Source organism: Halorubrum orientale (assembly GCF_059623105.1).
This window is the reverse complement of the sequence record NZ_JBSPSR010000006.1, coordinates 222125-278703: the sequence shown is the minus strand read 5'-3', so window position 1 is coordinate 278703 and position 56579 is coordinate 222125. Positions and strand designations below refer to the sequence as shown.

The following is a 56579-nucleotide window of genomic DNA, read 5'->3' as shown; positions in this document are numbered from 1 at the left end:
GGGAGCTCCCACAAGAGTGCTCCGAGCGTGGTGGTCTTTCCGGCGCCGCGGCCTCCGGCAACGAGCCCGGCGACACCGCGTTCGACGGCAACCGCGAGGAGTCCGGCCGCCTCGGGCGTGAGTGTCCCGGATCCGATGAGCCGTCCGAGTGTCCACGCCTCCGGGGTGCCGCGCCGGAAGGTAAACGAGAGGCCGTCGCTCACCGGTGCCGTGGTCGCTGCCACCCGCACCGTCCCAGACTCGGCGTCGATCGACGCGTCGAGTACCGGTGTCGCCCGTGAGAACGCCCGACCACTCGTCCGGCGGAGTCGTGAGGCAAGCGTCGCCGCACCCGCCGGCGGTAATCGAACGTTCGTCCGACAGCGCTCGCCATCGAGCACGACGCGGAGTGGATTCGCCGTGACCGGCGCCGACACTGTCGCGTCGCTCACCCGCTCGTCGGCGAACACGTGCTCGAACGCGCCGTATCCCCGTGTGTGCCGACGGAGCACCTCGACGAGTTCAGGTACCGGGTCCGACTCATCTGCGACCGCCCGAACCGCCCTCCCCGGTGCTCTGTCTCCACCGACGGGGTCCGCGAGTAGCCGTTCAGCCGCGGCAGCGAGCACCGCGAGGTCGTCGTCGCCGAAGGCTGCCCACGGTGGGGTGAGGTGGTACGTCGGGAGAGTGTCCGAACGCGCTTCGTACTGTCGTACGACTGCGCCCGTTTCGAGCTCCCATCGATCGACGAGCGCGGCGCTCGGCGGTGGGTCGGCGGCGATACGCGTGGACGCCACGGTCGGACCGACGTGGGCGCGGATCACCGCGGCCGTCTCTGTGGCGTCGCCGACGGCGACTTCGAGGCCGGTCTCAGCTACGATTCGACTCGCGGGTCCGGCTCGCCCGGCTGCCTCGCGCGTCGCCCCGACCGGATCCTGCTGTACCCGATTGGCGAGGCGCGTCTCGTGAAACGCGATCTGTTCGTGAAACCGTCCGGCGGCGACCAAACACGCCGTGGCTCGCCCTGCGTACGTCCGCTCGACGCCTGCACATCTGGTCCGCACGATGTCGGCGTCGCGTTCGGCGAGCGCCTTGACCACGGTGGCGAGACACGCCGGGCTGACAGCGAGATCCCCCCGACCCGCACACGTGGTCGCGTCGACCGACAGCACGACCCGGTCATCGACGCCCGTCCCGACCGGACGGGAGAACGACGTCACACAGTCACACGAACCGTCGCTCGGTGATGCAGAGCGCAACGAGAGGTCGGGCAGCATGCGGCACCTGGTCGCGGTATGGTATATAACTCGTCGCCCACGCCGGACTGAGCCGAGATGGCATCGTGAAATGCGGCCGCCGGTAGGCGGTCACGAGGTGGCAGATGGGTCGGTGAACGACGCTCATCGCCACCTCGTTCGCTCACCGATCTCTGGCGATGCGGACGGTCGGACCGTCCGTCTCGACGAGTCGGAGCACGAGTCGACTCTCTCCACTCGTCCGAAGTGGCACCGATTCGCCGGCGACGTCCACGTCGACCGTGTCGGTCGGTGGCGGGATATGGACCGTCCGGAGGGAGCCGTGCCGGAACCGGTAGACGAGCCGGACACCGTCCGTATCGGATTGGGTTGTGTTCGCTGAGGCGTCAACGATCCGCAACCGGTCGATCGAAGCGGCAGTGAACCCGCTCGGGGCGGTGACAACGAGCACGGACCGCCCAGCGAAGGCCGGATCGGTGACTGCAACCGAGTTAGCCGCCAGCCCGGCCGCAGCGCGTTCGATCCGGTCCGCCGTCGTCTCGACCCGCTCCGTCGAGGTCGTCACCCTGGCGTTATCGATCGCAGGCATCGAGACCGAAAGCAACGCGACTGAGAGCAGGACAGCAGCGACGACGCGGATCACCATCGTCCGCGATGGCCGTCATGCTTGACCGCGATGCGACCCGGTAGTCGGGACTCAGACGCGCTCACGGAGTCGATCCAGTGCACGGCTCGTCACCGAGTCCAGGTCGTCGGCTGCAGGCGCGTCATGGTCGGACTCGTCGTCGGAGGCCACAGCACCGGCGTGGTGATTGGTCGTCGGGACCGCGGCCGCGAGCGCCGTCCTGTCGACGAGCGCGTCGCCCTCTTCGAGTCGACATTCTTCGAGGAGGGCCTCGTCGCGATCGGTTGCGTATCCCTCGTGTGCGGCCGTTGCTCGTGCGAGTGCAAGCTCTGCACGTCGTTCGACGTCTCGGTTGACGGCACGAATGGCACCCGCGTAGCCTCGAACGGCTTGGGTCGCCGCTTCGAGCTCGTCGACGCGGGATTCCAGCGCCGAGAGTCGATCTGCAAGCGACGCCCGCTCGTCAGCGGCGGCCGCCTCGTCGGCGATCGACTCCACAGACCGGTCACTGCCGGTGAGTGCGCGCTCAACCGCATCGAGCCGGTCGGCAAGCCGATCGTGCGTCGCCGTCGATTCGCGGTCGTCGGGGGTAGCAGGCATACGCCACGTGGTTTCGTTCTGATACTTAACTGGTCGCCTACTGCCCCGATTCTGTCCCGACGACCTGGTTCCGTACCTTTTTGGCTTCCCCCGGTGGACGCTCACTCGATGAGCACACCGTGGGACGACTGGGACCACGTGCTGAAGGTCGACCCGGACAAGCCGCTTTGTGAGGGAGAGACCTTCGAGGACGTCTGTCAGACCGGTACCGACGCGATCGAGATTGGGGGGACACTCGACATCACCGCTGAGAAGATGACGCGCGTCGTCGACGCTGCGGCTGCGTACGACGTCCCGCTCTACCAAGAGCCGTCGAACCCGGCGGTCGTCGTTGACTCGCCCGCACTCGAGGGGTACCTCATCCCTACGGTGTTCAACGCCGGTGACCCGATGTGGATCACGGGCGCGCACAAAGAGTGGGTTCGTATCGACGACCTCGACTGGGACCGAACGCACATGGAGGCGTACATCGTATTGAACCCGGAGGCCTCGGTCGCCGAACTAACCGACGCGGACTGCGCGCTCGACGCTGATGACGTCGCGGCGTACGCAACAGTTGCAGAGCGCATGTTCGGCCAAGAAATCGTCTACCTCGAGTACTCCGGCACCTACGGCGACCCAGCGGTCGTCGGGGCGGCCCACGATGCAATAGCAGACGCAACGTTATTTTACGGCGGCGGCATTCACGACTACGACTCCGCGGCTGAGATGGCGGCCCACAGCGATGTGATCGTGGTCGGTGACCTCCTCCATGAGCAAGGGGTCGACGCCGTCCGCGAGACGGTCGCGGCCGCAAAGGATGCGTCCCCGACGTCGTCGGCGTAGCCGACCGCTTGTCTCTCACTCAAGGCTCTGTGTATCCCTCGAGCATGGTTTCGACGTACTTCGCGATCACGTCGACCTCGAGGTGAACCGGATCGCCGGCGGCCTTCTCAGAGAGTGTCGTCAACTCGTACGTCGTCGGAATGATAGCGACGTCAAACTTGCCTGTGCCCTTCTCGGCGACCGTGAGCGAGATGCCATCGATCGCCACCGAACCCTTATCGACTAGATGGTCGACGTGTGCGTCGGGAATCGAAAACGTAAACCGCCAGTCTTCACCAACCTGCTCGATGGCGCGAACTGTCGCGACTGTGTCGACGTGCCCCTGGACTACGTGGCCGTCGAATCGTCCATCTGCAGGCATCGCGCGCTCGAGATTGACAACGTCACCGACCGCGACCTGGCCGAGGTACGTCTTTGCGACCGTCTCGCTCGCGAGGAACACTTCGAACCACTGCTCGGCCGACGACCCGGGGTCTCCAGTCGACGTCGCGTCGCCGGTCGACGTCACCGCTCCCTCGCTCTCGGCCTCGACGCGCCCGTGTGCTTCGACCGTCAGACAGACCCCGCTGACGCTTATCGACTGGCCGTGATGGAGGTCGTCGAACCCATCGACGCCGACGCGGATCCGGAGGCCGTCGTCTGTCTCGGTCCGTGCACGGACCGTCCCGGTTCGCTCGACGATGCCGGTGAACATACCGGCTGTGGGTCCGCAAAACGGATAGCCGTTCTGGGATCGCCGCCCGCTCCCGTGGGCTTATCTCGGCGGGGGTGGTACAGGCTGTGTCGATGGGACTCGGCATACTCGATACGATTGGGCTGGCCGCCTCGCTGGTGTTTGCGCTGCCGCTCGCAAACTATGCAGTCGTACGCCTACTTGACGGACACGTCGCGCTCGGCGGCGGGCTCCTTGTCGTCTCGGTGGCGATGGTCGTCCTCCCGCAGTACCTCCTCGATCCCGGCCGGCTGGTCGGCTCGCTGCTGCGCGGCCTCCTCCCGTCGCGGCTTCAGAAAACCGCGTCGGGTTCTACGGCTCCGGGTGAAGACGATCCAACCGATCAACCGTCAGACCGCGTCGAGCAGTAGCCACGAGGTGGCCACTCGTTGCGGGCGGTCAATCAGCCGGCTGTCGGATGGCGCCTGCGTCGGCGAGGAGCTCGCGCACGAACCGTGCAAGAAGCGCGAGCGTGGCGAGCCCGAGCGCGGCGGCAAAAACGACGACGAGCGCCGGCACCGGCGTGATGCCGTCGCGGAGCCCCGTCGCTGTCTGTCGGACGGCGTTCCCGGCGGTTATCGTCGTGACCGCGAGCACGGCGGTACCCGCCGCCGAGAGGAGTGTTCCGGGACGTTCCCCGGGAATATCGTACAAGAGTACTATCACCAGCGCGAGCGCGAACGGCGTGCCGGCTAGCCCGAGTGCCAACGCTTGGACGAGCAGCGGAATGAAATTTCCGCCAACGAACGCCCCTACGGCTGACACTAGCGCAGTCCCGGCGAGCAGTGTTCGGTACCGATTGTCTGTGACCGCCGGCTCCCACTCTAACGCGTCTGCGACGAGGAACGGTGCGACGACGGTGTTGCCGCCGAGTGTCGAGACGGCCGCGCCGAGGATCCCAACGAGAAACAGCGTCTCTGCGGCCGGACCGACAGTTGGCGCCAGTGCCTGTGCCGCGGCGGCCGCCTGTGGGGCGACGTCACTCCCACCGAGTGCGCCCGCGACAACCAAGAAAATCGCGAGGCTGTAGGCCCCGAACGCGACGAGCATCGACGCCCCGGCATCGAATCGTGCGAGTCCCTCGTCGTCGGCGGTCCATCCGCGAGCGCGGACTGTGTACGTGTGCATCGTGATCAGCGTGACGTGGACCGCACCGCCTAGGACGCCGGCAGCGGTGACGGCTGCCCCGGGCGGCGTCGACGGAACGAGGCCGGCCGCGGCGGCACCGAGGTCCGGCGGCGCGACGGCGAGCGTCGCGACGAACACGAGGACGACTGCTGAGACGATCGCCTTCGCGCCAAGTTCGGCGACCCGGTAGCCACCTCCAGCGAGCCCGATAGCCAACACTATCGCCCAGAGTACGCCCCACACCCGGGCGTCGAGTCCGAACAACGACGCCGACACGTCGGCGAGTCCCTTCATAATGAGGAGCTGGGCGACACCACAGACGACGACTGTGTCGACGACGAGCAGCCAGGCCCACCGATTTCCGAGTCGGCGCTCAACGACTCGGACGATCCCTCGTTCTGTGCGCGTCGCGAGCCGTGCTGCGAGGAGCAGGGAGACGAACCCCGCCGGTGCCGAGAGGACGACAACCCAGAGGAGGTCGTACCCGTAGCCGACGCCGGCGGCGACGAGCGCACTGATAGTCGCCGGTCCGGCAGCGATCGCTCCCGCGAGCCACGCCGGCCCCATATCGGTGAGTCGACGCTGGAGAGTGTTTGTGGCCACCTCAGCCACCTCTTTCGTGACCACACCGGCTACTGTCACGTAATGTGGGTGACGCGTTAGTATGGATCTCTCGTCTCTTTGTGGTCCATACAGACGGAGGTCGTGTGACGACGGATAATCGCGCGCTGATCGGCATATTACTAGGTACTATTGGTACGTAATAACATTGGTGAAACAAGGAGGCCAATAGCGTCGCTCATCATTTGGTGTGATATCACGCGGATACGGTGGCGTCACACAGGGGCAACAGTATCGGCGCCCGGGGTGATCTCAGCCGACTCAGTCGTCGGCGACGTGAACCGGCGCATCCTCGTTGGCTCCGCTCTCGACGCTGACACCCTCCCAGTCGTGGTCGGTGTGGTATCCCTCGCGGGCCTTCGCGCTCGGAGCGACACGGATGAACTCGGCCTTCTCACGGGCGGCAGCGATCGTGTGCCCGCCACAGTAGGAAAGTCCCGACTGAATACCCGCGGTAAACTCTCCGACGACGTCTGCGACTGGCCCCTTGAACGGGGTCAGCGCCTCGACGCCCTCGTCTGCGCGCACGTCGGCCTCCTTGTCGTCGCGCTTCTCGGCGGCGGCCGTCGTTGCCATCCCACGAGAGCGCTTGTACCGTGTCCCGTCGACCTCAAGGACCGTTCCCGGTGCTTCTGTCGTTCCGGCGAAGAGACTCCCGAGCATCACCGTGTCGGCTCCCGCCATCAGCGCCTTCACGGCGTCGCCGGAGGTGCGAATGCCGCCGTCCGCACAGATGGTCACGTCGGCCGCGTCGGCGGCCGTCGCACAGTCGTCAACGGCGGTGAGCTGTGGGACGCCGGCGCCGGCGACCTTCCGCGTCGTACAGTGTGACCCCGGACCGATCCCCACCTTGACGCAGTCGGCACCCGCGGCCGCGAGGTCTTCGACGCCCTCTGGTGTCGCGACGTTGCCGGCGACGAGGTCGGTGTCTGGGAACGCTTCGTCGAGCTCTGCGACGACCGACAGCGTCCGATCGAGGTGGCCGTGGGCCACGTCGACAACCAGCGCGTCGACGCCGGCCGCGACGACCGCCTCGGCACGGGCGACGTGGTCCTCGTTGATCCCGACGGCGGCAGCGACCTGTTCGTTCGCCGCCGTCACCGTCTCGACCTGTGTGGCCTGTTCGTCGGGCGTCAAAAACCGGTGGAGCACCCCGAGCCCACCGGCCTGTGAGAGCGCGATCGCCAGGTCGGATTCGGTAACGGTGTCCATCGCGGCCGACACGAGCGGCGTCTCGAGGTCGATAGACGGTGTGAAGCTCGTCGAGAGGTCGACGTCGCTCCGGCTGTCGACAGGCGATCGGTGCGGAATCAAGAGGACGTCGCCATAGCTCAGTCCGGTTCGTAAGTCGTTCATTTCCCCTTACGGTAGAGAGTGTTTGTCGATTTAACCCCCTCGATTTGTGCGGGTGGCCGACCTCACTTGTTGGATTCTGCAGGCACCGCCACGCGAAGGTTCCCGGCGGGCGAGACGACGCCGGTCGCCTCCGGCGAGATGAGAGTGGTACAGCCGGGCTCCTCGACGATCGCCGGTCCTTCGAGTTCGTCGCCGATGGCAAGTGCTTCCCGATCCACGATCGGCGTCTCGAGGTAGCCGCGCTCATCGAAGTACACCGACCGTTCGCCGACCACAACCGGTCCATCGGCCCCAGCGACCGGATCGGACAATGGCGGGGTCTCGACGGTCCCCGCGACACGGAGCGTCACGAGCTCCAGCGGCTCTGTGGGCATTGCGTACCCGTAGCGCTGCTCGTGGTGGGTGTGGAACCGGTCCATCGCAGTCTCCACGGCCGCCGCGTCAAGCGCGCCATCAGGAAGCGGCACGGTGAGTTCGTACGCCTGTCCCTCGTACCGAAGGTCGAGCTGGTGGGTGTACGATACCGCGTCTGCGTCGAACCCCTGCTCTGTGAACCGTCCCCGCAGCCTCTCGGTGAGCGTCTCGAGTGTGTCGGTGATTCGCTCGAGGTCACGGTCGGGTCCCGCGTATGCACGTGACTCGTCCATGCGGACGTCTGCGAGGAGCAGTCCCCGTGCCGAGAACACACCCGGACTCCGCGGAACGACGAGCGTCTCCATCTGCATTCGCTTTGCGATCGCCGCGGCCTGAAGCGGCCCCGCCCCGCCAAAGGCGACGAGCGAAAACTCGCTCGGGTCGCGCCCGCGTTCGACGGTGACGCGGCGGATCTCTCGTGTCATCTTCGCGTTCGCAATCTGGACAACACTCGTCGCCGCTTCCTCGAGAGACACTCCAAGCGGCTCGGCAATCGCCTCAGCAAACCGCGCTCTGGCGGTTTCGATCGCATCGGTGACGTCGTCTGGCAAGAAGGCGTCGGGGTCAATCCGCCCGAGGACCAGGTTGGCGTCGGTCACCGTCGGCTCCGTTCCCCCGCGTCCATAACAGATCGGTCCGGGGTCAGCACCCGCCGACCTCGGTCCCACCCTGAGTCCGCCGGCGTCGTCGATCCACGCGATGCTTCCGCCGCCGGCACCCACAGTGTTGATATCGACGACCGGGGTGTTGATCGGCAGATCGGTTATTTCACCCTCCGTCGAGCGGACAATGTCACCTCGCTCGACGATGCTCACGTCGGCGCTCGTCCCTCCCATGTCGAGGCCGATCGCGTGTGGAATCTCCTCCGTCCGAGCGACGTCTCGACAGGCGACCGCTCCGGCCGCCGGGCCGGAGAGCACGGTTCGAAGCGCAAACTCGCGCGCCTGTGTCGTGCCGAATATTCCACCGCCAGAGTGCATCACGTTCAACGGGGCGTCGATGCCACGCGCTCGCACGCCGTTGTCAAGCCGGCGCAGGTAGTCTTTTATCGTTACCTTCACCGCCTCGTTCAACACGGTGGTGACAGTTCGGTCGTACTCGCGTGTCTCCGGGTAGACGGCCGATGAGAGCGCGTACTCAAGATCGGTCTCGGATTCGAGTAGCTCGCCGATCCGTTGTTCGTGGTCGTCGGTCAGATACGAGAACAACAACGAAACGACGACTGAGTCGACGTCGGCTGCCTCGAGGTCGCGGGCGGCTGCGCGAACCGCTGCTTCATCGAGCTCGTCGACGACGGCACCATCAGCGCCAATACGCCCGGGAACTCCGTATCGGTGTCGTCTATCGACGAGGCTCGGTGGTGTTTCCGCCTGGAGGTCGTACAGCGACGGTCGTGTCTGGTCGCCGATCTCGAGCACGTCACGGAGCCCCTCGTTCGTTATCAACCCGAGGTCCGGGAACTCGCCTTCGAGTACCGCGTTAGTGCCCACCGTGGTGCCGTGACTGAGGTACGAGACACGCGCGGGATCGATACCGGTCTCCGCGAGGATCGTATCGATGCCGTTCACCACGCCCTCATCGAACGCTCCCGGTGTCGACGGCGTCTTGGTCGTATACACGGCGTTCGTCGCTGCGTCGTAGAGGACGACGTCGGTGAACGTGCCACCGGTGTCGACGCCGATTCGGACGCTCACTGTTGGTCACCTCCGTGGGTCGCCGCGTCGCGACGCGCGGCTCGACAGCGCTCCGTCGCGGCCGCGTCGAGCTCGCCGTCGGCGATGACGACGCCGTACGCCCCCTCTGCTTTCGAAACCGAGACCTTCCCGTCGCGGACGTCTTCGAGGACGGCTTCGGGGTCGCGTTCGAGTGGAGTGCCGTACCCGCCACCACCTGGTGTCTGAATGCTCACCACGTCGCCGGGGTCAAGCGTTGTCGTCGACTTCGAGGCGAGCGTTGTCTCCTCGGCCGTCTCGGGGTTCCGGTAGAACCGTGCGGGGCGGGCCGCGTGGCCGCCAAAGATACCCCACGGCCGCGACTCGGTCCGGTCAGTGAGCAACGAGAACGACGCCTCGTGGTCGTAGAACTCTAGGTCGCGTCGGACGCCGAGCCCGCCGCGCGTTCGGCCCGCTCCCTCGGAGTCGGGGATCAGCTCGTACCGGCGGACTCGAACCGGAAGCTCGGCTTCGAGCTCCTCTATCGGGCTGTTGGCCGTGTTCTGAAAGTGCGTCTGGACTGCGTCCATGCCGTCGATCTTGGCCCGGGCACCGTACCCGCCCGCGACAGTCTCGTAGTAGACGTACTCCCCGTCGTCGCGGGGGTCGTTGCCACCGTAGGCGACGTTACAGACGATCCCCTTTGTCGCAGCGATGGTCTCTTCGGGGACGGCCTCGGTGAACGCCTTGGTCACGAGGTCGCCGGCGCGCATCGCGATCTCCCACCCGCCGGCTACCGGTCGGTCGCGTGAGGGGTTCACCATCGTACCGGCCGGGGTAACCGTCTCGATCGGCCGATAGAAGCCGTCGTTCTTCGGGAGGTCTTCGCCGAGGAACGCCATGACGACCGCCATCGTTCCGGCGAACGCCATCGCCGGCGTGCAGTTCAGCGGCCCCTCGTTCTCCGCTGTGGTGCCGGTGAAGTCGATCGTCAGCTCGTCGTCATCGACGGTCAGCGCGAGCGCGAGCGCGACGGGTTCGTCGGTGACCCCGTCGCCGTCCATCTCGTCACGGGCGGTGTAGGTGCCGTCCGGGAGCGACTCGATGGCGGCTCGGACCCGCCGCTCGGTGTACGCGAGCAGCTCGTCAAGTGCGGTTTCGACTGCGTCCGTGCCGCGTGTGTCGTACAGTGCCGACACGCGATCGTCGGCGATCCGGTTCGCACCCAGCTGTGCCTGGTAGTCGCCGCGTCGCATCGACGGCTCGCGGACGTTTCGGAGAATAAGCCCGAGTACGTTCTCGTCGTACGTCCAGTCGGAGACCGCCCGTACTCCCGGGATGATCATGCCTTCTGCGTACAGCTCGGTGCTGTCGTTTGGAATTCCGCCGGGCGTGCCGCCACCGATGTCGACGTGGTGTGCGGAGTTAGCGGCGTAGCCGACGATCTGGTCTTCGTGGTACAGCGGCGAGATGAGCATCACGTCCGGGAGGTGGACCGCCCCCTCGTAGGGGTCGTTGACGAGGATGCCGTCGCCGGGCTCCAGACGGTCCTCCCACTCCGGGATGAGACGGGGAACCACCGAGACGAGCGAGCCGATGTGTTGGGGTGCCACGTCGTGTTGGGCGATGTGGCGGAGGTCTGCGTCGAACAGCGCACACGTGTGGTCGCGCCGGATCTTGATATTCGTCGAGTAGGCGGTCCGCTGGAGGGTGACGCCCATCTCCTCGACGACGCTCTTTAGCGAGTGCCGAAAGATCTCGAGCGTCCCGGTGTCTACCATACACCGTTTGCCTGCCCAGTCGACAAAAACGTATTCCCCACGGACCGCGCTCACTCGGTTGCCGGTGGCGCGTCCCACTCGGCGCCGTTGTCTTGGGGGTCGTACCCGAGCACGTCGCGGGCGTGTGTAGTGTCGACCCAGGTGCCGTCGTTGTCGCTAACGCCCCAAAATACATCGTACGCGACGGTGTCGTCCGTGAGACACCGGTCGACGAGCTGGCCGAGGTCGCGGTGTGAGAGCCACGTGCACTTGAGCCGGTCGGCCATGTACGCGTACTCGTTGCTCCCGCGCTCCCACCACCCCTCGTCGACGCCCATCTCTGCGAGGCCGTATGGGTGGTCGTACGCGTCGCCGAGGACCGTCTTGATCCGCAGCGAGTAGAACCGCTGTGGGGCGTCTCGGGTGTTCGTCACATACGTCGGGTGGAGCTCGCCGAGCGGGTTCTGTTGACTCTCGATGAAGAGTCGCCCGGCCGCCTCGCCGAACACCTTCGACAGCCCGTAGAAACTGTCCGGCCGGACCGGATCGGTGTGTGAGACGACGAGGTCGTCGTCTGGGTCGTAGATCTCTGGTGCCCGCTCGATCTCGTACATCCCGACTGTGTGGATCGACGAGGCGAACAGGACCCGCTCGACGTTCGCCTCGGCGGCGGCCTGGAGCACATTGTATGTCCCGATAATGTTTGTTTCGAGGATCGTTTCCCACGAGCCGCTGAGGTCGACGGCCGCCGCGAGGTGGATCACGGCGTCGTGGCCCTCACAGTGCTCGCGGAGCGAATCACGGTCAGTGATGTCGGCGACGACCGTCTCCCGGTCCGGGTGTGGCTCTACGTCGAGTGGGGTGAACTCGTACCGGTCGTCGTCGCCGAGTTCGTCAAGGATGGCGCTACCGACCGTTCCGTTCGCGCCGGTTATGAGTACGCGCATGGTCGTCGGTGTAGAGACCGCCGCGTACTGTAAGTGCAGGGGTCATTTGCTGTGTGGCCACTCCGATTCCGTGACACACGGACACCACGTTCTGCCACACCCTCTCATACCTGTGTAGCGGCGGTTGTGTCGTCACTCCGATTCCGTGACACACGGACACCACGTTCTGCCACACCCTCCCCAGCCGACTCACTCGCCGCCTGCGGCGACTCGTTCGCCCCTCGCACGCGCTCGCGAGCCCGCCTCCGGCGCGCTCACGAGGCGCGCGCCACCGCAGAATAGGGAGAGACTATCGATCTCTCATCAGATGGGAGGGGTGAATCAGGCCCTAGACCGGCGAGTGACACACCACTGTGGCGCGCGCCTCGCGGGTCGCCGAAGGGGGCCCGCGAGCGCGTGCGAGGGATGAGCGAGGGAGCGAAGCGACCGAGCGAATCGGTTGGGGAGGGTGTGGCGGTAATTGGTGTCCGGGTATCTCGGAGTCGTCTCGATTACATTGCCATCGTCACACACGTATGAGGGAGGGTGTGGCTGAAAATTGTGTCCGGGTATCTCGGAGTCGTCTCGATCACACTGCCATCGTCACACACGTATGAGGAACTCGGAGCCCGATCGACCTCAAAGACGTCCCTCTCGTCTAGCACCCAATCCCGAAAGGATTTTGCACGCCTTGCGCAGAGTGACGGACACATGGTGAATCTCTGGGAAGACCTCGAGACGGGCCCGAACGCCCCCGAAGAGATCTACGCTGTCGTCGAGTGTCTGAAAGGCGAGCGCAACAAGTACGAGTACGACAAAGACGTCCCCGGCATCGTCCTCGACCGCGTGCTCCACTCGAACGTCCACTACCCCTACGACTACGGCTTCATTCCGCAGTCGTATTACGACGACGAGGATCCCTTCGACGTCATGGTGCTCGTCGAAGACGCCACCTTCCCCGGCTGTGTGGTTGAGGCGCGCCCAGTCGCACTGATGCGGATGGACGACGACGGCGAGCAGGACGACAAAGTGATCGCGGTCCCAACAGAGGACCCACGGTTCGACCACATCGAAGACCTCGAGGACATCCCCCAACAAATCTGCGACGAGATAGACGAGTTCTTTTCGACGTATAAGAACCTCGAGGCCGACAAGGAAGTCGAGACGCTCGGCTGGGAAGACAAAGCCGCGGCAACCGACGCGATCGAACACGCCCAGGCGCTCTACGACGAGCACATCCAATAACTCACACACATCGCTGCCGCCCGCTCCGATGTGTTATGCGCATGGGTAATTTTTTCGGTGCGGAATCACTATCTAGTGGTAGACCAATGGCAGCCACAAACTCCTCGATCGGTATCGACCACCCGACGGTCGTCCCGACGAACTTCGACCCAGACGAGCAGGGGTGCCGAGATACCGACAGCGACCGATCCGATCGGTGAGAGTGTCCCCAGCCGTCATCAAGAAGCATCAGCGTCGGGCGCCGTCAGCCTTCTAGCCGCTCAGCTCACGAGTCTGCGACGACCGCCGATAGCGGCGTCGCAGACTCGACGAGCCGCTCGAACCGGTCGTCGGCCCACTCAAGCACTACCGGGTCGCGCGACTCGAGTGCACATCGCGGGTTGTTCGACGCATCGTACGCGATCACACACGCCAGATCGTCACGGCGGAACAAACCGTACCCGATCCTATCGGGCGTGACGTACACACTGGTGTCGTCGTCGGTGAGTGCCCGATCGGTCGCGGGACCGAACTCCGCGAGAGACGTCTCGACGACGTCGCGATCGACGACGAGCTCAACGCTTGCCCCGCGCTCAAGGGCAGCTGCGGCCGCCTCGTTGTACTGTGCGGTGACGATCGGCGAAACCGCACGGACTCGTGATCCGCCAGCTGCTCGAACCAGCTCGATCACCTGGTCGAGCGCTGCAAAAGGGTCCCGGTCGGTTGCGGCTGTAAGCGTGCCGCTCTCGAGCCCCGCCGCAGGGAATCCAGCCCCGACCCGTTCTAGCTCGGCGGCAAACTGACCGTAGCGGTCGGCTCGATCGATCTCCCCAAGAAGCGCTTCGTACGCATCGTAGACTCGCTTGCCGGTCGGCGTCAGTCGGTACGCCCCGTCTCGTTTAACCACCCAGTTCCGCTCTCTGAACCCCGATAGGATCCGACCGACGGTCGTTCGGGTCGCGTCGACCGCCTCGGTGGTCGCCGCCGGCCGGCGCGGCTCGTGGTCGAGTGTCCGGAGGATCGCAACCCGCACCGGCGAGCCGGCGAGGTACTGTGCGTCGTCGTGGCCGGTGTCGGACGCCATCTGTCGTGACCACGTACGACCGGCGGGTCAATAATCGTGTCGTCAGACCGGTACTGGTCAGCCGGCCGAACTCGCTCACGATCGACGCTCGCTCGCGGGCGACGCAGCAGGCTCACCTCGCTCACGTGTAGGCGTCGTACTCCTCGCCGAACAACAGAAAGTATCCCACGCCGATGAGACCGATCGCACTCGCTGTGGCGAACGCGAGTATAGGGTCGCCGCCGACCTCAACGCCCGTCGGGAGCGTGACGCCGCCGTACAACAGGCCACCGAGTGCGGCACTCGGGATCACAACCGCGTTGCGGACAAGGTAGTACGACCCGGACACGCGCCCGCCACCACCGGCCTCTGCCGGGCCGACGATGAGCGCCTTGTGTGCGGGCAAGCCCGCAAACCGCAGTCCAGAGAGCGCGAACAAGAGACCGAATATAACCGGGTCCGCCGGCGCGAGGATCAACAATACGGGGAAGATCGCGTACACTGCGAAGCCGAGCGCGACAACAGGTTTGAGTCCGACGGACTCAGCGAGCCGAGCCGCTGGCGGCATCGACACGAGCGCCACGACCATCTCGATGGCCAGAAGAACACCGAAAAACACCGGCGGCGAGAGCGAGAGCCCGAACGCCGAGACACCCACCTCACGCAGCTGGGTCACCACGAGCACGAAAAAGACGTACACCATCCCGTTGGCAAACCGCACGAGCGTATCGGCGACGAGGAGTGGTCGAAGCGTCGAGGGGAGCCCACGGAGATCCGCGACGACGCCTGTGATACCTGTGAACTCGTCGCCGATCGTGTCTTCGCTCGCGTCGTACAGCCAGTGCTGAGCGATCGTGGCGAGCACACCGGCTCCAACGGCGACTGCGAGGATTGCCCGGAATCCGGCGGTGAACGTCGCGGCGCCGTACAGGATCCCCGCGGCGAGCAGCGGGCCGAGGAGGAACGCAGTGCGGCGAAACACCTCCGTGCTCGCGAAGCCGCGGGCGAGTCGGTCCGGCGGCACCGCCTGCTTGACGACGGCGAACGTCGCGCCAAGCCCGAAGGATTTCCACGCCTGTGCGAGCAAGAGCCCCACGAAGATCCAGGCCCACGGCTCGACGGTGACCCCACCGACCCGGATCGACCCGACTGTCGGCGCAACGAGCCAGACGAGAAAGCCGAGGCTTGAGGCCACTCCAAACAACGTGAGCGCGACTCGCGACCCGATTCGATCTGAGAGCCGCCCACCGGGGTACGGGTACACCGCTCCGACGACGTTGCCGAGCGTGCCGTAGAGGCCGACGACAAACGCGCTCGCGCCGAGCGCAGTGAGGTACTCGGGGAGGTACCGACCCGTCATCTGAAAGCCGAGGCTGAACGCGAACATCGCGAGCGACAATACGAGTACGTCCCGGGGGAACGCGCGGAGCTGCCGGAACGGGTTGAGGAGATCGACGTCGCCGGCACCGGACATAGATGTCGGCTCGGCCGCCGATCGTTTGAATCCACCGAGCCGCCGATTCGACGGGCGGATCGAACCGATAAAGGGCCCACCGGCCCAGGCTTCAGTAATGATTACGCTGGGAACGGCGCGGGCGCCGCCCGGAGAGACGGACACGGGCCGTCTTGAGGTTGGCGAGATGCGGGACGGGAGCCCGGTGCGACTCCCCGTGGCCGTGATCAACGGCGCTGAAGATGGCCAGACGCTCTACATGCAGGCGGTCAGTGACGGCGACGAACTCAACGGACTCGGTGTGGTTCGCCGCGTCGTCCCGCAGATTGACCCGTCCGACCTCTCCGGTGCGATCCTCGTCGTCGGCATCGTGAACTACTTCGCGTTCCAAGTCGCAGAACACCGGAACCCCATCGACGATCGCAAGATGAATCGCGGGTATCCGGGTGATCCGGAGGGAACGACGAGCGAGCGGATCGCCCACGAGACGTTTCAGGTCGCCAAGCGCGCCGACCTCATCGTCGACCTCCATCAGGGGTCGACGAGCCGGATGATAAACGAGACGCGGGTTCGGTGTGGCGTACGCCACCACCTCCACGGCGACTGTCTCGAACTCGCAAAGGTGTTCGGCTGTGGGCACGTCCTCGACATCAAAGGACCAGACGGTCAGTTGGCACGGGCGGGGCCCGACCAGGGGATCCCGACGATAGACCCGGAGCTCGGCGGCTGTGTCGGCTGGGACGAGGAGTCGATCCAGTACGGGGTCGACGGGATGTTCAACGTCTTACGACACTACGGCTTTCTCCCCGGTGAGACGACTACCGAGTCACAGACTCGTGCGCGAGGATTCGACCAGTACGGCGCACCAGCCGGCGGACTCATCCGGTTCGAGGCCGATCTCGGTGACCGCGTGAGCGCCGGCGATACGTTGTTTGCGGTGACGGACGCGTTCGGCGAGCAGCGGGGCCGGGTGACCGCCGACGCCGATGGCGTCTTCTGGCGAACCCGTCGTCTCCCGCAGGTCGCAGCCGGTGAGTACGTCTGTTCGGTTGGGACGAACGTCGATCGGTACTGAACGATGACCGACCCAACCGACGACCACACGGCTGCGGGCACCACTCCGACCGACGAGTGCGGGGCCACCACCCCGAGGCCACTCGCGTGCCCAGATTGCGGCACGGTCGTCGACGATCGGTGGCGGTGCCGATGCGGCGCTCCGCTCCGATTTGACGACCCGCCGACGCCGTCGACGGGCCCACCGAAGCCGTCGGCACTCGACACCCGTACAGGACTGTGGGCGTTCGCGCCGTTTCTCGCGGTCGGCGACGACCCGCACGACCGCGTGACACTCGGCGAAGGGGCGACGCCGCTCGTCGAGGCGCCCCGGTGGGACGCCGCGTTCAAACTCGAGTACGTGTTCCCAACGGGGTCGTTCAAAGACCGAGGCGCGACGACGGCACTCACTCGCGCCCGCGAGCTCGGTGTCGACCGGGTCGTTGAAGACTCCTCGGGCAACGCGGGCGCCGCAATCGCGACGTACGCCGCCCGCGCGGGCATCGATGCTGAAGTGTACGTTCCCGCGGACGTGAAGCCGGCGAAGCTTCGTGCAATCCGCCGGGCAGGCGCGACACCGGTTCGAATCGAGGGGGATCGTCGAGCCGTCACCGAGGCGTGTATCGACGCGGTCGAGGGTGCAGTTGACGTGGCTGCAGGGACGAGTGATGCGACGGACGACGCGACAGGTGGCGCGTGGTACGCGAGCCACGCCTGGAACCCGGCGTTCTTTGAGGGGACCGCAACGGTCGCCTACGAGATCGCCCACCAACGGGACTGGTCGGCCCCCGACGCGGTCGTAGTCCCGGTCGGTCACGGCACCCTCCTGCTCGGCGCACACTGGGGGTTCGAACGGCTCGAACGGGCCGGCTGGATCGACAAGTGCCCGCGGCTGTACGCGGCCCAGGCGGCTGGGATAGCCCCACTCGTTCGTGCCCTTCACGGCCCCGAGGAAGCGAGCCCGGCGAGCGACCACAACACGGCCGCAGACGGGATCCAGATCACCGAACCGGTTCGACTCTCGGCGCTCCGCACAGCCGTGACCGAGACGGGCGGTGACGCGGTCGCGGTCACCGAGGCAGCTGGCGACGCGGCACTCGACCGACTCCACGCCGCGGGCTTTTACACCGAGCCGACGTGTGCGGTCGCCCCAGCTGCGCTCGAGATGCTCCGTGACCGGGGGGCCATCGCCCCCGACGAGGACGTAGTGGTGCCGCTGACCGGGAGTGGGCTGAAAACCTGAACGTTTCGTCGATTCGACCCACCAGAGCCACCGATACGCCTTTTCACTGCCGGCGTCTGTACTTTTGTGTATGGAGGTGCTCGTCTACGGCGCTGGTGCGCTGGGGAGTCTCGTCGGCGGGCTTCTCGCGCGTGCACACGATGTGACCCTCGTTGGACGCGACCCGCACATGCGTCGAATCCGCAACGACGGGCTACACGTCGAGGGGGCGATCGAAACGACCGTCCACCCACGAGCGCTGACCGACGGCTACCACCGCTCCGCGGCCGTCGCGGTCGTGACGACGAAGGCGTACGATACCGACGCGGCCGCTCAGGCCCTCTCGACCGGCGAGTACGAGGTGGTCTGTTCTCTCCAGAACGGTCTCACCGAGGAGCGACTCGTCGCGTCGCTCGATCCACCGGTGCTCGCCGGTACGACGAGTTACGGCGCTCGACTGCTCGAGCCGGGCCGGGTGCGGTGTACCGGTGTCGGGACGGTGAGTGTCGGGTCGATAGCGGGCGGAGAGAGCCCCCTCTCCGCACGGGTCGCGGCTGCGTTCGCTGACGCTGGCATCGAGGCGACCGCGGCCACAGACATGCCTCGCCGGCGATTCGCGAAGCTCGCGGTCAATGCGGGACTCAACGGTCCGTCTGCGTTGGCACGGACCACGAACGGCGAGACGATGGAGGGCCCTGGACGGGAGGCAGCAACCGAGGCGGCCCGGGAGGTCGCTCGCGTCGCCCAGGCGTCCGGTATCTCACTGACCGAGACGGAGGCGGTTGAGGCGCTTGAGTCGGTCGTAGACGCCACCGCGCCGAATCACTCCTCAATGCGCGCGGACGTCGACGCCGGACGGCAGACGGAGGTCGAGGCGCTTTACGGAGCGATCACGACGCGCGCAGACGACCACGGCGTGCCGGCACCGACCTGTCGGACGATCGCGTCGATACTCAGGGCGTGGGAAGCAACCAAGGGTGCTAAAGACTCGTGAGCAGTCGTCGGGCCGAGTATCGTGATCAACTACCGACGCGTTTTAACACCACTCTTCGAGGACGGTCGCGTTCTGCTCGTCGACGGAGAGCCACGCGTTCTCCCGGGAGACGTCGGCGATCACGAGCTCTGGTCGCGACGCCGAGCCGTCGATCGACGCCATCACGTCCGCCGAGGCGGGCGTAACCTCGTGTCCGGGGCCGTCGATCGGTAGTCCCGTCCGGCGGTGGTCGGGATCCGGGTCGTCCCAGGGAGTGGACCTCCGTGGCATGCATGACAGTTGTTCACACTCGTATAAAACCATTGCGAACCACCGGGTGTGAGGCCCCGTCCCCAGCGTCCGCCGCTCTTCGGGGGATACAAGAGGAGCGGCGCTGAACGGGGTGGCATGCACGTTCGAGACGTGATGACCCCGCGGGCGGACCTCGTCGTCGCCGAACTCCCCGGAACCCGAACGGACGTACTGACACACCTCCAGGAGTACGGGTTCTCGTCGGTCCCGGTGGTCAAGACCGTCGACGACGACGAGGTGTACCGCGGGCTCGTCTCGCGGGACGACCTCATCGAGCAGCCGAACGAGGACCAGCTCGCGCTGTTGATGCGGGATGTCCCGACAACGACGGCTGACACCTCTATTCAGACGGCCGCGTCGACGATGGTCGAGGCGCGCTCGCGTCGGCTTCCCGTGGTCGACGGTGACCAGCTGGTCGGCATCTGCACCGTAACCGACGCGATTCGGGCAATCGCTCGCGGCGAGGTCGACGGCGACCGACCCGTCGGCGAGCTGGCGACGCGCCAGGTCAACGCCACCCACGTCGACACTCCGCTGCCGGTCGCCGAGCGCGAGATCGGGCTCGCTGGCGTCCCGTACGCGGTCGTCCTCGACGACGACGCTAGCATGGCAGGCATTCTCACCGAGGTCGACATCATCGACGTCGCCCGCGTTGTCGAAGGGGAGGCGAGTACGGGCGACTCGATCGCCGAGCAGGACTCTGAGTGGTCATGGGAGGGGATCAAAGCGATCGGCGCGCGATACCTCCCGACGCGAAACGTGGAGATCCCAGCAGAGCCGGCCCACCACTTCATGACCGACGACGTCGTCACCGTCACCGGCTCACGCACCGCCAAAGCAGTGGCAAAAGAGCTGCTCTCGAACGATGTCGAGCAGGTCCCACTCGTGAACGGCGCCGAGCTCACGGGCGTCGTCCGCGATATCGACCTCGTGGAGGGCATCTGATGGCCGGCGAGGCGCTCACCGAACTCGCGGTTCGCCGCGGCTTCTTTTTCGGGGCAAACGGCGCGTATGGCGGGACTGCGGGGTTCTACACCTTCGGCCCGCAGGGAGCCGCACTCAAACGAAACCTCGAGGATGCGTGGCGCGACCGCTTCACCAGACAGGAAGGGAACCGCGAGATCGAGGCACCGACGGTTATGCCGGAAGCGGTCTTCGAGGCGTCGGGTCACCTCGACGGCTTCGACGATATGCTCGTTGCGTGTCCCGAGTGTGGCGCCTCCCACCGCGCCGACCACCTCGTCGAGGACGCGACTGACGTCGAAGATGCCGAGGCGATGGGTGCAGACACGGTCGAGACACTGATCGCCGACCACGACATCACCTGCCCCGCCTGCGGCACCCCACTCGCCGGGGAACCGGTCGAAGACTTCAATCTCATGTTCGCGACCGACATCGGCCCGGGCGACAGCCAACCCGGTTACCTCCGCCCCGAGACGGCTCAAGGTATTTTCGTCGAGTTCCCCCGACTCAAGGAGTACGCCCGCGGTACGCTCCCGTTCGGCATCACCCAGATCGGCCCGGCGTACCGCAACGAAATCTCCCCACGTGGCGGACTGCTTCGGCTTCGCGAGTTCACCCAGGCGGAGCTCGAGCAGTTCATCGACCCCGAGACGGACGAACCCCCGCTCGAACGGGTCGAAAACGTCGCCGTGCGGCTGTACCCGGCGGACGAACAGGCGGCCGACGACGGCACGTACCACGAGACCACGATCGGCGAGGCGGTTACAGACGGCGTTATCGGGTCGCCGTGGGTCGGCTACTACCTCGGCGTCGCTCAAGAGTGGTACGAGCGCGTCGGCGTCGACATGGACCGTTTCCGGTTCCGACAGCACCTCGCCGGCGAACGGGCCCACTACGCGGCCGACTGCTGGGACGCCGAAAGCGAAGTCGACGGCGACTGGGTCGAGATCGCCGGCTTCGCGTACCGCGGCGACTACGACCTCTCGAAACACGACGCGCACGGCGACGACTCGTTCACCGTGTTCAAACGCTACGACGAGCCGCAGACCGTCGAGCGGGCGACCGTCGACCCCGACATGTCCGTGCTCGGCCCCGAATTCGGCAGCGACGCGGCTGCCATCGCCGACGCCCTGGAGTCTCTCGCCGCCCGTGACCCCGACGTCTTCGACGCCGAGACGGTGACCGTCGAGGTCGGGGAAGGACCCGACGCGGTGAGTCACGAGGTCGACACTGATGTGGCCAACTTCTCGGTCGAGACAGTAACAGAGACGGGCGAGCATCTCACACCGCACGTGGTCGAGCCCTCCTTCGGTATCGGCCGCACCGTCCAGACCCTGCTTGCACACGCCTACGAGACCGACGAAGTCGACGGCGAGACGCGTACGTACCTCGGACTGGTCCCGGAAATCGCGCCGCGGGACGTCGCGGTGTTCCCGCTCGTGACGAACGATGACCGGCTCACGGCGCTCGCGACGCAGATTGCAGACGACCTTCGGGCGACGGGACTGTCGGTCGCGTACGACGAGTCGGGCTCGATCGGTCGACGTTATCGCAGACAAGACGAGGTCGGGACTCCATTCTGTGTGACCGTCGACCGTAACGGCGTCGAGACAGCGGGCCCGGAAACGGTGACGGTCCGCGAGCGCGACTCGGCCGCACAGATCCGGGTACCCGTTGATGACCTCGTCGAGACGCTCCGATCGCTTCACGCGGGCGAGTCGTTCGCGGCGGTCGCCTCCCGCCACGAATCGGTCGAGACGGACGTGGAGACGGCCTAGCGTGGCCGCCGCGGCGACCGGGTGGCGTGAGCGTGTCGAGTTCGAGCGGCGACTCGTCCACGCGGCCGGGACGCTGTATCCCGTTCCGTACCTGCTCGGGTGGCTTTCGTGGACCCAGACGACGCTGTTTTTGTTACTTAGTGTCGCGACGGCTGCCGCCTTGGAATTCCTCCGGCTCGTCGTTGGGCTTGACCATGCCGTGTACCGGGCGCTTATCCGCGAGTACGAAGCGGATGCCATCGCTGGATACGCCGTCTATCAGGTCGGGATGGCGGTCGCGGCGGCGATCGCGTTGACGTCCGTCGCGTCCCCGACGCTCGCCGTACCGGCAATGTGGATGCTCTCGCTCGGTGACCCGGTAAGCGGCGCACTTGGCACGAACGGCCCGCGCGAGCCCAAGCGCCCGCTGGTGTGGGCGGTGATGTTTGTCGTGTGTGTCGCCATCGCGCTTCCGTTCGTCGTGCCGGTGTTCGGACCGGCGACCGGGGCTGTCGCCACGGTGGTCGGTGCCGCGACCGCGACCGTCGCGGACGGCCTCCCACCCGTCGTACGCGGGACGACCGTCGACGACAACCTCACCATCCCAATCGGTGCGCTCGTGTCGATGGTGATCGTCGTTATCGCGCTGGGTTGATTCTTGTTACCTCAATCGGCGTGGGTGCGCGCTGCTCACTCACCTGACTGTGCGCCTGACCCGGTTGAGTGTCGACCGTCGAGCCAAGAGACGACGACCGACTCGACCAACCCAGATCGCCCCATCAGCGTGGTTCCGAGAACCGCCATCACGAGGACGTATCCAACGGCGAAGGCGTTGATCGTCGTCGCAAGTGCCGGGTCGAACGTCCCCGCCTCCGCGCCGCTTACCGCGATTGTCGCGATGATGAGCGAGAACTCACCACGGGTGGTCATTCCGAGTCCGACCCGAGTCGACCGGCGGACGCCGAGGCCGAACGCCCGGCCGCCGAGGTAGCCGCTGAAAAGTTTCGTCGGCGTGGTGAGGACCACGGCAACCGCGATCAATCCAAGCACGCTCCCGAACAACAGCGGGTCCGTGACGAGGCCGATCCAGAAGAAGAAGAGCCCGGCGAAGGTGTCTCGCAGCGGCTCAAGCAGCTCCTCGAGTGCGGCCGTGTGCTCGGTCGAGGCGAACGCCATGCCGACGAAGAACGCGGCGACCGCCTCGCTGACGCCCAGTGCGAGCGCGATGCCGGCGACCGTGACGAGGACGCCGAGCGTGCGGAGGACGACGAACTCGTGGTCCGTTGTTTCGACGAGCCGGCCGACGAATCGCGGACCTGCGGCGACGCCTCCCAGCAACACGAGAATGAACCCGACCGCAACTCCGACGTCTGCGGCCGCGGCCGCGAACCCACCGCCGCCGAGGACAACCGCCGAGACGACCGCGAGATACACCGCAATAAAAAGGTCCTCGTAGACGAGCGTCCCGAGGAGCGGCTCGGCCTCGTCGTTGGCGATCCACCCGAGGTCGATGAGCGATTTCGTGATCACCGCAGACGAGGAGATGTAGACGATCCCGGCGACGAGCACCGCCGGCACCGGCGCACCGAAGACAAGCCAGCCGAGGACCAGTCCGACACCGAAGTTGATCCCGAGGTCGATCGTCCCCGCCCTCGTGATCGCTTGCCGCCGGGCCAGCAATCGGGTGAGGTTGAATTCGAGTCCAAGAAAGAACAACAACAAGACGATCCCGAGCTCGGCGCCGAGCGAGAGGAACACCGACTCGGTGATAAACGCCTCTCCGACGACCGGGAGCGTGACTCGCCCGAGGACGAACTCGCCAAGCAGCATTCCCGAGATGATATAAAAGGGTATCACTGACTGCCCGAGCCGGTTTGCGAGTGCGCCAGCGGCGGCGATCGCCGCGAACGCCACACCGAGCTCCAAGAGGAGGTCAGCCACGGTCGGTCACCACGCCGCCTCGGTGCTGGACCGGCACGGGACCCACGCCCTTCGCTCTTGGACGCAGCAGAGAGAGGCCCTCATTCGGCCAACAGCGCCTCGAACGCGTCGCAGTCCTCGCGGGTTCCGACGCCGATGACCGTGTCGCCCTCCCGCAGCGTTCTGTCCGCGGACGGACTGGCGATCGTCTCTTCGTCGCGCTGGATCGCGACGATCGTGAGCCCAGTCTGGTTGCGGATTTCGGCGCTCGCTAGCGTCTCGCCGACCAGCGAGGCACCCGGATGGAGTTCGTACCACTCGAGGAGGACGCCGCCAGGAAGCGTGGTCTCTTTGGTCGCCGGTTCGACCGGCTGGAAGTGCGCGCCCTCGATGATTGAGCCGATCGTCCGCGCGAGGTCGTCGCCGAACTCGAAGGTCTTCTCGCTGTCGGCGTCAGCCGTCGGCCGGTAAAACAGCTCGCGTTTGCCCGTGTTGTGGATGACGACGATCATCTCGCCGTCGTCGAGGCCGATCTCGAACTTCTTGCCGACCCCCGGGAGGTCGGATTCGGTGATCGTCATACGGCTCTTTGACACCGCATCGGTAATAGTTCTGTACACCCGATCGGTCGGCTACAGTAACAGCCGGCGGGCGAGCGTGCCCGCGTCGGTTCCGAGCGCTACGGTCGCGTATCTCTCGGTCGCCGATACGGTCACCAAACGCTAAGTACGATCGGGTAGAATCCAGAAGCATGTGGCGGTCTAGTCGGGGACGGAATCGACGCGCGGTCGTCTGTATCGCGTGCGGGGAGTCCGTGCTGCGCGAGGACGCCCGCGAGTACGACAAAGAGGGCGACCGCTGGGACAGACGCGACAAGGAGTTCGAGTACCTTTGTACGACGTGTGATGACGCCTTGTGTCACCAGCCGCGCGACGGGCTCGAATCGCTTATCCTCGACATCGAGTCTACGGGGCTCACGCAGGCCGAGTTTCTCAGCCGGTACGTCGAGGCGGTGACCGAGGAGGCGCGCGAACACGACCGGTGAGTCGGACCGTCGGCCGCACAGCTGACGCCCCCGACAGGCCTTTCTAACGGACCCGCCTTCTGTTCAGCATGACAACCGAAGAGCCGAAACCGGGGTCCGCTGAGGACCAGGGGCCGGTGACGATATCGGAAGCCCTGGCGGACCGCCTCGAAGACAAGCGCGAAGAGTTGTTCGAGGAGTTCGAGATTCGCGACGAGTTTCCGCCGGCAGTTGTTCGGGAGGCCGAGTCGCGGACCGAGGGCGTCCACGAGGAGATCGCTAACGCGGTCGAGGAGCGGCGGGACCTCCGCGACCTGACGACGTGGACGACTGACCCGGTCGACGCCCAGGATTTCGACGACGCCATCTCAATTGAACGCGAGGACGACGCCTACCGGCTGTGGGTCCACATCGCAGACGTCACCCACTACGTCACGCCCGAGACGGCCATGTGGGAGGAGGCCGTCGAGCGCGCGAACACGGTGTATCTCCCCGATTACACCATCCACATGCTCCCGCCGATACTCGCCGAGACCGTGTGTTCGCTCGTCCCAAACGAAGACCGGCTTGCACACACCGTCGAGATGGAGATAGACGACGAGACGCTCTCGTTTGAGGACGTTTCGATCTACAAGTCGGTTATCAACTCCGACGAACGGCTCACGTACAAGCAGTGTGAGAACCGGCTGGAGGACCCCTCACTGCCGTTGGGCGCAGAGAACGCGCTCGCGTTCGAGTTGGCCGACCGACTTCACGAACAGCGCAAGGCGGACGGGTCACTCGTGTTGAATCCACGACGTGACCGCGCACACACCATCATCGAGGAGTCGATGTTGAAGGCGAACAAGGCGGTGACACACACGCTGATGTGGGACCGCGGCGTTGAGGCGATGTACCGGGTCCACCCGCAGCCGACCCCAGACCAGTGGAGCGAGGCGCTCAAAGAGATCCAAGAGCTCGATGGCGTCTCGATTCCCGGGTCGGCGTGGGGTGATGACCCACGAAAGGCCGTCAACGCCGCCTTAGAGGAGTCACCGGAACGGCAGCTCAACAAGATCCAGCGGGCGGTGCTCAAAGTGATGCCGCGTGCGAAGTACATGAACGACCCGTTCGGCGGCCACCACGCGCTCAACTTCGACATCTACGGCCACTTCACCTCGCCGATCCGGCGGCTCTCTGATACGATCAACCACTGGATCGTCCACGAGAACGACGTGCCGGAGACGCTCGTCGAACTGTGTGATCATGCGAGTGACAAACAGAAGGACGGCGAAACGGTCGAGCGTATCTACAAGGGCTTCCTGCGAGAGCAGGGACTCGACCCGCACGCGGTGAACAACCGCGGGGTCACCGTCGTAGACGAGGCCGAAGCGAAACACACCGTCTAAGACGGTACGTCGTCGCCTGATAGCGTGTGTTGTCGTCGCGGCCGGCGGCGCGTCGTCGACTCCGACCCGGAGGTATACCCGTTCGGGGCGCGTACGAGCGTCCATGCACGAAGACGACGAGACAGACGTAACGGCCGACACCCGACGCGGGTGCGCGATCGAGTCAAGCGGCGACCCGGAGCGCGACGCCGAGCGTGCGGCGACGATTGGCGGGTTCACCGGCGCGGTACTCGGTGCGAGCGGCGGCCCAATTGGCGCGAGTATCGGCGGCTTCCTCGGCGGGTCAGCCGGCTACCTCGCGGGCTACGCCGCGAGCGAGATGGAGGCGGCAGCCGACGTGGACGCCGAGTCGGGAGGTGACGGGCCGATCACGATCGACGTCAAGAGCGGGACGGACCACGACGAGCACACTGACGACGACCACGGCGAGCACGCGGACGACGACTGAACTGTCTTAGTCGCGGGCGGTGCCGAACCGCCCGACTGCGAGCGCGACGAGTGCGCCACAGGCGGCGAGTCCAGCGAGGACGACGAACAGCTCGCGTCGGCCAGCCACTGTGAGCACGAATCCGGCGAGGCCAGCACCGAGTGACCCGACGCCGAAGATCGCGAGGTAGGTGTACCCGAACGAGAGCCCTCGCGACCCCGGTGGCGTGTATTCCGCCACAGTCGCCTGCGAGAGCGGTTGTACGGTGAACAGCGCGACCCCGAGCAGTCCCGAAACGAGCAGGAACGACCAGAGCGCGCCCGTTGCGGCGACAAACGACAGCGCGAGGACCACGAGGATCGTCATCAGTGCGGCGAGCCCGCGCTCCGGCGGCATACGGTCGGCGATGCGTCCGCCGAGGTACTGGCCGGGCACGCCGACCAACAGCACCGCGACGTAGAGGTACCGACCGAGGTCGAACGATTCACCGCCGGGGCCTGCTAGCCCGAGCCCGTTGAGCCCGCCCGCGAACCCGCTGAGTGCGTCCCCGAGCAGGTCCGGAAGAAACGTGAGGAAGGTGCGATAGTAGAGCCCGCTGAACGTGACAAAGAGCAACACCAGTCCGAAGCCGAGTGTAAGAAGCGTCCGTGTGTCGCCGACGACACGCGTGAGCGACCCGACAACACCACCGTCAGCGCCTACTGACTTGTCGTCACCGGCCGACTCGTCGTCGATCGAGCCGTCGTCCACAGCCGCGAGGGCGGTCTCGACGTCGACCGTGTACCCGTATGCGGCGACGAGAAGTGCCGGAATCGTGAGCAGTGCAGCAACGACTCGCCAGTCGAACGCGACGAGAAGCAACACTGCGGCGAGCGGGCCGAGTGCGATACCGAGGTTCCCGCCGATGCCGTGGTAGCCCAAGGCGGTGCCGCGTCGATCGACGGCCGTCGAAAGGAGCGCCAAGCCAGCTGGGTGATAGACGCTGGCCGTGACGCCCCAGACGCCGAGCGCGAGCGCGAGCACCGGAAGGGTCGGGGCAGCCCCGACGAGCAGAAACGACCCTGCCATGCCGAGTAGACACGCGAGGATCACCGGCTTCGAGCCGAACTGGTCGACGACCACGCCGGCCGGCAGCGCGCCAACGCCGAAGAGGCCGTAGCCGACGGTGACGACCGCACCGAGGGTCGCAGCGGTCGTCGAGAACTCGGCGATCCACACGGTGAGCAAGATCGGGATCGAGAGCTCGTAGGTGTGGACCAACCCGTGTGCACTCGCGGTGAAGGCGACGATGCGTCGCTCGATGGCGTCCATGTGGATCGAACGACTGTGGGTGCGCTCATAATCCCGCGGGTTGGCGCCTGCGATTGCCGGGAGCGACGCCCGCAGGCGTTTCCTCGCAAGCTCACCGGTCGTCGAGCAGTCGAACCGGATGTGTTGGTCGCCGAGTCAACAGCGCGTCGAGCTGCTCGAGACACGAGGTTCCGCTGGCGACGACCGTGCGGTCTCCGGTCTCGGCCGTCGAGAACTGGTCGGTGAGCGACTCGCCGACGTCGACGCTGAGGTCGTAGTACTCGGTTTTGTAGCCGAAGCTCCCGGCCATTCCACAGCACTCCACGTCGGAGGTGACGACGTCGAACCCGCGGGCCTCGAGCACCGCAACGGTGTACGGTTCGAGGTCGAGCGTGCGCTGTTGACAGTGACTGTGGTACGCGACCCGCTCTCCGGTTCCGTCTGTGAGGGCCGCTTCGTCTGCCCCGTTCTCGACGAGACCGTATACATACTCCATGAGTTCGTAGCTGTTCTCACGAAGCGCCGCGGCCGCGTCCTCGGGCAGGAGCCGGTCGTACTCCCGGTGGAACATCGCGAGGTCGGACGGCTCGATCACGACGACGTCGCGGTCCGCGGCCACCGCGGGCGCGAGTGCCTCGTAGACGGCCTCGGCGTTGTCACGTGCGGTCGCGACCATCCCCTGTGAGAGTGGTGCCCGGCCGCTTTCACCGGCGGCCGGCACCTCAACGTGGACACCGAGCGATTCGAGCACGCGCACGGCTGCTTTCCCGCGGTCGGTGCGCACGTAGTTCGTGTACGCATCTGGATAGAGTGCGACCTGCCGGTCAGCCGCCGCGGGGGCCACCGTCGACCCTCGATCGGCGAACCACTCCACGAGTGACTCACGCTCGAACGACGGGAGGTCCCGTCTCCGGTCGATCCCGAGGGTCTGTTCGAGCAGCGACCGTACCGGACCGGTCTGTGCCACCCAGTTCGAGAGCGGCGCGAACGCCGAGCCGAGCCGCGCCAGCGCGTCGAAGTTCCCGAAGAGTCGCTTCTGGAGGTCGAGGCCGCCGGGCTCTGCGTCCGGCGTGAGCCCCTCAACAAGGAAGTCGAGCTCACCGCTTTCTCCACGGTTGAGACGGTCTCGGACGACGGTGTTGATCCACGGAATGTCGATCTTTACCGGACATTGATCGACACACCGGCTACACCCCGTACAGAGGTCGTTGAAGTCTTCGGCGCCCTCTGTGCCGTTCACACCGGCCTCCCAGCCGGTGGCGATACCCCCGGTGTACGTTTCCCCGCCGAAGGCGTGGCCACCGACGTGCTGGAAGTTCGCACAGGCGTTCGCACACGCCGAACACCGGATACAGTATAGTGTCTCCCGGAGCTCGTCGTCGTCACGCATCGCCATCCGGCCGTTGTCGACGAGTACGAGGTGGAACTCGCGGTCGTCACCGGAGCCGAGCTCGCCGGTTTCACCGAGGGTCGGAGAGTCACCCGGCGGGGTAAAAAGCGAGACGTATGAGGTGATGTCCTGGCCGGTGCCCGAGCGACCGATGAGTTCGACGAACGGCCGGAGGTCCTCGACGGTCGGGACGACCTTCTCGACGCCCGCGACGGCCACGTGTGTGTCGGTCGCTTGGACAGACTTGCGGGCGTTCCCCTCGCTCGTCACCAACGCGAGCGTGCCCGTGTCGGCCGTGATGAAGTTCGCGCCTGTCATCCCGACGTCGGCGTCGGCGATCTTTTCACCGAGGACCTGACGGGCGAACCGGGTGAGCTCTTCTGCGGTCTCCGGTGGGTCCGCGGGGTCGTACACCGTCTCGAACAACGCGGCGATCTCCTCACGCGACTTGTGGATAGCCGGCGCGACGATGTGAGAGGGCGCCTCGTCGGCGAGCTGGAGGACGAACTCCGCGAGGTCGGTCTCCCAGACGTCTGCGCCGCTCGCCTCGAGCGCTTCGTTCACTTCGATCTCCTCGCTCGTCATCGACTTCGATTTCACCACGTTGCGACCGTCGACGACCTCCGCGATGTGGCGGTTCGCGTCCTCGGCGTCGTCGGCGAGGTAGACGGTGCCACCGTTCGCCTCGACAGTCTCCGTGACCTGCTCGACGAGCTCTGGCAGACGCTCGATGGCGTCTTCTTTGATCGCGCGTGCCTCGTCTTTGAGCCGCTCGTAGTCGTCGAGTGCGGCGGTCGACTCGTAGCGCCCGTCGTTGAACACCTGTGTGTTCTCGTGGACGCTGTCTCCCTCGGTCTCGAGGAGGTGGCGGATGTGTTCGGCCTTCTGTTGGCGGTCATCGACACTCATTCATCTGTCCTCCAGGGCGACGACGGTGACGTCGATCGGTCCGTGGGCGCCCTTCACCAGCGCGCCCATGTCGGCCGTCGCACTCGGGCCGGTCGCGATGATCGCCTGCCCGGTCCCGTCACGGATGTCAGCCGCGAGCCGGTCGAACGCAGCACCCATGCCCGGGAGGACGTCGCTCGCAGCGACCACAGCGACGTGCTCGTCGGCGTAGAGGCTCACGGGCTCTTCGCCGTCGGCGCCGCTCTGTATCACGACCGAACCGTAGTCGGCGATACCGTAGCCGGCGGCAGTGACGCCCGTCTTCGCCGCCTCGAGTGCCTCGACTGTCGGATCTGTGTCGACGGTGTCCGGGAGCGATACGTCTTCGAACGGGAGCGGTGAGCCGACCGCCGGCGCGTCGAGGTGCGGCTCGAGTGCCGTCTCGAACCCCTCAGCTGTCGTCGACACGAGCTCGACGCCGACGCCCTCGAGCGACGATTCGAAGGTCGCGAGCGTATTTGTCGCCATATAACGAACGATCATAACACAGGCTCTTGGGTATTCCCCTCGAGTCTGTTCTCGCGTCGCCTGTCGTTGCGGTTCGATCGAACTGATACGTTTGGGTCAGCACCGATTTGCTGATATCTCGTGATCGATGGCTACATATATTACGTTAATACACGATGATACACAACAGCGTACACTACCATGACTTCTGTTCTCACACTGGCGCTCGTCGGTATCGTTCCGATTGGTGTCGCGTTCGTCCTGCTCGCCGGGCTCCGATGGTCGGCGGCCCGCGCGATGGGTGTCGGGTGGCTGCTCGCCACTGGCATCGGACTCACCTACTGGGGAATGGATTCGACGTGGCTCGTCGCGTCCGCAGTGTACGGCGCGTTACAAGCCGTCGATATCATTCTCATCGTCTTCGGTGCCATCCTCCTGATGAACTACCTCGAAGGGAGCGGTGCTATCGCGACGATCAGATGGTACTTCGGGCAGATCGAAGGCGATCGACGCATTCAGGTGTTGCTGATCGGGCTCGGCTTCATGACCATCATCGAGGGCGCGGCGGGATTCGGCACGCCGGGGGCGCTCGCTGCCCCGCTGCTCATCGGGCTCGGGTTCCCACCGCTTGCGGCCGCGGTGTTTGGACTCTTTTTCAACGCCCCGAATCCACCGTTTGGAGCGGCTGGCACCCCCGTTATCGGTGGTACCGGTGCCGTCATCGACCCGGCGCTGTCCGGGTCGATGGGGTCCGGTGAATTCCTCTCGCTCGTGTCGGCGTGGAGTGGGCTCGTCACCGGGCTCACCTACGTCTTTTGGGGGCTGCTCGGCGTCTTCTTTATGACGTATTGGTTCGGCGACGAGCGAACCGTCGGGAGCGCCGTGCGCGGAACCCTCCCGATCGCGCCGTTTGCCCTGCTCTTGGGTGCCGTTACCGGCGGCGTCCAGCTGGCGATTGCGTGGTTCGTTGGCCCAGCGCTCCCGGATATCGCCGCTGGGTTCGTCGTGCTCGCGGTCGGGTTGTTCCTCGCAAACAACAACATCCTGATTCCTGAGGCCCGCTGGGACTTCCCGGACGAGTCGACGTGGACCGACACGTGGCTCGGCGGTCTCGCGCTCGACGACCTCGCGCGCGACCATCCTGAACGGGAGATGCCCGTGTTGTTGGCGTGGACACCGTACCTCCTAGTCGCACTCGCCTTACTCGTCACGCGGTGGCCGGATCTCACCGTCGGCGGCGTTGCCGTCCTCGGGTGGATCCAGAGCTTCACCGTCAGTATCGACTCGATACTCGGAACCGAGCTTGGATACACCCTCCAGTACCTCTACTTACCTGGTACGATGCCGTTCATCCCCATTGCAGTTCTCACGGGAGTGCTCCACCGGATGGACACCGCAGAGATGGGTGCCGCCTGGAAGCGGTCCGTTCAGCAGGTTGCGCCTGCCGCGCTCACACTCATCATTGCGGTCTCGATGACGCAGATCATGATCCAGTCACAGACGAACACTGCGGACATCCTCGGGATGATGGAGGCGCTCAGCCGTGCGCTCGCGATGGGTGCCGGCGGACTGCTCCCGCTCATCTCGCCGTGGATCGGGGCCATCGGCTCCTTTATGACTGGCAGTAACACGTCGTCGAACATCCTCTTCAGCGTGCTTCAGTACAACGCCGCTGAGACCGTTGGCCTCTCGCGTGTGATCGTCGTCAGCCTACAAAACGTCGGTGGCGGCCTCGGCAACATGATCTCGGTGTTGAACGTGGCCGCGATTTGCGGCGTCGTCGGCATCACCGGTCGCGAGGGCGACCTGCTCCGCAAGGCGATCGTGCCGATGGCTGCGTACGCCCTCTTTGCTGGGCTGTTAGGGATGTTGCTGACGTACGTCCTCGTTCCGACGCTGTTCTGAGTTCGCGTCGGTGTCAGCCTACTCGCTCGACCCTTTTGCCGGGGCGTACACGACCGTCATCACCAGCTCGTCTTCGAAGTCGAGGAACTGGTGTTCGGTTCCCGGCTCCAGGTGGACGACGTCTCCGGCGGAGACCGCCATCTGCTCGCCCTCCACGTTGATCGTCGCCGACCCGGCGTCGACGTGGTAGATCTCGTCTTCACCGTGGGCGTGCATCGGATCCTCGTCGCCCGGTTCGAACGACATCACCTCGAGACTGACTGCGTCGGTTCGAAGCGCCTCGATCGACTCCTCGTCGGCTGGAATCTCTTCGGCAACGTCGCTCACGTGGAACGAATCCATGACATCGTCACTTGCGCCTCGTGTCACTTAATCGTGGGGTTGGCAGCCGACAGCCAGTGGGAAATGGCATCCATGGCGGGCAGCCACCGGGCGGTGACAGCCTTGCGTGCGTGATTGTTACGACCGAGACGCGCCAGTGAAGAATCGGCGCAAATATCAACGCTGACACGCACACCCATCGCCTTATATACCGAGAGGGTGGTGAATTTCGTATGAACCACACGACCCTAGTCGTCGTCTTCTGTGTGTTGGCGGTCGTCGGAGCCGCCGTCGGTACGCCGGTGAGCGCACAGCCGGCTGACGACACGGGTGTGCCCGTGGTCGTCGTCTTCGATGACCAGTCGGCGAAGAATCCGCAGGCGGTCGAAGCGAGCGGCGGGCGTGTCACCGGCGGCGGGAACGTCGACGTTGCACCAGTGTTGTTCGCGACCGTCCCTGAACCTGCCCGCGAGGCGATCGCGAGCCGGCCTGGTGTGCGATCGGTGAATCCCGACGTCGAGTTTCAGACGTTCGCACAGACGACAGACTGGGGCGTCGACACCATTGGTGCGCGCACGACGGCCCCAGGCGTCGACGAGTCCGGCGTCACGGTCGCCGTGGTCGACACGGGGATCGACGCCGACCACACCGACCTCGGGAATCAGGTCGGTTGGGGGGTCAACACGGTCGGAACGGGATACACCGACGGCGCGGCGAGTGCCGACGACGGCAACGGACACGGCACCCACGTCGCCGGGGTCATTGCCGCACAGGACAACGACCGCGGAACTGTCGGTGTCGCCCCACAGGCACAGCTCTACGCGATGAAGGCGCTCGCCGACGATGGAACCGGTACCTTGAGCGACGTCATCGAGGCGATCGACCTGAGTGTGAAGGGCCCAGACGGGACCGTCGGCACCGACGACGACGCCGACGTGGTGAGCCTCAGTCTTGGGACGAGCACCGACAGCGACGCGCTCGAGCGCGCGATCACGGGCGCAAGTGACCACGCAACCATCGTCGCCGCCGCCGGTAACGCCGGTGATGGAGACGCGAGCACGGATACCATCCAGTACCCGGCGAAGTACGATGGCGTCATCGGCGTCGCGGCGACCGACGAGGGGGGTGACACCCCGACGTGGAGCAGCGAGGGGGCAGCGGTTGACCTCGCCGCGCCGGGTGTGAGCGTCGTGTCGACGTACCCCGGCAGTGAGTACCGATCGATGAGCGGGACCTCGATGGCGGCGCCACACGTCTCCGGGACCGCCGCTCTCTATATTGCCGCCGAAGCGGCACGCACAGGGACGGCGCCGACGGGAAGCGAGGTTCAAGCCGCGCTTACCGACGCCGCACTCGACATCGAGTCGACGGGCGTCGACACACTCTCTGGGGCTGGCCTCGTCCAAGCCGATGCAGTCAACACGGAGCTTCCGGCGGGTGAGATTGTAGCCCCAGCCTCGGGCGAGACCTTGGCGGATGAGACGCAGGTGGTCGTCGATGCGCGGCACCCTTCGGAGTCCCCCTCGTCGCTTACTGTCGAGTACGCGGTCGACAATGGGACGTGGCAGCCGTTAACGTATAATGCGACAACAGAGCAATTCACCGGAACGTGGAACACGACGACGGTCGACGACGGTGCCCACCAGCTGTGGGTATGGATCGGTGACAGCAACGGCGACTCGGTGAATCGCTCTGTGTTTGTACAGGTGTCGAACGTCTCGCCGACCCCGACGGTCTCGTTCGCGACGCCGACTGACGGGTCGACCGTTGACGACGAACAGTCGATAGCGCTGAACGCGAGCACCAACGGGACCGCGCCGGAGCAGTTGTCGGTGGCATATCGGGTCGACACAGGTGCGTGGACGTCGCTTTCGTACGACGCCGAGGCCGGTGCGTTCTCTGGTGCGTGGAATACGACGGAGCTCGACCCCGGTCGCTACACGCTCACCGGCTACGCCGAGACCAACACCGGTGTTGCGGCGACGACACAAATCGATGTGTACAAAGAGAATACGACCGTGCCGCCGGGCCAGCAGTTCTCGTCGATCGCCGAGCTCGTCCAGGCGCAGCTCGCCGGTGAGCTTGAGGGGCGGGCGTTCGGCCAACGAATTGCTGCTGCAGCGAGCGATCAACAGCGGGCCGAAATCGCGGCCGAGCAGCAGGCGCGGCTCGAAGATCGCCTCGAAGAGACGCTCGCTGAACCGCCGAGTCGAGCCCGTACCGCCCGTCTCCGAACGATCAACGAGCTCTCAACGGATCAGTCTACGGTTGTCCGCTCGCTTCCCTCGTCGGCTCGCGACGCTCAGGGACTCGACACGCGCGACGTCGAGGCGGTACGTGACCGCTCCCGAGCGGTTGGTGCCTCGGTGAGGGACACCGGTCCTGGCCCGGTACCGGCTACCCGACCGCAGTCTGGTGGGCCGGTGGACGACGCCTCGGCTGACGGTGGCGATGACGACGACGCGGCCGCTGGAGAGCGAGGGCCACCTGTGACACCGCCGCAGGGACCGCCGGAGCACCCGGACGATGACGCCGAGCGCGGCCCACCCGATGGGAAGAACGGTGCCAGCGAACGCGGCGACGGCCCTGGCCGGTCTGGCGGTGGATCACCGGGTGGTGCGGATGGCGGGTTGCCAGGCGACGGATCCTCGGATGACGAGTCAGAGGGCGACGACGGCGCCAACGGCAGCGATGGCGACGGTAACGACGGAGCCGGGAACGGTAACGATGGAGCCGGGAACGGTAACGACGGAGCCGGGAACGGTAACGACGGAGCCGGGAACGGTAACGACGGAGCCGGGAACGGTAACGACGGAGCCGGGAACGGTGGCGACCGTGGGACCGGTTCAGGTAGCAGTGGTCGTGGGAACGGCGACGCGGATGACGGAGACAGCAGTGGTACGAACAACGACGGCGGAACGAGTGGTGGTGCCGGGAACAGTGACGGGGCGAGCGGCAGCAATGCCGGTGGCGGAAGCAGCAATGGGGACGGTGGGAACGGTGTGAGCGACGGTAGTGATGGGAACGGTGGCGACGGACGTAGTGGCGGAGGCGGCAACAATGGTGCAGGCGGCGGGAACGGCGACAGTGGTGGTGGAAACGGGAACAGTGGTGGTGGAAATGGGAACAGTGGGAGCAACGCCGGTGGCGGCAACAGTGGAAGTAACAGCGATCGTGGCGGCAACAGTGGGAGCAACGCCGGTGGCGGCGGCAACTCAGGCACCGCTGGTCCCCCCTAACCCGCTGGCCGGTTTCAGGGTGTGTCGACGGCCAGGGTCTCTACGATCGACGCATCGCGACCGCACTGAGGAGCACCGCGAGCACGGCGAGCCCGACGGTGAACCCGGAAGTCGTTATCGGGGGCTCATCGTCTGACGCCGCGCCCGTGGGCCCAGCGGCCGGCTCTGTTATAAGTGTGAATCCTGAAAGAGCGGTGTTCGCGTTCCAGGTGACACTGGTGTCGCTCTGCTGGTCCGGCTCGGGCGACACGGACGTGATGGTGTGTGAGGTGGGTGGTATCACCCGAAACTCGCCGTTCGGCGTGAACTGCGTCGAGAACGGCTCCGCGAGCGTGAGGCGGTCATCGTCGACGCGTGCGAGGTCGGTCCACTCGATACGGACGTGTGCCTTGCCGACCGCGTCGATCCGCTCGAACGTCACCGTCGCGTTTTCTACCGCCATCGAGCGATTCGTGGTCGCGGCCGTGCGCTCGGCGACAGCGTCCATCTCCGTTCGGAACTGTTCGGCAAGCGCCTCACGGGTGGCCTCGTCCGTCTGGAGTTCGTCGAACGCCGCCTCGTCTGCGGCCGTCTCAAGCGCGAATGCGTACGTCAGCGTCACCGTTGCATCGCCGTCGGCTTCGAGCGCGACGGTGTAGGTCGTGTCTGTGGGCGTCTGTCCGGTCACTGCGGGGGCCCCGGCCACGAGCATGAGACTGGCAAGCACAATCGCGATGAGTGTCTGCGTCAAGGTGTTCATCATCCGGGTTCCAGTGGCCTACTCATAAGTCGTTTCGATCGTGTGGGCTCTTGTCGATCAGGTACGCGTGAGGACGCGATCGAGCTTCTCTCCCGGGAGATTCCGCCCCGTCACGGGGATGACGACGGTCTCTCCCGTGATCCGGTCGGCGAGGCGATCGAGGATCGCGAACGGGGGCGCACACGCTCCTTCGAGCAGGATTCGTTCCTCTCTGAACAGCGTCGCGATCGTCTCGATGATCGCGGTCTCGCTCACGGTGTACATTTCGTCGAGGTGGTCACGCATCACCTCGATGGGCAGCGCGTAGGGTACTCGGGCTGCGATCCCGTCGGCGAACGTGTTGGCCTCCGCTTGTGGGGTCAATGTGCCCGTTTTCCACGCCTGGTAGGCTGCGTCCACATTCGCGGCTTGGACACCGATCACGGTCGCATCCGTGACCGCACCCACCGAGAGTCCGTACCCCGCGCCGATACTCCCTGCGCCTATCGGCCCGAGGACCACGTCGACGTCTGGGCACGCATCGGCGATCTCGAGGCCGGCCGTCCCGGTGCCGGTGATAACCGCACGCTCGTTGCCCGGGTGGACGTATCGGTGCCCCTCGGCTTCGGCTCGGTCCGCTGCCCACGCCGCGGCGTCGTCGTAGTCGTCGCCGACGATCTCGACGCGGCCACCTAGCTGTTCGATCCCGTCGATTCGGTTCTGGCCCGTTCCCTCGGGGACGGCAACGACAGCTTCTGTGTCGACCCACCGGGCGGCCTGTGCGAGCGCCCGGCCGTAGTTGCCCGTGCTTGCGGTGATGACGCCCCGGTCAAGCACCGACCGCTCGAGGCCGGCGAGCAGCGTCGTGATCCCGCGGATCTTGAACGACCCTGTCGGGAGCGTGTCCTCGCGTTTGAGGTAGATATCCGCGTTGTACGTCTGTGAGAGATAGGGGCTCTTGACGAGTGGTGTCTCCGGGAGATACGGCGCAAGGGTGTCTCTGGCGCGGTAGACGTCCGCGGTCGTCGGTGGCGTGAGATCGTGGTACGTGAAGATTGTCGACGCGTCTGGGGAGTCGGCCCGTCGTGACATGTGCTGGCGTACTGCGAGTGACCACCTAACGGTACTGGATGCGCCACACCGACCACGTCGCATCGACAGTGCGAGCCACCCCACGTGGCGCGCGCCTCGTGAGCCGCCAGCGGCGTGCTCGCGAGCGCGTGCGAGGGATGAACGAGTCGCCCGTGGGCGACGAGTGAATCGGCTGGGGAGGGTGTGGCTGAAAGGAGTGCCCGTGTGTCGTGCGGGCGTGTCCGTCACAGAGCCATTACAACACACGTATAGAATCGGCTGGGGAGGGTGTGGCTGAAAGGAGTGCCCGTGTGTCGTGCGGGCGTGTCCGTGACGAGGCGACTAGGATATCCGTACAGGATCGCTCGTGGAGGGCTGTGGTCCACGTGGTGTCCGGGTGTCACGACATCGTGTTGTGCACGCGATCACCAGTGTCTATAGCGGGACGTGTGACATTTGGGCCCGCATGCATACGTTCCTCGCCGAGTCACTCGCACACGATGGTGATAAGAGGGTGGTGGACACGACGCTGCGGCACGCGGACACCACGTACCGCCACACCCTCCCCAACCGATTCCGTACGTATGCGGGAGTAGCTGTGTGAATAACACGACTCCACGGTATCCGGACACCACGTACCGCCACACCCTCCCCAACCGATTCGCATCGGTGCCTGTGGCACCTCGCTCATCCCTCGCACGCGCTTGCGGGCACGCCTCCGGCGACCCGCAAGGCGCGCGCCACTGCATGATGGGGTAGTCGCTGATCTGTTGACACGGTGCTGGCTCGGTCGGTCCCGAGTCGGTCGGTCGGTCCCGAGTCGGTCGGTTCCAGCGCGAGTGGCGCCGAGTGCTCAGAACCACTCGCGAGCCTTCAGACGAGCCGTGAGTTGGATAGATTTGCGGAGGCCACGCCGGACGACCCCACTCGAGTTCGGGACGCCCTCTCCGTCGTCGTACTCCAGTCCACGGACGACTGTAACCGGGATCTGTTCGTCGGTCTGTCCGAACAAGAGTGCCGATCCGGCGGTGAGCTCGTCTGCGACGAGGTCGACACCACCGACCTTCGGCTGACCGTACAGATCCGTTCGTCCGAAGTTGCTGTCGATCGCCTCGATTCCCGAGCACCCCATAGCCAGATCCATCGACCCCGGACCAGCGATCTCTGAGTCGGCCAAGACCACGGCCACATCCGCGTCGGTCCGGTCTTCGATCTCCTCGCGGAGCCGACGAGCACTCGCGTCAGGGTCCTCCGGAAGCAGCGTCATCGTTCCGTCCGGGCTGTTCGACCGATCGACGCCCGCGTTCGTACAGAGTCGCCCGTCGCGCTCCGTGACGAGCATCGCCGGCACGTCTTCCAGTGCCTCCCGAGCCGTCTCGGGGTCGACGGCGTGGTCAACTAAGACGTCTTCGCCGACTGCTGCGATCGGAATCGCCCCGAGGACGTCGCTCTCGTCGTAGATGACGGCCACCTCTCGTGGGTCGATTCCGGTGATCTCCGCGACGCGCTGATCCCGGTCAGTGACGTCGACCGCGTCGACGTCGACGAGTCGGTGCTCGGCGATTGAGACGACCTTCGTAGTGACGACGACGACGTCGTCGTCCATCAGCGGATACGCGTCTGCCGTCGTGTCGACGATTCGTTCGACGAGGTCGTCACCTGGCTCGACACGCCCAATGTCGAGTCCGTGGAACGTGAGTGTTGTCACTGTGTCGACATCGTCGACACCACTGTTCAACGTTTGGTGCATTGTGTGAATCCGAGTGGAAAGCCGGGTTTTTATCGAGGGCTGAGATACGATGGAGTCAGTTGGGTCGGGTATATGAATGTTACCGCATCCCACAGCTCGCTCACGACCTTGTCTCCACATCAGCTGTTGGTGGCAAGCTCGTCCGTGGGACCGGATCAAATGTTCATGTGGGGTAATGCCTAATGCGAATATTAGCCTAGTAAGCCATCTACACCCAGAAATAACTACTCAGCAGTTTGAACAATTGACTGGACTCGTCACTCACTGCGCGCGACTGGTAGGGTTCAAATCCACGCGTCCGCGTCGCGGACGCTCGGCTCGTCCATTCGCTCACTCCGTAGGACTCCGTTCGCTCATGGACTCGCTGGGATTTGAACCCAGGGCCTCTTCCTTGCGAAGGAAGCGATCTGCCGCTGATCTACGAGCCCGCGTTTTCACTGAACCCCCGTCCGTACTTGTACCTTACTTTTCGCAGACCACCACGCCATCGTCTCACACCACAACCGACGAACGTATCGGTGTCACACCCCGCTATCGATGTGTACGCTTCGTCTATTCCATCACGCTTGTGAGATGTGTTCCACCTTCGGTATACTTTTTGGTACCGAGCGCGTATACATCATATATGACTGAACCGACGGCGGCGGGTACCGATCCGGCGGCGATGGCGGCGCTCAAACACGTCGCGCTGGCGGGTGGACTCTCCGAGACGAAGGTGTCGTGTGCGGCCCTCGGCGACCGCTTAGACGCGTCGACACAGACCGCCTCCCGGCGCCTCCAGACGCTCGAGTCAGCCGGCTTCCTCGAACGTGAGGTCGTCGGCGACGGCCAGTGGGTCCGCCTCACCGATGCAGGTGAAGCCGCACTGCGCGGCGAGTACGCCGACTACCGCCGACTCTTCGAGAGCGACACCGAGTTAGTGCTCTCCGGGGCCGTCACTGGGGGGATGGGCGAGGGCCGCCACTACATCACGCTCTCGGGATACGCCGAGCAGTTCGCCACGCGGCTGGGCTACGAGCCGTTCCCCGGCACGCTTAACGTCGAGCTCGACGAAGAGAGCGTTCGCCGGCGCGGAGAGATCGCGGGTATCGACGCGGTGCCCATCGATGCCTGGGAGGATGACGACCGAACCTACGGTGCGGCCGCTTGCTATGCAGTCACGCTCGTCGCTGGCGACGAACAGTACGGCGCGGCCCACGCGATCGTTCCCGACCGAACACACCACGACGACGACAAACTCGAGGTGATCGCCCCAGACGAGCTTCGAGCGTCACTCGACCTCGCCGACGACGACCCGATCGAGGTGCGCGTCGAAGCCGCCGCACGGGCGGACAGTCCGACCGATGCGACTGAGCCCGCGAGCGAGGTGGCCTGATGCGGGCCGGGACCGACGCCGACACGGACGGAGCTCCCTCGGAAGCGACGGTCGAGCAGGCGCTATCCGCGTTCGACGCCGGCCAGCCCGTCTGTGTCCACGACTTTGCGGACCGAGAGGGAGAGACAGACCTGATCTATCCCGCGAGCGCGGTTGACCCAGCGGCGGTGGCACACCTTCGAAACGACGCGGGTGGGCTCGTCTGTGTTGCGGTCGACGACGTCGTCGCGGATGCCTTCGGGCTCCCGTTCCTCGCGGACGCACTGGATCACCCGGCTGTCGACGACGCTCCCGCCTACGACGACCGGTCGTCGTTTTCACTGCCGGTCAACCACCGTGAGACGTTCACCGGGATCACCGACGCCGACCGCGCGCTGACGATCACGGAGCTCGCGAGTGCGGCTGCGACCGTCGAATCAGCGCCCACGGCGTACGACCCAGACGACTTCGCGGCCGCGTTCCGCGCCCCCGGTCATGTCCACGTGCTTCGTGGTGCGTCGGGCGGGATCGCAGACCGGGTTGGCCACACTGAACTCGGGCTCGCGCTGGCGGCTGAGACGGGGTCAGCGCCCGCGGTCGTGGTCTGTGAGATGCTCGATGACGAGTCAGGTGATGCGCTTGCGCCCGCCGACGCCGCAGCGTACGCCGCACGCCGGGAGATTCCCTACGTCGAGGGGGCCGCGCTCGTCGACGCGTTTCAGTGATCTGACTGCTGTGTGAGGCGTTTGGCCGCCGACAGACTCACGGTTTTAAGCCCGGACGCCACTTCAATTGATACATGGGCTTCGACGAGATGGACGTCGATACGATCTGGAAGAATGGGGAGTTTCTCGACTGGGAGGACGCGACTACGCACGTCCTCACACACGCGCTCCACTACGGGACGGGCGTGTTCGAGGGGCTGCGAAGCTACGAGACCGAAGACGGACCGGCGATATTTCGCTTAGACGAGCACCTCGACCGGCTCTTCGACTCGGCGAAGATGTACGACATGGACGTGGGCTTCTCGCGCGAGGAGATCACAGACGCGACCCTCGAATTGCTTGACCGCCAGGACCTCACATCCTGTTACATCCGACCGATCGCGTACTACGGCTACGACTCACTCGGCGTCTCACCTGGGGACTGTCCGACAGACCTCGTGCTCGCCGCGTGGCCGTGGGGGACGTACCTCGGTGAGGAGGCACTCGAGGAGGGCGTCGACGTGATGGTTTCTTCGTGGCGGAAACACGCCTCCTCGCAGGTCCCAACGAACGTGAAGACCACTGGCCTTTACGTCAACTCTATGCTCGCCGGTGAGGAGGCACGGCGGAACGGCTACGTTGAGGCGATCGTCTTGAACAAAGAAGGAAACGTCGCCGAGGGCCCCGGTGAAAACATCTTCATGGTGAACGATGGAGAGATTTACACGACTGGGCCCGCACAGTCGATCCTCGAGGGGATCACCCGCGATACGGTGATCACGCTGGCCGAAGAGCACGGCTACACCGTCCACGACGAGGCCGCCATCTCTCGGGGACAGCTGTACACCGCAGACGAGCTCTTTTTCACTGGCTCCGCCGCCGAGGTGACCCCCATCCGCTCCGTCGACGACACGCCGATCGGAGATGGGAGTCGTGGACCCGTGACCGCAGACATCCAGCAGGCGTTCTTCGACGTCATCGAGCGCCGTGTGGATGACCACGACGAGTGGTTCACGTACTACTGAGGCGGGGATCGTCGAGGACGTGAGGCTCGGCCCGCTGGTGGGCCGCGTCTCGGGGTAGCACGCGATATCACGCTGGTGGTGCTCTCGCTACAGTGAGATTGATTCACTCTGTGTACAGTGGTCGTTCCGTGACGAACACGACTCCGCGACACACGGACACCTCTTTCAGCCACACCCTCCCCAGCCGATTCTGTACGATCGTGGTGGCGCTTTGAGAAACACGACTTCGCGATATCCGGGCGCCACTTACCACCACACCCTCCCCAGCCGATTCGCGAGTCGCCCACGGGCGACTCGCTCATCCCTCGCACGCGCTCGCGAGTCCGCCTTCGGCGGCCTGCGAGGCGCGCGCCACCGCAGTGGGATGGGTGGATTCGATCATGTGTGTTCGACGTCTGTCTGTGTCGGCTGGTGGTCGTCTGGCGTTGGCTCTTCTTCGACGGGTATCTGGTGAGCCGACTCACCGAACCCCGCCGAGAGGATACGCGTCATTCCCTCTTCAACCGTTTCGCCGGTCTCGTCGACCCGCTCGGGGTCAACCTCGATGACGAATCCAGTGGTGATGTTCGGGGCGGTCGGCATGAACAACACGATGCGACCGTCACGTGTTCGCTTGCCCGTGCGGAACGCAGTCATTCGCAACCCGGGCCACGTTTCGATGTAGACTGGACTCTGCAACTCTTCTGTTCCAGAGATGGCCGTTTCGGCGGCGAGTTTTGAGGCGTTGTACACCACGCGCAGCGCTGGAATGTGGTTGATCAGGTCGTCGATCTTCGACTCCGCGACCCGCCCGAGCGTCGTGCGCATGAAGTATCCGACACCGAGCACGAGCGTCGCGAACACCGCGAGTGCGATGATGACACGCGAAAACGGCGCGAGCGGTTCGGGGATCCCCGTCGGCTGGAGCGCATCGATGAGCGGGATCGCCGCGATCTGAAGGTAGATCCATCGGATGACGAGTATCAACACCAAAAGCGGCGCCAAGACGATGAGTCCGCTGGCGAAGTCGCGTTTCCACGTGGGCATCTGTTAGATCTGCATGCGGCGCCATCGCTTAAGAGGGCTTTCAAACGTCGGACAGGCGACCATTTCGTTGGACGGCTGACGACTCGTGCCGACGAATCCGAGGCCTATATCACCCGGAGTACTGATCACCTGGCCATGCTCGCGTCGACGGTGGTGACGGCACTCTGGGCGATGGGACCGGCGTACGTGCCGAACAACGCTGCAGTGCTCGCCGGCGGCGGCCGTCCCATGGATGGCGGCCGCGAGTGGCGCGGACGTCGTCTCCTCGGCGACGGAAAGACGTGGCGGGGGTCTGCAGCCGGTACGCTCGCGGGCGTTGTCGTTGCCGTCGTGCTCAACGCGGCCGCCCAGTCGGCGAGTGGCACGCTCGGGGTGTCGTTGCCGACGTTTCCGCTGCCGGCCGCCATCGCGCTCGCGGCGGGCGCGATGGCGGGTGACGTGGGTGCCTCCTTTCTCAAGCGGCGGTCCGGTCGCGAGCGAGGGGCCTCGTTCCCAGGACTCGATCAACTCGACTTCGTCGCCGGCGCACTGATCGCCGTCTTCCTCGTCGCACCCGGCTGGGCGAGTGGGGTGTTCACTATTCCCGTTGTTGCCGCCGTCGTCCTCGTGACGCCGGCGCTCCACATAGGGACGAACGTCATCGCGTACGCCACCGGGCTCAAAGCCGAGCCCTGGTGAGCTCCGCGTGGCGTCTGAGCCCCGCCGCACCGTCGGCGCCACACCGTCCGCGACGCTTGAGCGTCGCGTGTTTCCAGTGGACGAGGAACGCAGAAAGATACTTATCAGTGTGTGCCATACACTAGCACGCAATGGCGACTGCACCCAGCTCCGAGGACGACTTGTTCGACGAGTTCCTCTCTGATCGCGGCCACGAGATGACGACCGGACGCTGGGAGCGATCGTATAACAAGCTGCAGTGTCCAGAGTGCGGGGCCCTCCACGACGAGGGAGCGGGCGCCTGTACAGTGTGTGGGTGGGATCCACGCTGAGACCCACAAGAGCTGACTGTCAGCGTTTCTTTCTCTGCAATTTGGGCGGCAGTATTATATATACCGATTTAGTAAGGGTGCGTATGCCGACGTGTCAGAACTGCGGTTCATTCGTTACGACCGACTACGTACGGGTGTTCACGCCGAACGACGTCAACCGACCACGCGTCTGTCCCGCCTGTGAGGACCTCGTACGCGATGGTGCTGACGTCCGTGAAGCACGTGCGACCCGAAGCAATTGATCGGCGACCTGCCATCCTCCAGGGCATCCTGGGTCCTATTTGATCAGGGACTCACCACCGTGATACAAAGGCTGTGAGCCATGGCGTTTAAGCCTAACCGGCCTCAGTAGACGGTAATGACCGACCCTACGGTGACCCGGCTGTTCGGTGGTCCCGGCAGCGGGAAGACCACCGCCCTCCTCGACCGCGTCGAGGACATCCTTGAGGACGACAGCGTAGATGTGCGTGACGTGCTCGTCGTCTCGTACACACGCGCGGCGGCCGCCGAAATTCGCGAGCGACTCGCCGAGCGACTCGACGTCTCTCCTCGCAGCCTCAAGGGAAACGTGTGTACGATGCACGCGAAGGCGTATGAGCTGCTCGACCTCTCACGTGGCGACGTCGTCGGCGAAGACGACAAAGAGGCGTTTTGTGCGGAGTACGGTATCGAGTTCGAGGATCAACACGGTGGTGCCGGTCGCCGGACCGCCCGGTCGACGACGATTGGCAACAAGATCATCGCGACCTCCCAGTGGCTCCAGCGCACCGAACGTGAGGTCGCCGACTGGTACGACGTCCCGTTCCAGTGGGACGTCGAGGAGGTTAGACTCCCTCCGGAGATCGACCCCAACGCCCAGCAGGGAAACAAGTACACACCCACGTGGTCGACCGACGACGACCGGATCGACATCCCGGAGGCTATCCGTGCCTGGCGGGCGTACAAAGGCGACAACGGGCTCGTCGGATTCGCAGATATGCTCGAACGAGTCGCTGGTCGCTCGCTCGTCCCGGGCGTCGAGTATCTGGTTATCGACGAGTTTCAAGACATCACGACGCTCCAGTACGACGTCTTCGAGGAGTGGCGCCCCCACATGAAACAGGTGCTCATCGCCGGCGACGACGACCAGGTCGTCTACGCATGGCAGGGCGCCGATCCCGACCTCCTCTTAGATACCCAAGTGGACAACGACGAGATCCTCCCGAACTCGTACCGGCTGCCTTCGGAGATACTGAACGTTGTCAACAAGCAGATCCGGCACATCGACAAGCGCCAGGAGAAAGACCTCAGACCGCGCAAAGAGGGCGGTAGCGTCGAGGCGGTCGAGTCGCCGTCGATGCTCGAGCTCGTTCGAAACGTCCGGTATACGGTCGACGACGAGGACGGGAGCGTGATGTGTTTGTTTCGCGCACGCTATCAGATGTTCGACTTCATCGACGAGTTCATTGGCCACGGCATCCCATTCACGATGCTGACGGACGGCCGGATGTGGACCGACCGGCTGCAAGACTACGTCGCCGCCATCGAGCAGCTTGAGGCAGACGAGCCGGTGACGCTGCTCGAAGCTCGCCGACTCGCAGACATGCTTCAAGCATCCGCGTTCGGCACGAACGACCGGGAAACGCTGTACGATCTCCTTGACGACCGCGAGGAGGCAGCCGACACCGACGATCTCACCGCAATCACCGTCGAACCGGACGCGGTGACAGAGCGCGTCCCGTTCATGCCCGGCCCTGAGAGCGCAGCAGACATGGTGCGGAAGGTGACGAGCTTCCAGCGCAAGTCGATGGACGCGTACTTTGCGGGCGACTACCGCGGTGCGGACCCAGACGCGGTTCGTGTCGGGACGATCCACTCTGCGAAGGGACGGGAGGCCGACCACGTGTTCCTCGCGACGGACCTCACGGAGAAGGTGGTAGAGCAGATGGCCGCCTCCGTCGACGACCCGACGGCCGTCCCCGGTATCGACGAGTTCACGAAGACGACGAATCCAGTTCCGGTGTTGACCGACAACGAGCGCCGGGTGTTCTACGTCGGGATGTCACGTGCACGCGAGCGGCTCGTCATCTTAGAGAACCTCGTCAGTGGTGCGCCAACACTTCCAATCAGCGTCATCCTGTTCAACGAGCGTAGCGAGGAGCCGGCACAGGAACTCGTCGAGACGGTCCAAGCGTCGGTCTCCGTCCCTGAACCCGAGCCGTGACGGCGGACGCTGGGCGTACCGTTCGTGACCGCGCCCCGCTTCAGCCCGATCTTGGGCCGATTCTCGATGCGGTGACGACGGCTGAGGCGGCGGGGTTCGTCACCGTCGGTGCCAGCGCCGACCGTCGGTACCTGACCGGTCTCGACGCCTCGACACCCGGTGGTGTCGTCGTCGTCCCCGGTACCGGTGTGACGCCACCGCGAGCAGTGCTCTGTGTTCCGCCTGAATTCTCCGTCCGTGCAGAGGAGGCGTTTGTCGACGCGGCACTCGATGTGCCCCGGCCCGCAGACGACCCGCCGAGCGCTCACGCGTTTCACGACGGGATCGCTCGAAGCGTCGTCGCTGATTCCGTGCCAAACCCCATCGGTCTCGCCGTCGCGTCTGTGCTCGCGCGCGAGTACAAACAGGATGGTGTCCCCGATGCCGACGCGGGAGGCGGCGAAGGTACGGGTGCAAAAGCGGACGTAGACGCAGAGACCGGTGTGAACACGGCTGAGAACCAGACCGTGCTTGCCCCGCGGTCGATCCCACACGACGCGGCGCTTTATATCGAACGTGCGGGCTTCACCGTCGCGTCGACGACCGCAGTCCGAGATGCACGGGCACGAAAGAGTCCGGAAGCGGTAGAGCGTATCCGCCGAGTCCAACGTGCAGCCGCTTTGTCGATGGCCCGTGCAGAGACGATGCTCGCCCGTACGAGTGTGAGTCGTGCCGGGAGCGCAGACGAGGCCAATGAGGCGGGCGACGCCACTGATACCGGCGATCTGCATCCGGTGTGTCGGCTTGACGGCGAGCCGCTCACGACCGATCGCCTTCGTCGTGCGATACGCACGACGCTCGCCGAACACGGTGCTCACGGAGAACAGGCCGTTGTCGCGACCGGGACCGCGTCGGTCGCCCGTCATCTCCCACTCCACGACGCGACACCAATTCGACCGGGTGAGCCCGTTGTGGTGTCGATCACGCCGCGTGGCCCTTCAGGGTACCACGGGCAGCTCACACGGACGTTTGTCGTCGACGGTGACGGCGGGTGGGATCGACGAGCGTACGTGGCCGTCGAAGCGGCACAGGCAGCAGCACTCGCCGAAATTACCCCCGGTGCGGTCGCTGGCATAGTCCACGAGGAGGCGGCTGCCGAGGCCACAGCGTACGGATTCGACCCGACGGCGGACCGAGCCGAGCCTGGCTACATCCACGACACCGGCGGTGGCATCGGCATCTCGGCGCGGGAGCTGCCCCCGCTTACGGGCGACACAGCGCTCCGCCCCGGGTACACGCTCGCCGTCGAGCCGGGCGTGTCTGACCCGGCTCACGGCGGTGTCCGGCTCGGTGACGTTGTCGTGGTCACCGACGATGGCGCCGAGCGGCTCATCGAATACCCGTTTGGGACGACGCCGGAGGTGCGGTCGATCGACGAAGTCGACAAACCGACAGCGCAGACGGACGAGTGAGGTGCGGATCAAGGCGTTCGTGTTCGCTCCTGGCTGGTCAGTGTGTGTAGGCGTCGGTCACCCAACGACCGTCGCCAGTGCGTCCATAGCGCGGTCGACCCGGTCGAGGTCGGCGTTGTGTCCCATGTGTCCGATCCGAAGAATATCGTCGGCGAGGTCACCGAGGCCGGTCGCGAGCACGACGTTGTGTTCGTCGGCGAGTTCACGCTGGACGCGCGCCGCCTCGCCGGGCAGCGAGAGCGCCGTCACCGTCGGCGCGCTCCGGGCGGGGTTGGCGTAGCATTCGATTCCGAGTTCGGTGGCCCGATCGCGACAGTGTGCAGCGACGGATTCGTGTCTGGCGTACACCGTATCGAGCCCTTCTTCCAGGAACATCGAGAGTGACTCATCGAGCGCGGCGACGAGGGCTGACAGGTGGGTGTACGGGAATCCGTCGGAGACGTCCCGCCAGGGGGCCAGGTTCGTGTAGAACGACGCCGAATCGGCCCGCTCGACCGCGTCCCACGCGCGCTCGCTCACAGAGACGGTCGTGAGCCCGGGCGGCGCATTCAACGCCTTCTGTGAGGCGCCGAGACAGATGTCGACGTTGTCGGACGGGACCGGCATCCCGCCGAGCGAGGAGACAGCGTCGACGATTGTGAGCACGTCATGGTCAGCCAGCCTCGCCAGGATCGGCTCTATGTCGTTGCCGACACCCGTTGGCGTCTCACAGTGGACCATCGTCGCGGCCGCAAACTCGTCTTCGGCAAGTGCGGCCTCAACCGCTGTGACGTCAAGTGGTTGGTCGTAGTCCACCGAAACGACCGTTGGCTCCGCGTCGTATTGTCAAACAAAGTCGGCGAAGCCGTCGCCGTAGATGCCGTTCGAGACGCACAGTACGCTGTCGCCGGGGCTGATCGTCGACACGGTCGCCGCCTCGAGACCCAAGATCCCCTCGCCGCCGAGGACGACCACGTCGTCGTCGGTGTCATACACGGTCTGGAGGTTCACACAGACAGTGTCGTACAGCTCGGCGAACGCCGGTTCGACGTCCGGGTTGAGGGCGGGCTCGGCTAGCCGGTCGCGGACGCGCTGTGGGACGGCCGTCGGGCCGGGTGTGAGACGCATGCGTATCGAGTAGATGAGCCCTGCAATTAACGCTCTGGGGTGTGACTCTCGGTCGAGAGAAACCGTTAACCGAAGTCGCCCGGAGACGAGTTCATGACCAAGTTCGCGCCGGCGGTACTTGAGTCGTACATCTTCTCGCGGACGGGAGCCGAAAACGACAATCTCCTCGTCGGCAGCGGGTACGCTGAGGACGCGGCCGCGATCGACCCTGGCGGTCAGCCGCTCGTCGTCAACACGGACCCGATCTCGTTTGCGGCCGACAGAATCGGCACCCTCGGCGTTGCCATCGCGAGCAACGACGTCGCGGCCTGTGGCGGGACGCCCGAGTGGCTCGTCTCGACGATTTTCGTCCCGTCACCGGACCTTGACGTCCTTGATGACATCACTGCCCAACTCGACGCCGAGGCCACTCGGCTGGGAATCACCATCGTTGGTGGCCACACGGAGACGGTTCCGGCGCTCCCACGGCCGATGCTCTCGTTGACCTGTCTCGGGTCGACCGACCGCTACGTCCCTACCGGTGGTGCGACGCCGGGTGACACGGTGATACTCACGAAAGGTGCGGGCATCGAAGCCACCGCGATCCTCGCGACGGACTTCCGCGAAGCACTGCTCGAGGCCGGCGTCGAGGAGGCGACGGTCGACCGCGGCGAGACATTCTTCGAGGCGGTCAGTGTCATCCCCGAGGCGGCCGTGCTCGCCCCCATCGCCACGTCGATGCACGATCCGACCGAGGGCGGCGTGCTCAACGGACTCGTCGAGTGTGCCTGCGCATCCGACGTGCGGATCGCCCTCGACCCATCGGCCGTGCCAGTGCGGGAGCCGACTCGTCGGCTCTGTGCGGCCGTCGGCGTCGATCCACTCCGCGTCTTCGGCTCGGGGTCGCTGCTCGCGACGGTCCCTGCCGACGAGACGGAGTCAACGCTCGAGGCGCTCACAACCGAGGATATCGACGCGACAGCCATCGCGACGGTCGAGTCGGCGGCCGGCGAACCAGGCGTCGTCATCGACGGGGAGCGATACACCGACGGCGTCGACGACGACCTGTACGCACTCTGGGAGTGACCGAGGAGAGGGTGTGCGTCGCTCTCTGGGCGCTCACCGTGAGAGCAGCTCGGCCGCGGTGGCCGCGAATGCCGCTGGGTCGTCCCCAATGAGCCGGTTGTCACCCAGCGTGAGCCGCAGTCGGGGGCGGCCGACGTCGATCGGTACTTTCTCTGTGTCGATGAGGCCGGCCTCTTCAAGCCGGGTCTTTGTCCGCGAGAACGTTGCCTTGGAGGCGATCCCAACGTCTTCACCCCACTTCGAGATGTCGTACAGGAGGACGTCGTTGCGGGCGGCAACGAGCAGCGCGACCGTCACCTCATCGAGGGTATCGGTCTGGTCGGGTGCAACCGCCTCGAGCACTGCATCGAAGTCGTCCCGGACGTCAGCACCAATGTCACCGGCGAGCGTCTCACGAACGCGGCGCAGTGGCGGCGTCCGGAGGTCGTACGTTGGGGCCGTCTCGAACGCGTCTCGGTGGACCCCAGCCACGGCATCGACAAATTCGTCGTCGGTTGTCGAGAGGGCTGCGACCGATTCTCCTGCGGTGACAAGCACCACAACCTGCTTTGTTGAGATCAAGAGCGTGTTGTCGACGGGAGCGTCGAGAACCCGGAGGTCGAGTGCTCCGTTCTCGACGAGGTCGGCCGCACGCGACGCGACGGGGAAGTCTCCCCCAAGTGCCTTCGAGACGGCCTCGTCGGCGAGCACGGACAGCGGCGGGAGGTCCGTTCGGGCCGCGGCGGCCTCGACGAGCGACACAAGCGTCTCGGCCGACGGGTCGACCACGAGTAGTTCCGCTGTCGATCCCGCGACCGTCGCGTCGAGCACCGCCTCGACGTCTGCCGCCACCAGATTCGACACCATAGTTCTCCTTGAATAACACCCTGTACTGTATTTAATATTATCGAAATTTTGGGCGAACAATTCCATACAGCCGGCTGTGACGACAGTCACGGCCGATCCGTGTGAATCAGGATCGCAGCCGAGGACGGACAGCCTTATTGCTCGTTCGGCCCGATCATTCATATGGTCAACGACAGCCTCCGGGCGGTCGACCCGGCGGTGGCAGACGCCTTGGACGGCGAGCGCACGCGGCAAGAAGAGACGCTTGCGATGATCGCGAGTGAGAACTACGTGAGCCAGGCGGTACTCGAAGCCCAGGGGAGCGTCCTCACCAACAAGTATGCGGAGGGATATCCCGGCTCGCGGTACTACGCCGGCTGTGAGTACGCCGACGAGGTCGAGGAGCTGGCGATCGAGCGTGCAAAGCAGCTGTGGGGTGCTGACCACGTCAACGTCCAGCCGCACTCGGGGACGCAGGCGAACCAGGCGGTGTACTACGCCACGTTGGAGCCGGGCGACAAGATCCTCTCGCTCGAGCTGAACCACGGCGGGCACCTCTCACACGGGCACCCGGCGAACTTCACCGGACAGATCTACGACGTCGAACAGTACGAGGTCGACGCTGAAACCGGCTACATCGACTACGAAGGACTGCACGAAACGGCCGAGGCGTTCGACCCCGACATCATCGTCTCGGGGTACTCTGCGTATCCCCGCGCGGTCGACTGGAAAGCGATCCAGGCAGCCGCCGACGCGGTCGACGCCTACCACCTCGCTGACATCGCTCACATCACCGGGCTCGTCGCCGCCGGCGTCCACCCCTCGCCGGTCGGTGTCGCCGACTTCGTCACCGGATCGACACACAAGACGATCCGCGCGGGTCGCGGCGGCATCGTCATGTGTGACGAACAGTTCGCCGACGACATCGACAAGGCGGTGTTCCCCGGCGGGCAGGGTGGCCCCCTAATGCACAACGTTGCGGGGAAGGCGGTCGGATTCAAGGAGGCGCTTGAGCCGGCTTTCGAAGCGTACGCCGCACAGGTCGTCGACAATGCGCGGGTCCTCGCCGAGACGCTCACCGATCATGGTCTCTCTCTCGTCTCTGGTGGCACGGATAACCACCTCGTCTTAGTTGACCTCCGTGAGTCACACCCCGATCTCTCCGGTGGCGACGCAGAGGACTCACTCGCGGCTGCGAACATCGTGCTCAACGGCAACACCGTGCCGGGTGAGACGCGCTCGCCGTTCGACCCCTCGGGGATCCGAGCGGGAACGGCCGGGCTGACCACCCGTGGGTTTGACGCCGACGCGATCGCCGAGGTCGGCGACCTCATCTACCGCGTCGTCGACGACGCCGACAGCGACGACGTCATCTATGAGGTCGGCGAGCGTGTCGTTGAGCTCTGTGCTGAACACCCGTTGTACGAGTGAGCCGTTCGGGCCACGCTGGCCCGCCACCAACGACTCGCCCGACCGAATCCGTGCGTACAAAGTAGGGTGACTGCGGAGAAGGCGTATGGACGACCAGTCGTTTCTCGGCCGGCGGCTCGACCGCGCGGCTGCACCGCTCGCCGTCGGCGACCTGCTCGTGTTGCTCACCTTCTTGACGCTTGGAACGCTTAGACACTCGTCTGTCGCCTTCTTAACCGACCGGCCGGCGTACCTGATCGGTGTGTGGGCCCCGTTCGTGATCGGGTGGGCAATCGTTGCACCCCTTGTTGGCGCCTACTCTGCCGGCGCGGCCGAGGCGGCCAAGTCGTCGGTACCGCTGGTTATTCGCTCGTGGGTGCCGGCGGCCGCAGTCGGGCTCGCCCTGCGTGCAGTCGCGTTTCGCGGCGGAGCCGACCCGGCGTTTGCTGTCGTCATGCTCGTAACCGGCACGGTCGCACTCGGCGGCTGGCGTGCACTTTATTTCAAACTGCGACGATAGCTGACTTCGGAGAGGCAATTGACCTAGCGGCGCGTGTGCTGTGAGAGTCCTGCCCGTACTCGTTTGATTTTACGGCATCGTTCAGCGATCCTGTCGGTAGAAACTGGTGATAACGTATGCGATCCTTCAGTGTGTACACGATCAACTGCACCACGAGGTCACGCGAAAAAATTATGTGGATCTCACGATAATTGTACGGTGAATCCATGAGTCGCTATTACGACTACGTCCTCGGACTGATCCCGACCGCACTGATCGGCGTGACCGTGTTCCTCTCGGCTGTCGGCGTGTCGTGGCACACCGCAGTGCCGGCGGGCGCAGCCGTCGCGATCGGCGTGATGGCCCACGCGATGTTCGTCAGGGCGCCGCGGCCAGCGCCAGCAGCGGCCGTCACCGACGCCGCGGCAAGCGCGTCGGACACCGTCGGATCGGACGCGATCGAAGCCGGGTCCGCTCAGCCGGAGTCCGTTCGGTCGACGTCCACCCGGCCTGGGTCTGGTTCTGGATCGGAATCTGACACTGTCCGTGCTAATTCCAGTTCCGAACACGCTGGGTCCGGACCCAACCGATATGGCTCGGGGACGGACTCCGTCGCCGGCGGAGACTGATCGATCCGGCAGCTTGCAGACCACGTCCACACCCTGTACGGTTTAGTCGCCTGCGGCCAAGCTGTCGGGTATGACTGACGCGCTGTTCCTTACGAGTGACGCGGTCAACGACCTCGCGACGCCCGCAGACTACGTTGCTGCCGTCCGCGACGGGTACCGAGAGGTGGGCACCGGCGCACCAGCCGAACCGCGGACGTTACTCCCGAGCGGAGACCCGCCGGGAATGCTCACGACCTACGTCGCGATGCTCCCCGATATCGGGGCCATGGGTGGGTATACATACTCGGCCGGGTTCGCCGAGCGCGACGCGTGGTTTCTGACGCCGCTTTTTGACGCCGAGACTGGCGAGCCGCTCGCGATCATCGACGGCGCCTCGATGAACCCGTTCAAGACCGGTGCCGCCGGTGCGGTCGCAGTCGACGCGCTTGCGCGACCGGACGCCTCGACCGCGGCCGTGATCGGTAGCGGGCCACAGGCGCGCGGACAGCTCCGGACGACGGCGACCGTCAGAGACCTCACGGCAGTCAGGGTGTTCTCGCCGACGCCGGCCAACCGCGAGTCGTTTGCCGACGAGTTCGCCGAGCGACTGGACGCAGACGTCACCGAGGTTTCGTCTGCGAGTGCGGCGCTCGCCGGCGCCGATATCGTGATCACCGCGACGACCGCGAGCGAGCCGGTAATCGCCGACGCCGACGTCGAGCCTGGCGCACATGTGACGGCGATGGGACAGTACGCGGCTGATAAACACGAGCTCCCACCGGAGCTCATCGCGCGGGCGACGTACGTCCCCGACTTGACGGCCAGAGCGACCCGCGATGCGGGGTCGTTCATCGCCGCCCGCGAGGCCGGACTGGTCAGTGACGACGACCTCGAGGTGGAGCTTGGTGACGTCGTCGCCGGGAACCACCCGGGTCGGACAAGCGACGATGAGGTGACCGTCTTTGACTCCGGCGGGACCGGTATCGAGACCGTCGCAGCCGCGCATATGCTCTACGAGCGGGCTCGGGAGGCTGGGCGGGGGACCCCGCTGTCTATCGCTCCGGCGAGTGAGACGCTCACCGGTCTGTGATCGAGTTGGGCGGTCGACGCCACGCCCTCCCCAATACGCGTGTGAGCGTGATGGTGTGAACGAGACGACCGCGCGACACTCGGGCACCACTTGGGCCACGCCCTCCCCAGCCGATTCTGTATGTGTGAGGTCAGAGTGTGATTAATACGGCTTCATGACACCCGGACACGTCTTTCAGCCACACCCTCCCCAGCCGATTCGCTCGGTCGCTTCGCTCCCTCGCTCATCCCTCGCACGCGCTCGCGAGTCCGCCTTCGGCGGCCTGCGAGGCGCGCGCCACCGCGTAGGGGGTGTCCGGTCGACGGTTGCTGTCAGTGGTCGCTATTCGAGCCGGTATCGAAGGATTGCGGCGATACCACCGAGTGCGGCGAGCTGTTCGCCTGGGTCGAACTCAGCCGAGAAGACGACGACGTTACCGCCCTGCTGTTCGACCGACTCGATGACCCCATTCACGTCTACCGACCAGTCTCCCTCGCCTTGCCGCTCGGTTCGGAGGCGTTCATCGACGACGAGGAGCGTCTCGACTGCCCCGAACTCAGCGGCCTCGGTGACGTCTTCGGGGCCGTAGGTTGCCTTGCCGTCCGTCGCGATGTGCTCGGTGAGGTCGTCGATGAGCGAGGCCTCCGTCGAGATACGAGTCGCCTCCTGCACCTCGTCGACCGCGCCGCGCGTGAGCACCTCGTGGACGCCCCGATCTCCGGCAGCTGCAGTGTCGACGACCGTCACCCGGTCGGCCACGTTCGTGCCAGATTCCTCGAGATAGTCGCGCGCGTCGTTCTTCGTGAATCCCGGCCCGGCAAGGATCACCGCGTCGGCGTCGAGGTGCCCGAGCGCATCGGTGAGCTCGGCGAACAACTCCTCGCGCGGCCGCGCGTACTCGCCTTTTCCAGTTGGCCTCGTAAAGGAGGCGTACTCTTCGGTACCATACTGCTGGACGGTGTGAATCGACGCCGCCCCCTCCTCAACGGTGGCGATGGCGACATCCGGGTTCTCAGCCGCTTCTGTCGCTTCCTCGATTCGCTCCGTCTGGTCTGGTTTGAAGTATTTTTCAATCGTGACCTCATCGTGTCGCTCGACGTTGAGCGTATGGTGGCTGCCGAGTTGGTCCTCCCGAGAGCAGCCAACGATAGTCCCACCGACCCGGAGTCGGTTGGCAAATCGAGCGAATTCGACGTCTGCAAGCTCAAGCGTAACGAAGAGGTGTTCGCGCTGGCCGCCGGTGTCCCGCATACGGTCGTCGTCGCGCTGAATCCGTCTGGTGGTGTCGCCTTCGACCCGGTCGCCCGGCTCGAGCACGTGAGCGAGGTGCCAGAGGTCGTCGACGTTCTCGGGAACGAGTGTGAGCCGCTCGCGGCCCTCCTCGCCGTAGCCCCGCTGGGCGATGCGCATATCGTTTCGTTCGGGCGGGGTCGTATCAACCCTTGCCATCCCGACGCCCGCTCGGAGAGACAGTCTCGCTGGCAGTTGTCGTCCGGCAGTTGTTGGTGAGACTGGTGAAACATCCTTCACCG

The 56579-nt window shown here is 65.4% G+C and carries 52 protein-coding genes, 1 tRNA gene and 1 pseudogene (1 of these 54 cut by a window edge); 27 read left to right on the top strand and 27 right to left on the bottom strand.

The features are described 5' to 3' along the window. From ACWUI7_RS08205 to ACWUI7_RS08195, 3 genes are all read right to left on the bottom strand, one after another. Positions 1-1256, bottom strand: the 5' portion of a protein-coding gene (locus ACWUI7_RS08205; RefSeq protein WP_496641732.1) for an ATPase, T2SS/T4P/T4SS family. It extends 613 nt beyond the left edge of the window; the window shows 1256 of its 1869 coding nt (coding positions 1-1256); it begins with the start codon at positions 1254-1256; the stop codon falls past the left edge of the window. 142 nt (positions 1257-1398) lie between these two features. Then, the gene (locus ACWUI7_RS08200; protein WP_496641731.1) at positions 1399-1881 is read right to left on the bottom strand and encodes a DUF7311 family protein; all 483 of its coding nucleotides are present in this window, start codon (positions 1879-1881) and stop codon (positions 1399-1401) included. A gap of 51 nt (positions 1882-1932) precedes the next feature. After that, positions 1933-2460, bottom strand: coding sequence for a DUF7310 family coiled-coil domain-containing protein (locus tag ACWUI7_RS08195; RefSeq protein WP_496641730.1), 528 nt, complete (start codon positions 2458-2460; stop codon positions 1933-1935). A 108-nt stretch (positions 2461-2568) separates the two neighbouring features. Here ACWUI7_RS08195 and ACWUI7_RS08190 point away from each other — a divergent pair, with 108 nt between their 5' ends. Beyond that, entirely contained in the window at positions 2569-3285 is a 717-nt protein-coding gene (locus tag ACWUI7_RS08190; RefSeq protein ID WP_496641729.1) for a phosphoglycerol geranylgeranyltransferase, read from the top strand. Positions 3286-3304: 19 nt separating this feature from the next. Here the strand turns inward: ACWUI7_RS08190 and ACWUI7_RS08185 are convergent, their stop codons facing one another. Continuing rightward, the gene (locus ACWUI7_RS08185; protein ID WP_496641728.1) at positions 3305-3979 is read right to left on the bottom strand and encodes a riboflavin synthase; all 675 of its coding nucleotides are present in this window, start codon (positions 3977-3979) and stop codon (positions 3305-3307) included. A gap of 92 nt (positions 3980-4071) precedes the next feature. Between ACWUI7_RS08185 and ACWUI7_RS08180 the strand changes: the two genes are divergently transcribed. Continuing rightward, the gene (locus ACWUI7_RS08180; protein WP_496641727.1) at positions 4072-4368 is read left to right on the top strand and encodes a DUF7533 family protein; all 297 of its coding nucleotides are present in this window, start codon (positions 4072-4074) and stop codon (positions 4366-4368) included. Positions 4369-4396: 28 nt separating this feature from the next. On the opposite strand, the gene ACWUI7_RS08175 is transcribed toward ACWUI7_RS08180, so the two are convergent. From ACWUI7_RS08175 to ACWUI7_RS08155, 5 genes are all read right to left on the bottom strand, one after another. Beyond that, positions 4397-5692: an NRAMP family divalent metal transporter gene (locus ACWUI7_RS08175; RefSeq protein ID WP_496641771.1), complete on the bottom strand. Its 1296-nt coding sequence runs from the start codon at positions 5690-5692 to the stop codon at positions 4397-4399. A gap of 315 nt (positions 5693-6007) precedes the next feature. After that, positions 6008-7102, bottom strand: coding sequence for a guanosine monophosphate reductase (locus ACWUI7_RS08170; RefSeq protein ID WP_496641726.1), 1095 nt, complete (start codon positions 7100-7102; stop codon positions 6008-6010). 62 nt (positions 7103-7164) lie between these two features. After that, positions 7165-9210 carry a hydantoinase/oxoprolinase family protein gene (locus ACWUI7_RS08165; RefSeq protein ID WP_496641725.1) on the bottom strand — a complete coding sequence of 682 codons (2046 nt, stop codon included), beginning with the start codon at positions 9208-9210 and terminating at the stop codon, positions 7165-7167. Further along, positions 9207-10949 carry a hydantoinase B/oxoprolinase family protein gene (locus tag ACWUI7_RS08160; RefSeq protein ID WP_496641724.1) on the bottom strand — a complete coding sequence of 581 codons (1743 nt, stop codon included), beginning with the start codon at positions 10947-10949 and terminating at the stop codon, positions 9207-9209. The genes ACWUI7_RS08165 and ACWUI7_RS08160 overlap by 4 nt, the downstream gene beginning before the upstream one ends. Positions 10950-10999: 50 nt before the next feature. Then, entirely contained in the window at positions 11000-11875 is an 876-nt protein-coding gene (locus ACWUI7_RS08155; RefSeq protein ID WP_496641723.1) for an NAD-dependent epimerase/dehydratase family protein, read from the bottom strand. A 690-nt stretch (positions 11876-12565) separates the two neighbouring features. Between ACWUI7_RS08155 and ACWUI7_RS08150 the strand changes: the two genes are divergently transcribed. After that, complete coding sequence (locus tag ACWUI7_RS08150) at positions 12566-13099, top strand: inorganic diphosphatase (RefSeq protein WP_496641722.1); 534 nt, start codon at positions 12566-12568, stop codon at positions 13097-13099. 265 nt (positions 13100-13364) lie between these two features. On the opposite strand, the gene ACWUI7_RS08145 is transcribed toward ACWUI7_RS08150, so the two are convergent. Then, positions 13365-14162 carry a helix-turn-helix transcriptional regulator gene (locus ACWUI7_RS08145; protein WP_496641721.1) on the bottom strand — a complete coding sequence of 266 codons (798 nt, stop codon included), beginning with the start codon at positions 14160-14162 and terminating at the stop codon, positions 13365-13367. 121 nt (positions 14163-14283) lie between these two features. Next, the gene (locus ACWUI7_RS08140) at positions 14284-15615 is read right to left on the bottom strand and encodes an MFS transporter (RefSeq protein WP_496641720.1); all 1332 of its coding nucleotides are present in this window, start codon (positions 15613-15615) and stop codon (positions 14284-14286) included. 97 nt (positions 15616-15712) lie between these two features. On the opposite strand from ACWUI7_RS08140, the gene ACWUI7_RS08135 reads away from it, so the two are divergent. From ACWUI7_RS08135 to ACWUI7_RS08125, 3 genes are all read left to right on the top strand, one after another. Then, positions 15713-16669 (top strand): succinylglutamate desuccinylase/aspartoacylase family protein, encoded by a 957-nt coding sequence (locus ACWUI7_RS08135; protein WP_496641719.1) that lies wholly within the window; start codon positions 15713-15715, stop codon positions 16667-16669. Between the two features lie 3 nt (positions 16670-16672). Then, a complete protein-coding gene (locus ACWUI7_RS08130) occupies positions 16673-17890 on the top strand; it encodes a pyridoxal-phosphate dependent enzyme (RefSeq protein WP_496641718.1) in 1218 nt (405 codons plus the stop codon). Between the two features lie 70 nt (positions 17891-17960). After that, on the top strand, positions 17961-18863 hold the full coding sequence (locus ACWUI7_RS08125) for a ketopantoate reductase family protein (protein WP_496641717.1): 903 nt from the start codon (positions 17961-17963) through the stop codon (positions 18861-18863). Between the two features lie 42 nt (positions 18864-18905). Here the strand turns inward: ACWUI7_RS08125 and ACWUI7_RS08120 are convergent, their stop codons facing one another. Next, positions 18906-19133 carry a DUF7556 family protein gene (locus ACWUI7_RS08120; protein ID WP_496641716.1) on the bottom strand — a complete coding sequence of 76 codons (228 nt, stop codon included), beginning with the start codon at positions 19131-19133 and terminating at the stop codon, positions 18906-18908. Positions 19134-19250: 117 nt separating this feature from the next. Here ACWUI7_RS08120 and ACWUI7_RS08115 point away from each other — a divergent pair, with 117 nt between their 5' ends. Genes ACWUI7_RS08115 through ACWUI7_RS08105 form a run of 3 tightly spaced genes read left to right on the top strand, consistent with a single transcriptional unit; the run spans position 19251 to position 22529 of the window. Continuing rightward, complete coding sequence (locus ACWUI7_RS08115) at positions 19251-20099, top strand: CBS domain-containing protein (RefSeq protein ID WP_496641715.1); 849 nt, start codon at positions 19251-19253, stop codon at positions 20097-20099. Next, positions 20099-21895, top strand: coding sequence for a glycine--tRNA ligase (gene glyS, locus ACWUI7_RS08110; protein WP_496641714.1), 1797 nt, complete (start codon positions 20099-20101; stop codon positions 21893-21895). The genes ACWUI7_RS08115 and glyS overlap by 1 nt, the downstream gene beginning before the upstream one ends. Before the next feature lies 1 nt (position 21896). After that, complete coding sequence (locus tag ACWUI7_RS08105; RefSeq protein ID WP_496641713.1) at positions 21897-22529, top strand: dolichol kinase; 633 nt, start codon at positions 21897-21899, stop codon at positions 22527-22529. A 35-nt stretch (positions 22530-22564) separates the two neighbouring features. Here ACWUI7_RS08105 and ACWUI7_RS08100 read toward each other — a convergent pair whose 3' ends face one another. Further along, a complete protein-coding gene (locus ACWUI7_RS08100; RefSeq protein WP_496641712.1) occupies positions 22565-23815 on the bottom strand; it encodes a cation:proton antiporter in 1251 nt (416 codons plus the stop codon). Between the two features lie 80 nt (positions 23816-23895). Then, complete coding sequence (locus ACWUI7_RS08095; protein ID WP_496641711.1) at positions 23896-24375, bottom strand: cation:proton antiporter regulatory subunit; 480 nt, start codon at positions 24373-24375, stop codon at positions 23896-23898. Positions 24376-24545: 170 nt separating this feature from the next. Here ACWUI7_RS08095 and ACWUI7_RS08090 point away from each other — a divergent pair, with 170 nt between their 5' ends. The 3 genes from ACWUI7_RS08090 (at position 24546) to ACWUI7_RS08080 (ending at position 26654) form a co-directional block, all read left to right on the top strand. Next, positions 24546-24839: a DUF7562 family protein gene (locus ACWUI7_RS08090; protein ID WP_496641710.1), complete on the top strand. Its 294-nt coding sequence runs from the start codon at positions 24546-24548 to the stop codon at positions 24837-24839. A gap of 68 nt (positions 24840-24907) precedes the next feature. Beyond that, on the top strand, positions 24908-26206 hold the full coding sequence (locus tag ACWUI7_RS08085) for a ribonuclease catalytic domain-containing protein (RefSeq protein WP_496641709.1): 1299 nt from the start codon (positions 24908-24910) through the stop codon (positions 26204-26206). A 103-nt stretch (positions 26207-26309) separates the two neighbouring features. After that, positions 26310-26654 carry a hypothetical protein gene (locus ACWUI7_RS08080; RefSeq protein WP_496641708.1) on the top strand — a complete coding sequence of 115 codons (345 nt, stop codon included), beginning with the start codon at positions 26310-26312 and terminating at the stop codon, positions 26652-26654. Between the two features lie 6 nt (positions 26655-26660). Here ACWUI7_RS08080 and ACWUI7_RS08075 read toward each other — a convergent pair whose 3' ends face one another. From ACWUI7_RS08075 to ACWUI7_RS08065, 3 genes are all read right to left on the bottom strand, one after another. Then, entirely contained in the window at positions 26661-27944 is a 1284-nt protein-coding gene (locus ACWUI7_RS08075) for an MFS transporter (protein ID WP_496641707.1), read from the bottom strand. Between the two features lie 91 nt (positions 27945-28035). Further along, entirely contained in the window at positions 28036-30222 is a 2187-nt protein-coding gene (locus ACWUI7_RS08070; RefSeq protein WP_496641706.1) for an LUD domain-containing protein, read from the bottom strand. Further along, positions 30223-30729, bottom strand: a complete 507-nt coding sequence (locus ACWUI7_RS08065; RefSeq protein WP_496641705.1) for an LUD domain-containing protein — start codon at positions 30727-30729, stop codon at positions 30223-30225. A 180-nt stretch (positions 30730-30909) separates the two neighbouring features. On the opposite strand from ACWUI7_RS08065, the gene ACWUI7_RS08060 reads away from it, so the two are divergent. After that, entirely contained in the window at positions 30910-32613 is a 1704-nt protein-coding gene (locus ACWUI7_RS08060; RefSeq protein WP_496641704.1) for an L-lactate permease, read from the top strand. A gap of 18 nt (positions 32614-32631) precedes the next feature. Here the strand turns inward: ACWUI7_RS08060 and ACWUI7_RS08055 are convergent, their stop codons facing one another. Further along, the gene (locus tag ACWUI7_RS08055; protein ID WP_496641703.1) at positions 32632-32955 is read right to left on the bottom strand and encodes a cupin domain-containing protein; all 324 of its coding nucleotides are present in this window, start codon (positions 32953-32955) and stop codon (positions 32632-32634) included. A gap of 212 nt (positions 32956-33167) precedes the next feature. On the opposite strand from ACWUI7_RS08055, the gene ACWUI7_RS08050 reads away from it, so the two are divergent. Then, positions 33168-36173, top strand: coding sequence for a S8 family serine peptidase (locus tag ACWUI7_RS08050; protein WP_496641702.1), 3006 nt, complete (start codon positions 33168-33170; stop codon positions 36171-36173). Between the two features lie 40 nt (positions 36174-36213). On the opposite strand, the gene ACWUI7_RS08045 is transcribed toward ACWUI7_RS08050, so the two are convergent. The 4 genes from ACWUI7_RS08045 to ACWUI7_RS08030 all read right to left on the bottom strand — a co-directional run bounded on the left by ACWUI7_RS08045 (position 36214) and on the right by ACWUI7_RS08030 (position 40140). Beyond that, positions 36214-36912 (bottom strand): DUF7345 domain-containing protein, encoded by a 699-nt coding sequence (locus tag ACWUI7_RS08045; RefSeq protein WP_496641701.1) that lies wholly within the window; start codon positions 36910-36912, stop codon positions 36214-36216. 57 nt (positions 36913-36969) lie between these two features. Next, positions 36970-37983, bottom strand: a complete 1014-nt coding sequence (locus ACWUI7_RS08040) for a threonine ammonia-lyase (RefSeq protein ID WP_496641700.1) — start codon at positions 37981-37983, stop codon at positions 36970-36972. An 832-nt stretch (positions 37984-38815) separates the two neighbouring features. Then, positions 38816-39670 (bottom strand): coenzyme F420-0:L-glutamate ligase, encoded by an 855-nt coding sequence (locus ACWUI7_RS08035; RefSeq protein ID WP_496641699.1) that lies wholly within the window; start codon positions 39668-39670, stop codon positions 38816-38818. Between the two features lie 398 nt (positions 39671-40068). After that, positions 40069-40140: transfer RNA gene (locus tag ACWUI7_RS08030), tRNA-Ala, on the bottom strand. 197 nt (positions 40141-40337) lie between these two features. Here ACWUI7_RS08030 and ACWUI7_RS08025 point away from each other — a divergent pair. The 3 genes from ACWUI7_RS08025 to ACWUI7_RS08015 all read left to right on the top strand — a co-directional run bounded on the left by ACWUI7_RS08025 (position 40338) and on the right by ACWUI7_RS08015 (position 42795). Beyond that, the gene (locus ACWUI7_RS08025) at positions 40338-41087 is read left to right on the top strand and encodes a DUF120 domain-containing protein (protein WP_496641698.1); all 750 of its coding nucleotides are present in this window, start codon (positions 40338-40340) and stop codon (positions 41085-41087) included. Beyond that, positions 41087-41791: a 3,4-dihydroxy-2-butanone-4-phosphate synthase gene (gene ribB / locus ACWUI7_RS08020; protein WP_496641697.1), complete on the top strand. Its 705-nt coding sequence runs from the start codon at positions 41087-41089 to the stop codon at positions 41789-41791. The genes ACWUI7_RS08025 and ribB overlap by 1 nt, the downstream gene beginning before the upstream one ends. A 74-nt stretch (positions 41792-41865) precedes the next feature. Continuing rightward, a complete protein-coding gene (locus tag ACWUI7_RS08015) occupies positions 41866-42795 on the top strand; it encodes a branched-chain amino acid transaminase (RefSeq protein ID WP_496641696.1) in 930 nt (309 codons plus the stop codon). A 378-nt stretch (positions 42796-43173) separates the two neighbouring features. Here the strand turns inward: ACWUI7_RS08015 and ACWUI7_RS08010 are convergent, their stop codons facing one another. After that, positions 43174-43821: a DUF502 domain-containing protein gene (locus tag ACWUI7_RS08010; RefSeq protein WP_496641695.1), complete on the bottom strand. Its 648-nt coding sequence runs from the start codon at positions 43819-43821 to the stop codon at positions 43174-43176. A gap of 135 nt (positions 43822-43956) precedes the next feature. Here ACWUI7_RS08010 and ACWUI7_RS08005 point away from each other — a divergent pair, with 135 nt between their 5' ends. Further along, positions 43957-44499, top strand: coding sequence for a CDP-2,3-bis-(O-geranylgeranyl)-sn-glycerol synthase (locus tag ACWUI7_RS08005; RefSeq protein WP_496641694.1), 543 nt, complete (start codon positions 43957-43959; stop codon positions 44497-44499). On the opposite strand, the gene ACWUI7_RS08000 is transcribed toward ACWUI7_RS08005, so the two are convergent. Next, positions 44480-44617 (bottom strand): hypothetical protein, encoded by a 138-nt coding sequence (locus ACWUI7_RS08000; protein WP_496641693.1) that lies wholly within the window; start codon positions 44615-44617, stop codon positions 44480-44482. The two genes, ACWUI7_RS08005 and ACWUI7_RS08000, sit on opposite strands and share 20 nt — an antisense overlap. A 13-nt stretch (positions 44618-44630) precedes the next feature. On the opposite strand from ACWUI7_RS08000, the gene ACWUI7_RS07995 reads away from it, so the two are divergent. The 4 genes from ACWUI7_RS07995 to ACWUI7_RS07980 all read left to right on the top strand — a co-directional run bounded on the left by ACWUI7_RS07995 (position 44631) and on the right by ACWUI7_RS07980 (position 48464). Further along, positions 44631-44810, top strand: a complete 180-nt coding sequence (locus ACWUI7_RS07995) for an HVO_0416 family zinc finger protein (protein WP_496641692.1) — start codon at positions 44631-44633, stop codon at positions 44808-44810. Positions 44811-44893: 83 nt separating this feature from the next. Further along, positions 44894-45052: a DUF7563 family protein gene (locus tag ACWUI7_RS07990; protein ID WP_496641691.1), complete on the top strand. Its 159-nt coding sequence runs from the start codon at positions 44894-44896 to the stop codon at positions 45050-45052. A 116-nt stretch (positions 45053-45168) separates the two neighbouring features. Beyond that, the gene (locus tag ACWUI7_RS07985) at positions 45169-47013 is read left to right on the top strand and encodes a UvrD-helicase domain-containing protein (RefSeq protein WP_496641690.1); all 1845 of its coding nucleotides are present in this window, start codon (positions 45169-45171) and stop codon (positions 47011-47013) included. Further along, positions 47010-48464, top strand: a complete 1455-nt coding sequence (locus tag ACWUI7_RS07980; RefSeq protein WP_496641689.1) for a M24 family metallopeptidase — start codon at positions 47010-47012, stop codon at positions 48462-48464. The genes ACWUI7_RS07985 and ACWUI7_RS07980 overlap by 4 nt, the downstream gene beginning before the upstream one ends. A 57-nt stretch (positions 48465-48521) precedes the next feature. On the opposite strand, the pseudogene ACWUI7_RS07975 reads toward ACWUI7_RS07980, so the two are convergent. Continuing rightward, positions 48522-49571 (bottom strand): annotated as a pseudogene (locus tag ACWUI7_RS07975) (pyridoxal-phosphate-dependent aminotransferase family protein). 93 nt (positions 49572-49664) lie between these two features. Here ACWUI7_RS07975 and ACWUI7_RS07970 point away from each other — a divergent pair. Next, the gene (locus tag ACWUI7_RS07970) at positions 49665-50636 is read left to right on the top strand and encodes an AIR synthase-related protein (RefSeq protein ID WP_496641688.1); all 972 of its coding nucleotides are present in this window, start codon (positions 49665-49667) and stop codon (positions 50634-50636) included. Positions 50637-50669: 33 nt separating this feature from the next. Here the strand turns inward: ACWUI7_RS07970 and tbsP are convergent, their stop codons facing one another. Next, positions 50670-51482 (bottom strand): transcriptional regulator TbsP, encoded by an 813-nt coding sequence (gene tbsP / locus ACWUI7_RS07965; RefSeq protein WP_496641687.1) that lies wholly within the window; start codon positions 51480-51482, stop codon positions 50670-50672. Positions 51483-51644: 162 nt separating this feature from the next. Here tbsP and glyA point away from each other — a divergent pair, with 162 nt between their 5' ends. The 4 genes from glyA to ACWUI7_RS07945 all read left to right on the top strand — a co-directional run bounded on the left by glyA (position 51645) and on the right by ACWUI7_RS07945 (position 55068). Then, positions 51645-52892, top strand: coding sequence for a serine hydroxymethyltransferase (gene glyA / locus ACWUI7_RS07960; RefSeq protein ID WP_496641686.1), 1248 nt, complete (start codon positions 51645-51647; stop codon positions 52890-52892). Between the two features lie 85 nt (positions 52893-52977). Further along, positions 52978-53391 (top strand): DUF3054 domain-containing protein, encoded by a 414-nt coding sequence (locus ACWUI7_RS07955; RefSeq protein ID WP_496641685.1) that lies wholly within the window; start codon positions 52978-52980, stop codon positions 53389-53391. A gap of 206 nt (positions 53392-53597) precedes the next feature. Beyond that, positions 53598-53999, top strand: coding sequence for a DUF8015 family protein (locus ACWUI7_RS07950; RefSeq protein WP_496641684.1), 402 nt, complete (start codon positions 53598-53600; stop codon positions 53997-53999). A 70-nt stretch (positions 54000-54069) separates the two neighbouring features. Next, the gene (locus tag ACWUI7_RS07945) at positions 54070-55068 is read left to right on the top strand and encodes an ornithine cyclodeaminase family protein (protein ID WP_496641683.1); all 999 of its coding nucleotides are present in this window, start codon (positions 54070-54072) and stop codon (positions 55066-55068) included. Between the two features lie 321 nt (positions 55069-55389). Here the strand turns inward: ACWUI7_RS07945 and ACWUI7_RS07940 are convergent, their stop codons facing one another. Further along, positions 55390-56457 (bottom strand): mRNA surveillance protein pelota, encoded by a 1068-nt coding sequence (locus ACWUI7_RS07940; RefSeq protein ID WP_496641682.1) that lies wholly within the window; start codon positions 56455-56457, stop codon positions 55390-55392. Positions 56458-56579 lie beyond the last annotated feature (122 nt).

Bases quoted from the DNA above. Each gene is read 5' to 3' on its own strand.
- ACWUI7_RS08200 (WP_496641731.1), bottom strand. From the start codon at position 1,881: ATGGTGATCCGCGTCGTCGCTGCTGTCCTGCTCTCAGTCGCGTTGCTT.
- ACWUI7_RS08195 (WP_496641730.1), bottom strand. From the start codon at position 2,460: ATGCCTGCTACCCCCGACGACCGCGAATCGACGGCGACGCACGATCGG.
- ACWUI7_RS08190 (WP_496641729.1), top strand. From the start codon at position 2,569: ATGAGCACACCGTGGGACGACTGGGACCACGTGCTGAAGGTCGACCCG.
- ACWUI7_RS08185 (WP_496641728.1), bottom strand. From the start codon at position 3,979: ATGTTCACCGGCATCGTCGAGCGAACCGGGACGGTCCGTGCACGGACC.
- ACWUI7_RS08180 (WP_496641727.1), top strand. From the start codon at position 4,072: ATGGGACTCGGCATACTCGATACGATTGGGCTGGCCGCCTCGCTGGTG.
- ACWUI7_RS08175 (WP_496641771.1), bottom strand. From the start codon at position 5,692: ATGGGGCCGGCGTGGCTCGCGGGAGCGATCGCTGCCGGACCGGCGACT.
- ACWUI7_RS08170 (WP_496641726.1), bottom strand. From the start codon at position 7,102: ATGAACGACTTACGAACCGGACTGAGCTATGGCGACGTCCTCTTGATT.
- ACWUI7_RS08160 (WP_496641724.1), bottom strand. From the start codon at position 10,949: ATGGTAGACACCGGGACGCTCGAGATCTTTCGGCACTCGCTAAAGAGC.
- ACWUI7_RS08155 (WP_496641723.1), bottom strand. From the start codon at position 11,875: ATGCGCGTACTCATAACCGGCGCGAACGGAACGGTCGGTAGCGCCATC.
- ACWUI7_RS08150 (WP_496641722.1), top strand. From the start codon at position 12,566: ATGGTGAATCTCTGGGAAGACCTCGAGACGGGCCCGAACGCCCCCGAA.
- ACWUI7_RS08145 (WP_496641721.1), bottom strand. From the start codon at position 14,162: ATGGCGTCCGACACCGGCCACGACGACGCACAGTACCTCGCCGGCTCG.
- ACWUI7_RS08140 (WP_496641720.1), bottom strand. From the start codon at position 15,615: ATGTCCGGTGCCGGCGACGTCGATCTCCTCAACCCGTTCCGGCAGCTC.
- ACWUI7_RS08135 (WP_496641719.1), top strand. From the start codon at position 15,713: ATGATTACGCTGGGAACGGCGCGGGCGCCGCCCGGAGAGACGGACACG.
- ACWUI7_RS08130 (WP_496641718.1), top strand. From the start codon at position 16,673: ATGACCGACCCAACCGACGACCACACGGCTGCGGGCACCACTCCGACC.
- ACWUI7_RS08125 (WP_496641717.1), top strand. From the start codon at position 17,961: ATGGAGGTGCTCGTCTACGGCGCTGGTGCGCTGGGGAGTCTCGTCGGC.
- ACWUI7_RS08120 (WP_496641716.1), bottom strand. From the start codon at position 19,133: ATGCCACGGAGGTCCACTCCCTGGGACGACCCGGATCCCGACCACCGC.
- ACWUI7_RS08115 (WP_496641715.1), top strand. From the start codon at position 19,251: ATGCACGTTCGAGACGTGATGACCCCGCGGGCGGACCTCGTCGTCGCC.
- glyS (WP_496641714.1), top strand. From the start codon at position 20,099: ATGGCCGGCGAGGCGCTCACCGAACTCGCGGTTCGCCGCGGCTTCTTT.
- ACWUI7_RS08095 (WP_496641711.1), bottom strand. From the start codon at position 24,375: ATGACGATCACCGAATCCGACCTCCCGGGGGTCGGCAAGAAGTTCGAG.
- ACWUI7_RS08090 (WP_496641710.1), top strand. From the start codon at position 24,546: ATGTGGCGGTCTAGTCGGGGACGGAATCGACGCGCGGTCGTCTGTATC.
- ACWUI7_RS08085 (WP_496641709.1), top strand. From the start codon at position 24,908: ATGACAACCGAAGAGCCGAAACCGGGGTCCGCTGAGGACCAGGGGCCG.
- ACWUI7_RS08080 (WP_496641708.1), top strand. From the start codon at position 26,310: ATGCACGAAGACGACGAGACAGACGTAACGGCCGACACCCGACGCGGG.
- ACWUI7_RS08075 (WP_496641707.1), bottom strand. From the start codon at position 27,944: ATGGACGCCATCGAGCGACGCATCGTCGCCTTCACCGCGAGTGCACAC.
- ACWUI7_RS08070 (WP_496641706.1), bottom strand. From the start codon at position 30,222: ATGAGTGTCGATGACCGCCAACAGAAGGCCGAACACATCCGCCACCTC.
- ACWUI7_RS08065 (WP_496641705.1), bottom strand. From the start codon at position 30,729: ATGGCGACAAATACGCTCGCGACCTTCGAATCGTCGCTCGAGGGCGTC.
- ACWUI7_RS08060 (WP_496641704.1), top strand. From the start codon at position 30,910: ATGACTTCTGTTCTCACACTGGCGCTCGTCGGTATCGTTCCGATTGGT.
- ACWUI7_RS08055 (WP_496641703.1), bottom strand. From the start codon at position 32,955: ATGGATTCGTTCCACGTGAGCGACGTTGCCGAAGAGATTCCAGCCGAC.
- ACWUI7_RS08050 (WP_496641702.1), top strand. From the start codon at position 33,168: ATGAACCACACGACCCTAGTCGTCGTCTTCTGTGTGTTGGCGGTCGTC.
- ACWUI7_RS08045 (WP_496641701.1), bottom strand. From the start codon at position 36,912: ATGAACACCTTGACGCAGACACTCATCGCGATTGTGCTTGCCAGTCTC.
- ACWUI7_RS08040 (WP_496641700.1), bottom strand. From the start codon at position 37,983: ATGTCACGACGGGCCGACTCCCCAGACGCGTCGACAATCTTCACGTAC.
- ACWUI7_RS08025 (WP_496641698.1), top strand. From the start codon at position 40,338: ATGACTGAACCGACGGCGGCGGGTACCGATCCGGCGGCGATGGCGGCG.
- ribB (WP_496641697.1), top strand. From the start codon at position 41,087: ATGCGGGCCGGGACCGACGCCGACACGGACGGAGCTCCCTCGGAAGCG.
- ACWUI7_RS08015 (WP_496641696.1), top strand. From the start codon at position 41,866: ATGGGCTTCGACGAGATGGACGTCGATACGATCTGGAAGAATGGGGAG.
- ACWUI7_RS08010 (WP_496641695.1), bottom strand. From the start codon at position 43,821: ATGCCCACGTGGAAACGCGACTTCGCCAGCGGACTCATCGTCTTGGCG.
- ACWUI7_RS08005 (WP_496641694.1), top strand. From the start codon at position 43,957: ATGCTCGCGTCGACGGTGGTGACGGCACTCTGGGCGATGGGACCGGCG.
- ACWUI7_RS08000 (WP_496641693.1), bottom strand. From the start codon at position 44,617: ATGGCACACACTGATAAGTATCTTTCTGCGTTCCTCGTCCACTGGAAA.
- ACWUI7_RS07995 (WP_496641692.1), top strand. From the start codon at position 44,631: ATGGCGACTGCACCCAGCTCCGAGGACGACTTGTTCGACGAGTTCCTC.
- ACWUI7_RS07990 (WP_496641691.1), top strand. From the start codon at position 44,894: ATGCCGACGTGTCAGAACTGCGGTTCATTCGTTACGACCGACTACGTA.
- ACWUI7_RS07985 (WP_496641690.1), top strand. From the start codon at position 45,169: ATGACCGACCCTACGGTGACCCGGCTGTTCGGTGGTCCCGGCAGCGGG.
- ACWUI7_RS07970 (WP_496641688.1), top strand. From the start codon at position 49,665: ATGACCAAGTTCGCGCCGGCGGTACTTGAGTCGTACATCTTCTCGCGG.
- tbsP (WP_496641687.1), bottom strand. From the start codon at position 51,482: ATGGTGTCGAATCTGGTGGCGGCAGACGTCGAGGCGGTGCTCGACGCG.
- glyA (WP_496641686.1), top strand. From the start codon at position 51,645: ATGGTCAACGACAGCCTCCGGGCGGTCGACCCGGCGGTGGCAGACGCC.
- ACWUI7_RS07955 (WP_496641685.1), top strand. From the start codon at position 52,978: ATGGACGACCAGTCGTTTCTCGGCCGGCGGCTCGACCGCGCGGCTGCA.
- ACWUI7_RS07950 (WP_496641684.1), top strand. From the start codon at position 53,598: ATGAGTCGCTATTACGACTACGTCCTCGGACTGATCCCGACCGCACTG.
- ACWUI7_RS07945 (WP_496641683.1), top strand. From the start codon at position 54,070: ATGACTGACGCGCTGTTCCTTACGAGTGACGCGGTCAACGACCTCGCG.
- ACWUI7_RS07940 (WP_496641682.1), bottom strand. From the start codon at position 56,457: ATGCGCATCGCCCAGCGGGGCTACGGCGAGGAGGGCCGCGAGCGGCTC.